Source organism: Parasediminibacterium sp. HNIBRBA5674 (assembly GCF_056745525.1).
Genome location: NZ_JBQWIE010000030.1, coordinates 1 through 54,387, shown reverse-complemented (window position 1 = coordinate 54,387; position 54,387 = coordinate 1). Strand labels below are relative to the sequence as shown.

General features: G+C 36.5%; 45 protein-coding genes and 1 pseudogene. 29 read left to right on the top strand and 17 right to left on the bottom strand.

Annotated elements, in window-relative coordinates; translation table 11 throughout:
- Positions 1-213: 213 nt before the first annotated feature.
- Positions 214-963, bottom strand: coding sequence for a response regulator transcription factor (locus ACT9TX_RS14290; RefSeq protein WP_481339236.1), 750 nt, complete (start codon positions 961-963; stop codon positions 214-216).
- A 521-nt stretch (positions 964-1,484) separates the two neighbouring features.
- Between ACT9TX_RS14290 and ACT9TX_RS14285 the strand changes: the two genes are divergently transcribed.
- From ACT9TX_RS14285 to ACT9TX_RS14250, 8 genes are all read left to right on the top strand, one after another.
- The gene (locus ACT9TX_RS14285) at positions 1,485-2,093 is read left to right on the top strand and encodes a fibronectin type III domain-containing protein (RefSeq protein WP_481339234.1); all 609 of its coding nucleotides are present in this window, start codon (positions 1,485-1,487) and stop codon (positions 2,091-2,093) included.
- Positions 2,094-2,246: 153 nt separating this feature from the next.
- A complete protein-coding gene (locus tag ACT9TX_RS14280; protein ID WP_481339232.1) occupies positions 2,247-3,053 on the top strand; it encodes a M43 family zinc metalloprotease in 807 nt (268 codons plus the stop codon).
- Positions 3,050-3,970 carry a protein-glutamine glutaminase family protein gene (locus ACT9TX_RS14275; RefSeq protein WP_481339230.1) on the top strand — a complete coding sequence of 307 codons (921 nt, stop codon included), beginning with the start codon at positions 3,050-3,052 and terminating at the stop codon, positions 3,968-3,970. The genes ACT9TX_RS14280 and ACT9TX_RS14275 overlap by 4 nt, the downstream gene beginning before the upstream one ends.
- Positions 3,971-4,030: 60 nt before the next feature.
- Positions 4,031-4,828 carry a hypothetical protein gene (locus tag ACT9TX_RS14270; RefSeq protein WP_481339228.1) on the top strand — a complete coding sequence of 266 codons (798 nt, stop codon included), beginning with the start codon at positions 4,031-4,033 and terminating at the stop codon, positions 4,826-4,828.
- Positions 4,829-5,158: 330 nt separating this feature from the next.
- Positions 5,159-6,733 carry a murein L,D-transpeptidase catalytic domain-containing protein gene (locus tag ACT9TX_RS14265; RefSeq protein WP_481339226.1) on the top strand — a complete coding sequence of 525 codons (1,575 nt, stop codon included), beginning with the start codon at positions 5,159-5,161 and terminating at the stop codon, positions 6,731-6,733.
- Positions 6,734-6,756: 23 nt separating this feature from the next.
- Positions 6,757-7,230: a hypothetical protein gene (locus tag ACT9TX_RS14260; protein WP_481339224.1), complete on the top strand. Its 474-nt coding sequence runs from the start codon at positions 6,757-6,759 to the stop codon at positions 7,228-7,230.
- A gap of 234 nt (positions 7,231-7,464) precedes the next feature.
- Positions 7,465-8,394 carry a malate dehydrogenase gene (locus tag ACT9TX_RS14255; protein WP_481339222.1) on the top strand — a complete coding sequence of 310 codons (930 nt, stop codon included), beginning with the start codon at positions 7,465-7,467 and terminating at the stop codon, positions 8,392-8,394.
- A gap of 106 nt (positions 8,395-8,500) precedes the next feature.
- A complete protein-coding gene (locus ACT9TX_RS14250; protein ID WP_481339220.1) occupies positions 8,501-9,733 on the top strand; it encodes an NAD(P)/FAD-dependent oxidoreductase in 1,233 nt (410 codons plus the stop codon).
- Here ACT9TX_RS14250 and truA read toward each other — a convergent pair.
- Together truA and ACT9TX_RS14240 are read right to left on the bottom strand one after the other, a co-directional pair.
- On the bottom strand, positions 9,730-10,476 hold the full coding sequence (gene truA, locus ACT9TX_RS14245; protein WP_481339218.1) for a tRNA pseudouridine(38-40) synthase TruA: 747 nt from the start codon (positions 10,474-10,476) through the stop codon (positions 9,730-9,732). The genes ACT9TX_RS14250 and truA overlap by 4 nt on opposite strands.
- Positions 10,476-11,645, bottom strand: a complete 1,170-nt coding sequence (locus ACT9TX_RS14240; RefSeq protein WP_481339216.1) for a hypothetical protein — start codon at positions 11,643-11,645, stop codon at positions 10,476-10,478. Before ACT9TX_RS14240 ends, truA begins: the two co-directional genes overlap by 1 nt.
- Positions 11,646-11,660: 15 nt before the next feature.
- On the opposite strand from ACT9TX_RS14240, the gene ACT9TX_RS14235 reads away from it, so the two are divergent.
- The 3 genes from ACT9TX_RS14235 to ACT9TX_RS14225 all read left to right on the top strand — a co-directional run bounded on the left by ACT9TX_RS14235 (position 11,661) and on the right by ACT9TX_RS14225 (position 16,595).
- A complete protein-coding gene (locus tag ACT9TX_RS14235) occupies positions 11,661-14,135 on the top strand; it encodes a M1 family aminopeptidase (protein WP_481339214.1) in 2,475 nt (824 codons plus the stop codon).
- Between the two features lie 330 nt (positions 14,136-14,465).
- Positions 14,466-14,984: a hypothetical protein gene (locus ACT9TX_RS14230; protein WP_481339212.1), complete on the top strand. Its 519-nt coding sequence runs from the start codon at positions 14,466-14,468 to the stop codon at positions 14,982-14,984.
- A 72-nt stretch (positions 14,985-15,056) separates the two neighbouring features.
- The gene (locus tag ACT9TX_RS14225) at positions 15,057-16,595 is read left to right on the top strand and encodes a TSUP family transporter (protein ID WP_481339210.1); all 1,539 of its coding nucleotides are present in this window, start codon (positions 15,057-15,059) and stop codon (positions 16,593-16,595) included.
- Between the two features lie 74 nt (positions 16,596-16,669).
- On the opposite strand, the gene ACT9TX_RS14220 is transcribed toward ACT9TX_RS14225, so the two are convergent.
- The 5 genes from ACT9TX_RS14220 to ACT9TX_RS14200 all read right to left on the bottom strand — a co-directional run bounded on the left by ACT9TX_RS14220 (position 16,670) and on the right by ACT9TX_RS14200 (position 21,050).
- Complete coding sequence (locus tag ACT9TX_RS14220) at positions 16,670-18,070, bottom strand: DUF4403 family protein (protein ID WP_481339208.1); 1,401 nt, start codon at positions 18,068-18,070, stop codon at positions 16,670-16,672.
- Positions 18,071-18,152: 82 nt separating this feature from the next.
- Entirely contained in the window at positions 18,153-18,560 is a 408-nt protein-coding gene (locus ACT9TX_RS14215; RefSeq protein ID WP_481339206.1) for a ribosomal maturation YjgA family protein, read from the bottom strand.
- A gap of 8 nt (positions 18,561-18,568) precedes the next feature.
- A complete protein-coding gene (locus tag ACT9TX_RS14210; RefSeq protein ID WP_481339204.1) occupies positions 18,569-19,219 on the bottom strand; it encodes a hypothetical protein in 651 nt (216 codons plus the stop codon).
- Between the two features lie 80 nt (positions 19,220-19,299).
- Positions 19,300-19,926: a DUF3226 domain-containing protein gene (locus ACT9TX_RS14205; RefSeq protein WP_481339202.1), complete on the bottom strand. Its 627-nt coding sequence runs from the start codon at positions 19,924-19,926 to the stop codon at positions 19,300-19,302.
- Between the two features lie 2 nt (positions 19,927-19,928).
- Entirely contained in the window at positions 19,929-21,050 is a 1,122-nt protein-coding gene (locus ACT9TX_RS14200) for an AAA family ATPase (RefSeq protein ID WP_481339200.1), read from the bottom strand.
- A 576-nt stretch (positions 21,051-21,626) separates the two neighbouring features.
- On the opposite strand from ACT9TX_RS14200, the gene ACT9TX_RS14195 reads away from it, so the two are divergent.
- The 5 genes from ACT9TX_RS14195 (at position 21,627) to ACT9TX_RS14175 (ending at position 26,022) form a co-directional block, all read left to right on the top strand.
- A complete protein-coding gene (locus tag ACT9TX_RS14195) occupies positions 21,627-22,385 on the top strand; it encodes a DUF6261 family protein (protein WP_481339199.1) in 759 nt (252 codons plus the stop codon).
- Between the two features lie 301 nt (positions 22,386-22,686).
- Entirely contained in the window at positions 22,687-23,325 is a 639-nt protein-coding gene (locus ACT9TX_RS14190) for a hypothetical protein (RefSeq protein ID WP_481339198.1), read from the top strand.
- A 132-nt stretch (positions 23,326-23,457) separates the two neighbouring features.
- Positions 23,458-24,237 carry an ABC transporter ATP-binding protein gene (locus tag ACT9TX_RS14185; protein ID WP_481339197.1) on the top strand — a complete coding sequence of 260 codons (780 nt, stop codon included), beginning with the start codon at positions 23,458-23,460 and terminating at the stop codon, positions 24,235-24,237.
- 90 nt (positions 24,238-24,327) lie between these two features.
- Positions 24,328-25,428 (top strand): mandelate racemase/muconate lactonizing enzyme family protein, encoded by a 1,101-nt coding sequence (locus ACT9TX_RS14180; RefSeq protein ID WP_481339195.1) that lies wholly within the window; start codon positions 24,328-24,330, stop codon positions 25,426-25,428.
- 84 nt (positions 25,429-25,512) lie between these two features.
- Positions 25,513-26,022 carry an acyl-CoA thioesterase gene (locus tag ACT9TX_RS14175; RefSeq protein WP_481339194.1) on the top strand — a complete coding sequence of 170 codons (510 nt, stop codon included), beginning with the start codon at positions 25,513-25,515 and terminating at the stop codon, positions 26,020-26,022.
- 85 nt (positions 26,023-26,107) lie between these two features.
- On the opposite strand, the gene ACT9TX_RS14170 is transcribed toward ACT9TX_RS14175, so the two are convergent.
- The gene (locus ACT9TX_RS14170) at positions 26,108-26,758 is read right to left on the bottom strand and encodes a DUF6992 family protein (protein ID WP_481339192.1); all 651 of its coding nucleotides are present in this window, start codon (positions 26,756-26,758) and stop codon (positions 26,108-26,110) included.
- 190 nt (positions 26,759-26,948) lie between these two features.
- Here ACT9TX_RS14170 and secA point away from each other — a divergent pair, with 190 nt between their 5' ends.
- The 13 genes and pseudogenes from secA (at position 26,949) to lysA (ending at position 41,372) form a co-directional block, all read left to right on the top strand.
- Positions 26,949-30,269: a preprotein translocase subunit SecA gene (secA, locus tag ACT9TX_RS14165; RefSeq protein WP_481339191.1), complete on the top strand. Its 3,321-nt coding sequence runs from the start codon at positions 26,949-26,951 to the stop codon at positions 30,267-30,269.
- 75 nt (positions 30,270-30,344) lie between these two features.
- Positions 30,345-31,013, top strand: coding sequence for a deoxyribose-phosphate aldolase (gene deoC / locus ACT9TX_RS14160; RefSeq protein ID WP_481339189.1), 669 nt, complete (start codon positions 30,345-30,347; stop codon positions 31,011-31,013).
- 75 nt (positions 31,014-31,088) lie between these two features.
- Positions 31,089-31,520 (top strand): SPOR domain-containing protein, encoded by a 432-nt coding sequence (locus tag ACT9TX_RS14155; protein WP_481339188.1) that lies wholly within the window; start codon positions 31,089-31,091, stop codon positions 31,518-31,520.
- A gap of 66 nt (positions 31,521-31,586) precedes the next feature.
- Complete coding sequence (locus tag ACT9TX_RS14150; RefSeq protein ID WP_481339187.1) at positions 31,587-32,762, top strand: M20 metallopeptidase family protein; 1,176 nt, start codon at positions 31,587-31,589, stop codon at positions 32,760-32,762.
- A gap of 354 nt (positions 32,763-33,116) precedes the next feature.
- A pseudogene (locus ACT9TX_RS14145) lies at positions 33,117-33,299 on the top strand (hypothetical protein); the annotation flags it as partial.
- 253 nt (positions 33,300-33,552) lie between these two features.
- Positions 33,553-33,837, top strand: a complete 285-nt coding sequence (locus ACT9TX_RS14140; protein WP_379013650.1) for a co-chaperone GroES — start codon at positions 33,553-33,555, stop codon at positions 33,835-33,837.
- A gap of 178 nt (positions 33,838-34,015) precedes the next feature.
- Positions 34,016-35,656 carry a chaperonin GroEL gene (groL, locus tag ACT9TX_RS14135; RefSeq protein WP_481339185.1) on the top strand — a complete coding sequence of 547 codons (1,641 nt, stop codon included), beginning with the start codon at positions 34,016-34,018 and terminating at the stop codon, positions 35,654-35,656.
- A 152-nt stretch (positions 35,657-35,808) separates the two neighbouring features.
- Positions 35,809-36,297 carry a thioesterase gene (locus tag ACT9TX_RS14130; protein ID WP_481339183.1) on the top strand — a complete coding sequence of 163 codons (489 nt, stop codon included), beginning with the start codon at positions 35,809-35,811 and terminating at the stop codon, positions 36,295-36,297.
- Between the two features lie 150 nt (positions 36,298-36,447).
- Positions 36,448-37,290, top strand: a complete 843-nt coding sequence (locus tag ACT9TX_RS14125) for a VOC family protein (RefSeq protein WP_481339181.1) — start codon at positions 36,448-36,450, stop codon at positions 37,288-37,290.
- A 122-nt stretch (positions 37,291-37,412) separates the two neighbouring features.
- Positions 37,413-38,180 carry a lysophospholipid acyltransferase family protein gene (locus ACT9TX_RS14120; protein ID WP_481339179.1) on the top strand — a complete coding sequence of 256 codons (768 nt, stop codon included), beginning with the start codon at positions 37,413-37,415 and terminating at the stop codon, positions 38,178-38,180.
- A gap of 236 nt (positions 38,181-38,416) precedes the next feature.
- Positions 38,417-39,298, top strand: coding sequence for an ATP synthase F1 subunit gamma (atpG, locus tag ACT9TX_RS14115; RefSeq protein ID WP_481339177.1), 882 nt, complete (start codon positions 38,417-38,419; stop codon positions 39,296-39,298).
- A gap of 106 nt (positions 39,299-39,404) precedes the next feature.
- Positions 39,405-40,109 carry an SMC-Scp complex subunit ScpB gene (gene scpB, locus ACT9TX_RS14110; RefSeq protein WP_481339175.1) on the top strand — a complete coding sequence of 235 codons (705 nt, stop codon included), beginning with the start codon at positions 39,405-39,407 and terminating at the stop codon, positions 40,107-40,109.
- Positions 40,110-40,157: 48 nt separating this feature from the next.
- The gene (lysA, locus tag ACT9TX_RS14105) at positions 40,158-41,372 is read left to right on the top strand and encodes a diaminopimelate decarboxylase (RefSeq protein WP_481339173.1); all 1,215 of its coding nucleotides are present in this window, start codon (positions 40,158-40,160) and stop codon (positions 41,370-41,372) included.
- Positions 41,373-41,437: 65 nt separating this feature from the next.
- Here lysA and ACT9TX_RS14100 read toward each other — a convergent pair whose 3' ends face one another.
- The 8 genes from ACT9TX_RS14100 to ACT9TX_RS14065 form a co-directional block, all read right to left on the bottom strand.
- Positions 41,438-41,767 (bottom strand): hypothetical protein, encoded by a 330-nt coding sequence (locus ACT9TX_RS14100; RefSeq protein WP_481339171.1) that lies wholly within the window; start codon positions 41,765-41,767, stop codon positions 41,438-41,440.
- A 201-nt stretch (positions 41,768-41,968) separates the two neighbouring features.
- On the bottom strand, positions 41,969-42,490 hold the full coding sequence (locus tag ACT9TX_RS14095; RefSeq protein ID WP_481339169.1) for a hypothetical protein: 522 nt from the start codon (positions 42,488-42,490) through the stop codon (positions 41,969-41,971).
- Positions 42,491-42,715: 225 nt separating this feature from the next.
- Entirely contained in the window at positions 42,716-48,121 is a 5,406-nt protein-coding gene (locus ACT9TX_RS14090; RefSeq protein ID WP_481339167.1) for a LamG-like jellyroll fold domain-containing protein, read from the bottom strand.
- Positions 48,122-48,601: 480 nt separating this feature from the next.
- A complete protein-coding gene (locus ACT9TX_RS14085; RefSeq protein ID WP_481339165.1) occupies positions 48,602-49,366 on the bottom strand; it encodes a PI-PLC domain-containing protein in 765 nt (254 codons plus the stop codon).
- 12 nt (positions 49,367-49,378) lie between these two features.
- Positions 49,379-50,770 (bottom strand): RagB/SusD family nutrient uptake outer membrane protein, encoded by a 1,392-nt coding sequence (locus ACT9TX_RS14080; RefSeq protein ID WP_481339163.1) that lies wholly within the window; start codon positions 50,768-50,770, stop codon positions 49,379-49,381.
- A 24-nt stretch (positions 50,771-50,794) separates the two neighbouring features.
- Positions 50,795-52,930, bottom strand: a complete 2,136-nt coding sequence (locus ACT9TX_RS14075; RefSeq protein ID WP_481339161.1) for a SusC/RagA family TonB-linked outer membrane protein — start codon at positions 52,928-52,930, stop codon at positions 50,795-50,797.
- A gap of 7 nt (positions 52,931-52,937) precedes the next feature.
- Positions 52,938-54,017, bottom strand: coding sequence for a TonB-dependent receptor plug domain-containing protein (locus ACT9TX_RS14070; protein ID WP_481339159.1), 1,080 nt, complete (start codon positions 54,015-54,017; stop codon positions 52,938-52,940).
- Between the two features lie 257 nt (positions 54,018-54,274).
- Positions 54,275-54,367, bottom strand: a complete 93-nt coding sequence (locus ACT9TX_RS14065) for a PID-CTERM protein-sorting domain-containing protein (RefSeq protein WP_481339238.1) — start codon at positions 54,365-54,367, stop codon at positions 54,275-54,277.
- Between the last annotated feature and the right edge of the window lie 20 nt (positions 54,368-54,387).

The window sequence follows — 54,387 nt, the reverse complement described above, 5'->3', positions numbered from 1 at the left end:
TTCCTAGCGGAACAAGAAACCAAGCATTTTACGCAGCCTTTGATGATGAAGAAATCTGCTTTTATCCACCCATCCGTATTCCACCAACCAGTTGTTCCTAGCGGAACAAGAAGCCAAGCATTTTACGCAGCCTTTGATGATAAAGAAATCTGCTTTTATCCACCCATCCGATAGCTATCGGATCTGTGCCATCCGTGTTTCTATCAATAAACCTCACCCCCTTTTACCCACCAAGCCTCTTGCAATTTTTATAATACCTAGCGAGATACTGCGTACGGTAAACATCTGCCTATTATTTACATTCAGTTTGGCAGAAGCAGATTGTATTTGTTTATCTAGCGTATTGGTAGAAATATTAAGCACACTAGCAATGGCTTGTTGCTTGGTACCACTTGCAGATGCATACAAGCTACTCATCATTTTTTCACGTTTAGTAAGTCCAAGCGATGCAGCCCTTTCATTCTCTGCCTGTCGCTTTGCTACTAGTTGTTCTATATCAAATGTGTGGTACTTGTTGTTAGCACTGTTAATGATGTATGGGTCTATATAATAGCCGTCATTTGCAATAATGTTAATAGCCTCTTCTAAATGCACCATATATACGTTGCCCGGCAATGCTTCAAAACGCTTTAAATCGGGAAAAAGCTTTACAACATAACCTTTAGCACCACAGCTAAGCATATCTTCAACAGCTTCTATATGCAGATGGCTGCTTAATGCTAGTACCTTAATAGAGGGGTGATAAGTAGTGAGATAATCGGTTAAAGAAACGCCATCCATACCACGCATTTCTAAATCTACTAGTGCGATATCTGGTAATTGCTTTTCACTTGCGCAGTAACGTAAAAACTCAAAAGCATCCGTTTTTTCTACCTGTACTTTACAGTTTTTAAATGCCGATACAATGGAATAGATATAATCAGCATGTAGTAAATTATCTTCTACAATAGCTACGTTTATCATGGTTTGCAGTGTTTGGTATAGTATCAGGCACATAAAAATATAAAAAATGGTGGATATCCACCATTTTTTAATACAAAAACCAATATTAAGTTTACATCACCAAAATGATAATAAGATACTGTAGACCAATTATCACCACAACGACAGGCATTACAAGCAAGGTAGAACAAATAACAACATAAAGACTAGTAGCACAATAAAGCAGTGAGCTAATAATTGGAAACAGTGAGGTGATTGGATAAAATAGTTGACTACTTAGGCAAAATAGCATGCTACTTATACCAATTAGCAAGCTACTTTAACCCAATAGTATGCTACTAAAATTTATTAGCTTACTAATTTTTATAAATAGCAAGCTAATTATAACAAATAGCACACTAGTTAAAGCAATTAGCAAGCTAATTAGAGCAAATAGTTGACTAATTACAATAATTAGTACGCTATTAAAATGATTTTATACTATGTGGCTATATGCCTATGTGGTGAAATTACAATTATACAACAATAAAAATCAATTAGTTATGGCTACCGCAGTATCTAGCTTTTACAAACTAACTACCGCAGAGAAAATTGTAAGAGCCCGCTTTTATGCAAAACAATTAACAGGCAATACCAATTTTGCCAGCCCCGACCCTAACCCTACAGAAATAAATACCGCCGCTACTACCCTAGAAACGGCCTTTAACGAGGCAGCAGATGGTGGAAAAACCAAAAAAGCCGCAGCAAAAACTGCTGAAGCAGCACTAGATGCGGTTATTGTATTGTTTGTAGCCTATGTACAGTTTGCCAGTAAAGGCGATGAAACCATTATACGCAGCAGTGGCTTAGAGGTTAAAGAGAACAACAACACCGCACAGCCCTTGGTACAAGTAATAGGCTTAACACTTGAAACAGGTATTAATGAAGGTGAACTAATAGTAAGTTGGGATAAAGTAGACAAAAGCCGTGTGTATAAAATAGAAAAAAGCCCTGATGGCAGCACCAACTGGCAACCTGCTGGCGAAAGCACCAAAAGCACCATTACCTTAACTGGCCTACCTACCGCCACCAAACTATGGCTACGTGTAGCCGCTATTGGTGCCAAAGGCCAAGGCCCTTGGAGCGACCCTGCGAAGGGATTGGTGAGGTAGAGAGGGGAAGGATCTTATAAGGGAGATTCTGACTAATGCGCCCGTTATAGGAAGCATATTTAAGATAAAAAATACTTTTAAAACCTATAAATTATAAAATACTACAACTTTTAAGCTTTGCCATTTTTTTACCATTTTAAACCCACAATCAAAATGATTAGAAATTTAATCTTTTTGGCTTTAATCTTTTTTTCAAATTCTATATTTGGACAAAGCAATAAATGCGATACAAAAAATCGTAGCAAGTCTAAAACAAAAAATATCACGCAAATAAAACCTGAATCAAATCAAACGTGGACAGTTCCTGTAATTTTTCATGTGCTACACCATCTTGACCAAGAAAATATTCCTGACAGTTTGATTAAAGGAATATTGGCAACTTTACATAACGACTTTCTAAATTTAAATAACGATTTAACAGCTGTTCCTATTGAATTTCAAAGTTTAATTGGTAAACCCAATGTAAATTTCATTTTGGCTAATAAACTACCAAACGGAACGCCAACGACAGGAATAATTAGACAATTTACGAACACTTCACAGTTTAAAGTACGACAGAGGAGAACTTTTGAAGAAAGTCCAATTATTGATAACAAATCTTATTTGAATGTTTATATCTGCAATGTTAATACTAATGCATATACGCCATCAGAAAGCAATCCTAATCATGATGGGATTGTAATTAACTATAAAAAGGTTTTTAATGGTAGCCGCACATTAACTCATGAAACAGGTCATTGGTTTAACCTACACCATATTTTTGAAAATGATTATGTAAAAGACACACCTTCTCAAAAAAAGCATAACTTTTATTGCCCACACTTTCCTAATATAGAATTCAGACATTCCACAATGTTCATGAATTACATGGATTATAGTAGTTGCAGATACTTTTTTACAATAGGACAAGTTCAAAGAATGAGAAATTATATTATAAATAATAAAAACTTTACACTATGAAAATTATTATAACAATAGCAATTTTATTGATTTTTTGGCAAAATGTTTTAAGCCAAACTGAAACTGATACTGCTTTTATAGCGGATTATTCAACAACAAGAATTTCCTTTGTTAATTTAAGTATGTCCCTTAAATACCCCAAAAATTTAAATACAATATTCAAAAAGGCAATTGACTTAAATAAACCAATCGCACTAACCTATAATACAAAAAACAATACTCTCATTTCATGTAAAATAATTACTATTAAAAATGGAGATAAAAATAAAAATGAAGTTGCTTTTTTATCTATCCCACCTTCTATCACTACAGAAGTTCAGACAGGTGCATTGGACAAAATTGGCATAGGGCTTAACAATAGTATATCGCACCCAGACTTAGAAAGACTATTTAGCTTTTTAGTTAGTTTATCATGCAAAAATTCAAGTACATGCCAAAATGGAACAATGCCTTGTATAACATTTCAATATAAAGCTAACGGATGTCAGGCACGAGCTCACCTTATGCGATATTATATAGAGGATTCATTTCATTTGGAAAGTAAGAAAATATTTTTATTTGGCTCACTACATGCAAAGAATTCAGAAAGTTGCGGAGAAGCATGTATTGATTGGGGGTGGCACGTAGCACCTTTAGTTAACGAAATTGACAGTAATGGTGCAATTACAGCAAAGGTTATTGACCCTTCATTATTCACAAAACCTGTAACAATAGAAGAATGGAAGAATGCACAAATTAATTGCTCAAATTATTCCAAAATAGACACAACGTATATTGTAGATTCAAAGTTTTATAGTTGGAATTATCAAGGTCATGGCAGTCATAAAACGAGATACTTTTATGAAGACAAAGGCGACTACAGCTATAATAGTTACACTTTAAATTTTCTTCGACCAAGATGTAAAAAATGTAACTAACAAAACAGCAAGCAAAATTGTATTTGTGTTGTAATAATTTCAAAACAAAACTTCAACTATATGCAGACAATCACTAAAACACTATTAACAATTATGTTTTTGTCAATATTCTTTTGTAGTAAAGCTCAAATTGTTGACATTGACTATTCAAAAAAAACAAGAAATTTTTTAGACTCCTCAATAACTACAAACGAGGACAATATTCAATTTCTAAAAAACGGCTTTGTTGACTTTCTTTCAGATGGAAACATTCAAGCATCCGCAAGGCTTCTGAGAATAAATATTGGTGAGCAAAATAAATTTTATTTACCATTTTTTATTTATACTGGAACTGCAGGAAACGCTTTTGGAGGAGATAAACTTAACAAGACTACTGTATCAAATCTGTTAAATCCAATTGGGGGAACAATCAACCTTTCATTCAATGGGCTACAAAATCTGATTAAAAGTGAAAGCATCACCAAGTTAAAATTTGCTTATCAATTAGGAGGTAGAACAATGAATGGGAAAGATAGTTTAACTCAAGAGAATGTAAATTTTTTCAATGGTTTTGCTAATCTTGGCCTATTTTTCCAAACAGGTGCATGGACACCTACCGACCCAAACAATATGGGTATATTCTATGTACAAGCAAAGGTTATTAGTTCTATATCAAGTAAAGGAAACTTGCAAAAAATATTTGGAAATTCTTCTATAGATAAGAATTACTTACTTGGTTATTCAATAGATGCAGGTATTGAAATAAATAAGGTAATTAATTTAAAACTTGGAGTTTATCAATATACGAATAATTCAAGTATTTCATTATTGAAGGATCCTATTGTAAAGTTTTCATTAGACTATTCACTAAAAAATTAAATAAAATCAATTACTCAGCTTGGCAACATGTTCCAAAAGGCATGTTGCCTATATAAATAAAAAGGGTTTTTCTCCCCACTAGCGCAGGTCTTTAGAGGGGCTATCCAGCATAGCCGACCTGTGCTAAGGTGTTACTTGTTTTTTAGGTAATAGTTTTTAAAGGTAAGAAGGCATAACTTAAATTATTAGTGTGGTTTTAAAAAGGTTGATGCACAAGCATATAATAATTTTTCAACTACATATTAGCAAAAGTAATGCCTAGAAAGCCAAAAAAAATACTGTGGGTTTAGCTAAAAACAACTGTACAACAAAAATTATAACAAGAAATCTATGAAACAAATATCAATTATCCCAACTTTTGGAGATAAAGGAATGAATGTTGAAACCATTCAAATGAAACTAACCGAACTTGGTTATAGTTTAGGTAACATCGACGGATCATTTGGAAACCTAACAAAAAAAGCTATTAGCGAATTTCAATCATCCAAAAACCTATCAGACGATGGAATTCTTAATACAGAAACCCTAAATCTAATTGGCATTGAAGTCGAAAGTGAATTAAGTAATAACCCTTTTTTCGCAATTCCAAGTATTGTTGATAAAACAAAAATTTCAAAAATTAGATGGGAAAATGGTAACAGAGGTCAAGCACCTTATGGTTATTATTATGGCGTAGGTTTGGTATTCGCCAATCTTTATGAAAGAATTAAAAAAGGTGAAAAAATTGCAAAAGAAATATCTAAGCCATTAGATACATTAAAAGACAAAGATTCTTTACTTCTGTTTGAAAATATTCTCAATAAAAATTGTGCAAATAAACTGACAACTGATACTGATAGACTACGTGGCTTGATAGTCCTTATGTTTGGTTTGGGCGTAATGGAAAGTAGTGGAAGGTATTGTTGTGGTTGGGATAGAGGAAAACTTAATGGTTGGGGTAAACCCGCAAAAAAGAAAGACCCAACTTCAATAAATTCTGAAGCAGGTTTATTTCAGACAAGCTATGACATATTAAGTTCCGTAAGCACTTCAACTGAAAATCTACTTCTTGAAATATTTGAAAAGTATAAAGTTAGTCAAGATGGATACATAGAATTATTTTCTAAAGGTGCACATTGCAAAGAAGCAGATTTAGAAAATTTTGGAGACGGTGAAGGAAAGGAGTTTCAAAGAATCTCTAAAGAATCGCCTGCTTTTGCTTTAGAATTTACTGCATTAGCTTTAAGGAATATTGCAACACATTGGAATCCAGTAATTAAAATTGGTGATAATAATGACGGGCTGCAAATTAAAAAAGAATGCGATGATTTATTAAAAAACATACAGAAGTATGTAGATGAAAATCTAGAAATTACACCACCGAGTATTACTATTCCTATAATTACATCGGTTGAAACTAATAGCTTAAAGCAAATTGCACTTAATAAAGCTGAAACAATTGGTCAAAAGGAAAAGTTAGAAGAGTTATTTAGATATGATAAAAGTAGTAAGGCTAATTTTTGGGCAATAGTCGACTTCTCAAAACCGCGGACAGAAAAGCGGCTTTTTATATTTGACTTAAAAAATGAGGAGGTAAAAAGCTACTGTGTTGCGCATGGAAAGAATTCAGGCGATTTGTATGCAACAGAATTTTCAAATACAATTAACTCTAATAAATCTTGCTTAGGTATTTTCAAAACGGGAACGACATATATCGGAAATAATGGCCGCTCTTTATATCTAGATGGCTTAGAATCTTCTAATAGCAATACCAGAGAAAGGTATATTGTAATACATCAAAGTCAATATGTAACAGATGAAATAGCTGGTAGGTCTTTAGGCTGTTTTGTTGTTAGTCCTAAATATGGCAAGGAAGTTATTGATAATTTAAGAGACGGTTCCTATTTACTAGCTTGGCACGCTTAAGAAATAAGAGAAAAAATGAAAAAATGAAAAATATACTTTTAGCTACTGCATTACTTATATCCATGAGTACTTCAGCACAAAAATCAACTACAAAAAAATCAATTCTACAGCCGTCAAAACAGGCATCTGTTGCTAAACTAAAAAAAGGTAAATTGATATCAGAATTCACTTCAAACTTGGTAGCATACACCGCAGTAAATGAAGAGCATCCAATCGGTGAAGCCTCTACAGAAAGTGAAGCTTTGTTTGCGCAATATGGGATTAAGTTTTTGTGTGTAAAATTCACACCATCAAACAAAAAATGTGTATTTAATTATACTGACAAATACACCGAAACACAATCTGCTGAAATTGGGGTTGGTGATTCTTTTTATACAATGTACTCGCCTAATAAAAAGGTTATGGTAGAAGCAAAATATTTATCAATCATTTTAAATAAGGATTATCCACTACAAAGCAAAACCAGGATTAAGTTTTCAGTATATGAAATCAAGTAATTTATTTTACAATTATTGGTATTAGTTAAGCTTAGTTCTGTACAAACGTCCGAGGTTTTAAAAACCTCGGACGTTTTGCTTGTTATCCTTAACACTGTTAGTCAACATTACCCCCCACCAACCAACACATTAACCCACGTAATCGTTGCCGTTTTTAATTCGTTATAATACCTTGTTACCCTTTACTTTTGCACCGCAAAAAATTATTTCCATTTAACCATAAAATTTTCTTGTATGAAAGTTACTGTAGTAGGTGCTGGTGCCGTGGGCGCAACTTGTGCCGATAACATTGCTCGTAAAGAGTTGGCTGCTGAATTGGTATTGTTAGACATTAAAGAAGGCGTTGCAGAAGGTAAGTCTATTGACATGATGCAAACTGCAGCTTTATTAGGTTTTGATACAAAAATTAAAGGCGTTACTGCCGATTATGCCGCTACTGCAGATTCTGATGTAGTGGTTATTACTTCTGGCTTACCTCGTAAACCAGGTATGACTCGTGAAGAACTAATTGGTGTAAATGCTGGTATTGTAAAAAGCGTTACTGAAAATATTTTAAAATATTCACCTGATACCATCATCATTGTTGTATCTAACCCAATGGATACAATGAACTACTTAACCTTACAAACTTCTGGCTTGCCTAAAAACAAAATTTTAGGTATGGGTGGTGCGTTAGATTCTGCTCGTTTTAAATACTACTTAAGCCAAGCTTTGGGTTGTTCACCTGCTGACTTAAACGCTGTGGTTATTGGTGGTCATGGTGATACGACTATGATTCCTTTAATTAAACACGCTACTTGGAACAGTATTCCTGTAACCAACTTTTTAACCCAAGAACAACAAGATAAAGTAGTAGCTGACACAATGGTTGGTGGTGCTACATTAACCAAGTTAATTGGCACAAGTGCTTGGTATGCACCAGGTGCTGGTACTGCTGCAATGGTAGAAAGCATTTTACGTGACGAGAAAAAATTAATTTCTTGTGGTGTGGCTTTAGATGGTGAATATGGCCAAAAAGATATTTCACTAGTAGTACCTGTCGTTTTAGGTAGAACTGGTTGGGAAAAAATTGTAGACTTTACACTAAGCGATGCCGAACAAGCTGCCTTTAACAAAAGCGCAGACGCTGTTCGTAGCATGAACGATGTATTGAAGACTTTATAGTTTGCAACATTTGTTGATAGAATAACACATTAAAAAGAAGGTATCATTTACGTAACAGTATTTGATACCTTTTTTATTTACATTTAGCATCTAAATTTTTAGCATTTTGGCAACATTTCAAACATCTATCTGCATTATTGGTGCTGGGCCTGCTGGCGCAAGCACGTCTATTTTCTTAGCAAAAAAAGGTATTGCACATACTATTGTAGATGCAGCTGAATTTCCTAGAGATAAAATATGTGGTGATGGTTTAGATTATAAAACCATCAGAATGCTGAACCACATAGACCCTGATTTAATTGAGAAAGAAATTTTTCATCACCCAGATTTTACGGCTTCATGGGGTTTGCGCTCTATAATGCCTAATGGCAAATTGAAAGATTTTATGCATCAGCCAGATGCAGACAAACCACATCAATGCTCGTATTTTATAAGTAAACGCATACATTTTGATAATTTTTTGGTGCAAAAAATAAACCCGCAGTTTGCACAGTTTATGCGTGGCACTAAAATAGTGAACATCGTACGTGATGGTAAAAAGTGGCTATTATCTGCTGTAAATAAAGATGGTGAACATACCATTTGCTGCGACCTTGTAATTGGTGCAGATGGTGACCACAGTATTTTGTTAAGACATTTAGGTGAACGTAAAATAGATCGTAACCACTATGCAGGCGCTGTAAGGCAATACTGGCAAGGTATTACCGATATGCATGAGAAGAATTTATTGGAAATTTATTTTCCTACCAACCTGCCTATGTCTTACTTATGGATATTTCCATTACCAAATGGTGAAGCCAACGTAGGGTTAGGTATGATAAGTAAATATGCAGCAAAGCAAGGCATCAACTTTAGAACGCAGATGCAAAAAATGATAGAGAGCGATGCTGCTATTGCACATCGGTTTAAAAATGCCACCCCACTAACACCAATAGAAGGTTGGGGCTTGCCATTAGCTTCGCTAAGAAGAAACTTAGCTGGTGATGGTTATTTGTTAACTGGTGATGCAGGTTCTATGATTTCGCCATCAAGCGGTGAAGGCATTGGTAACGCCATGATTACAGGTTATATAGCAGCAGAATTCATTGAAAGTGCTATTGCTAAAAACGATTTTAGCGCACAAACTTTTGCCAATTACAACCGTGAAGTATTTCGCTTATTTGATGATGAGATTAAAGCACATAACTTTTTCTCACAGTATAAAATTGCAGAAATATCTATGTGGCTGTTAAATAATGTGTGGCTGAAAACATCGTTATTTAAACGCTTTTACGAAAATAAGATTAGTGCTTGGACAAATACTGCCTACAACAAGACGTTGAAGATAACAGTAGATTAAACAGTGGTAAAAATATTGCTTGGGTAAGTAACTTTTACCAAAAACAAGCCATGTGCAGGGGTGCTAAAATTGGCTTTGGTGCAGTCTTTAGCTTCAATAATTTTTCTAAAATCTGCTAAAGAAATATTGCCCCTACCAGCTAACAACATGGTACCAACTAAGCCACGTACCATACCACGTAAAAAGCGGTTGGCTTTTACATTATACACCAAGCAATTGTTCTCGTACAACCATTGGGAAAGCATTATGTCGCAATTAAAATTGTTGACTTGAGTATGCTTTTTAGAAAAACTGGTAAAATCTTTATACTCAAACAGCACAGCAGCACATTCATTTAAAACAACTACATCTAAAGGAAAAGCATAGCGCCAAGCTGTTTCTTCTAAAAATGGGTTTTTATCCTGGGTAATAAAGTATTTGTATTCCCTTGCTTCGCCACTAAACCTTGCATGCACATCGTCTTTTACTTGGGCAATGCTTTTAATCACCACATCATTTGGCAATAGTGCATTTAAATTGTACACTTTTTTATCCAATGGTAAATCTGTATCAACATGGTAAAAATTTTGCAGTGCATGTACACCTGCATCTGTACGTGATGAACAAGTAAGTTGCAATGGCTGACGATAAAATATCTGCAACGCATCTTCTACCACCGACTGAATAGTGATGGCATTTTGCTGTACTTGAAAACCGCTATAATGTGTGCCTTTATAAGCTACTTCTATAAAATACCGAGGCATTATTGCAGGGCTTTTCTAAATTGTTCAATAATGTCGGGCTTGCTGAGTAATTTCTGCAAGGAAGGAAAGTTGTAAGCATCGTACACCGTTTTTTGGGCATATAAAAAGAAGCTCAATTTGTTTTCTTCGTCTATCAATAAATAGCTCAAATTTTTCACTTGCTCTACTGAAAAACACTTGTCTTTAAATGCTTGTGCACCAATATTAAGCATTTCATATTCAGCTTCAGCAGCTGCCATTTTAGAGCGTGTTTTTAAGAAATCATCGTTGGTGGCAAATGTGCAGTTCTTTACACTTTTATCTACTTTATTGGTTACATTGGTTCTTACTGCTATCACACTATCAACTTTTATAGTAGTTGCATTTGGTATAAATACACGTACTGTATCGCCCTTATCAAGGTATACTTCTGTTACACCAGTTTCTGAAATAATACTAGATAGTTTTTTTATACCATTAGTAGCAACCCCAGTTTTTGGCAAAGTGTTTATTGTACCATCAGTATTTACAGCTAGTTTAGGTAAATCTTTTAATTGACTAGCTAAAGTAGAATCAGCTTTTGTAGCAGTGGTAATTTGAGGCTTTGCTACATCTAAAATAGGTGCAGTTGTAGTAGCTACTGTTGGTGTTACAGGTTCTACGGCCTTAGTTACAGTTGGTACTTGTGTAGTAGTATTTAAAGTAGAGGCTGCTGGCTTTGCGCCTGCGCTTACAATAGAAAAATCTTGCAAATTAAAAAGCTCCCATTGCTTACTAGCATTTAATCTTAATGAGTAACCTAAATCGTTATTGGTAATAGTTGTAGCAAAATTTTGCTCCGGATATTTATCTCTTGCAAAGCCTACTTTAAAGTTCACTTCGCCACTTTTTAGCTTTGGCAATATTAAATAGCCATTTACACTAGAACTATAGTTAGTGCCATTCAGCATTACATAAAATGGCTCTTTGGTTTCTGATTGAAAATATATAAAGTGGTTGGCATTTTGCTGTGCAGTAGCGCCTACACCCAACAAACAGCCCATAAATAGTAGTGTTATCAATAACTTCATCGTAGTAACATTCGTTAATGCAAACTTACGTGTAAAATGCGTTTGCGTAATATAAAATGCGTTTGTGTAACTTCTTACAATCTGTAACGTATTTATAGGTCTTGCAATTATCTTTACCACAATAAAACTATTTGAATGAAGAAACTATTATTAGCACTAAGCCTATTGGTGTCGCTTGTAAGTATGGCACAACCTGCCGCTAAAGACACTACTTGGAAAAAGCAATACAGAGCTTTTGCCACCAAAGTAAACGATCTAGTACACACCAAACTTGAAGCAAAGTTTGACTATGCCAAACAATACATGTATGGTAAAGTGTGGTTAACATTGAAACCTCATTTTTATGCAACAGATAGCTTACAATTAGATGCAAAAGGCCTTACCATCAACAAATTAGAAATTGTAAAAGCTGGCAAAAACACGGCACTACAATTTACCAACAACAAAGAATACCTAAATATCAAGCTAGATAAAACCTACAAAGGTGGCGAGGCTTACACCATTTACATAGACTATATTTCTAAACCAAACGAGCTTGAAGTAAAAGGTAGTGCCGCTATTAGTGATGCTAAAGGTTTGTACTTCATTAACCCAACAGGCGAAGAAAAAAACAAGCCAACACAAATTTGGACGCAAGGTGAAACCGAAGCTAACTCTGCTTGGGTGCCTACAATTGATAAGCCAAACCAAAAAACAACGACTGAGTTTTGCTTAACGGTACCTGCTAAATATGTGTCACTTAGTAACGGAAGATTGGTTTCTCAAATAAAAAATACTGACGGTACAAGAACCGATTGCTGGAAAATGGAACTACCACATGCACCATACTTAATGTTCATGGGCATTGGCGATTTTGCCATTGTAAAAGATAGTTACAAAGGCAAAGAAGTAAGCTACTACGTAGAAAAAGAGTACGAAAAAGTAGCTAGAAAAATATTTGGTCTAACACCAGAAATGATAAAATTCTTTAGCGAAAAAGTAACAGGTGTTGATTTTCCTTGGAACAAATACGCACAAATAGTAGGGCGTGATTACGTAAGTGGTGCGATGGAAAATACCACCTCTACCCTACATGGTGAAGGTGTACAACAAAATGCCCGTGAATTACTAGATGGCAACAGCTGGGAAGGAACGATTGCACACGAACTATTTCACCAATGGTTTGGTGATTATGTAACCGCTGAAAGCTGGAGCAACATTACTGTAAACGAATCTTTTGCTGACTACAGCGAGTATTTATGGCAAGAATACAAATACGGTAAAGATGCCGCACTTGAAGACAATAACTCTCAAATGTTGCGCTACCTTGGCAATCCTGCTGATGCTAAAAAAGATCTTGTACGTTACTACTATTCAGATAAAGAAGATGTGTTCGACAATGTAAGCTACCCTAAAGGCGGTCGTATTTTAAATATGTTGCGCCACTACATTGGCGATAGCGCTTTCTTTAAATCGCTAAACCTTTACCTAAACACTTACAAATTTGGCAATGGTAATCCAGATAAATTACGCTTGGCAATGGAACAAGTAAGTGGTAAAGATTTGCATTGGTACTTTAACCAATGGTATTTTGGTAGCGGTCATCCTAAGGTAGAAATTAGCTACGCTTACGATGCTGCGGCGCAAAAAGCTTCTGTGTTTATTAAGCAAACACAAGCAGGCGATAAAATTTTCAGACTACCAATTGACATAGATATTTACCACGGTGCTACTAAAACAAGAAGCACCGTTTGGATGGAAAACAAAGCCGACACGTTTACTTTCAGTGCAGCTACTAAGCCCGATTTAATAAATGTAGATGGCGATAAATACTTGCTTTGGGAAAAAAAAGAGAACAAAACATTAGCTGAATACATTCACCAATACAAATACGCAGGCAACTTTGTAGATAGACGTGAAGCCATTGATTTTGCTACTAAAAACAAAAAAGAACCTGCTGCTTTAGCCTTACTAAAAGATGGTTTAAAAGACCCTTATTTCAAGCTACGTAACCGCAGCTTGCTACAAGTAGGCGGTAAAGATGTAGACGCTGCAACCCTTGCTACCATTGAAAAAATGGCTACTAGCGATGTAAACAGAGTGGTACGCAGCTATGCGATAGATGCATTGGCAAAAACTGAGAAAAAAGAGTACCTACCATTGTACTTAAAAGCTGTAATGGATAGTTCTTACTCAGTAGCAGGCGCAGCTTTAGATGCTATTGTAGCGCTAGACGAAGAGAAAGCCATTAGCTTATTGCCTGCCCTACTTAAAGACAACAAAGGCCGTTTAAAATCTTCTGTAGATGCGGTGGTTGTGTTAACCAAAGGCGACAAAGATTTTGACGAAATGCTTAATAGCTATAAACAAGCAAAAGGTTTGCAAGAGCAATTCAATGCCTCATTTAGCTTTATCGATTACCTAGCCAAAGTAACCAACACCGATAACTTTAAAAAAGGTATAGATGAAATAATTGCCTTTAGAGAAAAAGTAACGCCATACGGTGCTGCACCACAAATTAACAATGCCGTACAAGAAATGGCTAAAAAGAAAGAAGCCTACAAAGCCAAAGCACAAGATGCCGCAGCCATCGATATTCAATTGGCTTACATAAAAGAAAAGTTGAAATAAACCAACCTATAAGGTTTAGACACAGATACAAAAGTTGCCAACCCTTGCAGGTTGGCAACTTTTTTTTGTTTTGGTCACCAGCTTTGGTACTACTATTTAGTATCGTTTCCATGCGGCTCATTTTTCATTCACTGTGAATATTTTCTTTTTAATAATTAAAAATATTTTTTTAGCTTCTTTGAAATAACAACTCAAAACAAAAGCCTGTACTTGCTTATAGAAGCCACTTACCCTAGTTCATATACGTAAGCTAGTTAATAAAAACTCACCTAAATTAGTAGACTATTAATTGCCACCTACTATCTTCGCCCCGCAATCAAAAATTAATACATGAAACACTGGCTTACATTTATTGGCATATTACTCGTAACAACTTCATTTGCGCAGCAAACTACAACAACTAATGCAACAGTTACTTACCCTAAACCTTATGGCTATTTTAGTGTGGTGCATCCATTGGTTACGGTAGATAAAGATGCAACTGTTTACAATTTTTCTAATGGTGCTTATACCGTAGGTTTTCCTTTTGGCGTTAACATTTTAACAAGCAATACATCAGGTTTTAGTTTTGAGATAGTACCATTTATTAAATCAGTTGACGGTACTAGCAAAACGAGTAACGTATTATTTCACCCCGGCTATATGTTTCGTAAAAAACATGGTTTTACTATTTTAACAAGGGCAGCTTTTGAAACAAGTGGTAGGTATGGTGCAACTTTGGTTTTTAATAAAATAATAGCAAAAACTAAAACCAATAATATTTTTATTGCCACACCTATACCCTTTCGTTTTGGTAATGATAAGCCTGCATCGGTAGCACTGAATGTGCAAGTAGGTATTACATTTTAAGCTATTTATAAAAGAAGATTTGCCACAAGTTGTTTAATCTACTAATTTTGTGGATTAAAAACATTTTGCGTTTTGAAAGAATCAAATCATCTCTTCCCTATATTCTTAAAACTAGAAAATCTGCGCCTTGTAATGGTTGGTGGCGGGCTTATTGGTTTAGAAAAATTAGAAGCCGTTTTGGCCAATGCACCTAAGACCAATATAAAACTGATAGCTACTGCCATAAGCGATGATATAAAAAACATTGCCAGCAATTACCCAAATATTCAACTGGTAGAGAAGCCTTACCACAGCGACGATTTAAACGATGCAGATGTGGTAATAGCGGCTGTAAATGATAAAGAACTTGCCACTATTATAGCTGCTGATGCCAAGCAAAAAGGCATTTTAATAAACGCTGCTGACAAGCCAGAACTATGCGATTTTTATTTAGGTAGCATTGTAAAAAAAGGCAACCTAAAAATTGCTATTTCCACTAACGGTAAATCGCCAACAGTAGCCAAGCGTGTAAAGGAAGTTTTTAACGAAGTAATACCTGACGAAATGGACGAATTGCTGAACAATATGGCAGCCATTCGTAACAAACTAAAAGGTGATTTTGCCAATAAAGTAACGCAGCTAAATGAGGTGACGAAAACCTTAGTAGCCACACAAGAAGCATCAGAAACTTTAGCGGCTAAAATTGTTATTCAGCCTACTGACCAGCCTGAACATAAGCAGTGGCAGCAAATAGTAAAATGGTGCTTGCTAGCCTTCTTTTTTATGATTGTTGGCCACACGTTTTTCAGCTTTGTACCTTTTAACGATATACTTGCTGGCGCAAAAAAACTACCTGAATATATTGACACTAAATCGTTTTTACTAATGATGCTGTGCGGCTTTATAGCGCAAATGGCAGATGGTAGTTTAGGTATGGGTTATGGTACTATTTCTACCACATTTTTACTCGCAATTGGTGTAAATCCTGCTATTGTAAGTAGCCGTGTTCACTCAGCAAGAGTGTTTAGTAGCGGTGTTTCTGGCTATAGCCACCATCGCTTTGGCAACATTAATAAAAAGCTGTTTCAAGCACTGGTTATTCCAGGTATTATTGGTGCAGTAACTGGTGCTGCATTGGCGGTATTTGCAAAAGAATATGCCATCTACGTTAAAATCCCACTATCCATTTATACTATTTACTTAGGCTATTACATTATCCAAAAAGCTTACAAAAAGAAGGATGCACAAGATAAAGTAACGAGTGCTGGTTGGCTAGCAAGTGCAGGTGGGTTTTTGGATGCTTTTGCTGGCGGCGGCTGGGGCGCTTTAGTAACAAGTACGTTAGTATCTAAACGAAAAAATACTCGTTACGTGATTGGTTCTGTATGCTTGGCAGAATTTTTTGTGGTATTTGCAAGTGCTACTACCTTCTTTATTTTACTAAAACACATCCCTATTTTAGATGTGGCAGGTTTAATTATTGGGGGCGTAATTGCAGCACCAATAGCAGCAAGATTGGTAGGCAAACTACCTGTAAAAACCATGCTGATTGCAGTTGGTGTTTTGGTAATTGCCACAAGCTCTAACACCTTGGTTCGTGCCATTATTAATGTGTTACATCTAACCAAGTAAATAAATATTTAAGCAATAAAAAAGCAGCCGTTTGGCTGCTTTTTTATTGCGCTATACAACCGTTTCAAATTCAATTACTGCATACCATCAATTGCAATGGCTACTTTACCCTTAGCATCTATGGTTGTAATAATGGCATTACTAGTTAATACTATTTTTTGTGGTGTTAACGAACTTAAAGTACCCGTAACTTTTACACCTTTTACAGGTTCGTAACCACTTAAGTAAGTTTTTACATTCTTCTCACCTAGCGCTAATTGATCAGCTATTGAATATTTACAGTTCTCTTTTATTTTGGTAGCAATCGTACCATGTGCTAGCCAATCACCAAGCTTCAAGAGTTTATTTTTTGAATCCAATACAAAGTCAAGTTCATCTAAATACATTTCTTTTTTGGTAGCGTCATACTTGGGTATACCAGACAAATAGAAATTGCCATTTACAGAACCCGTCATACCTAATTGAATAATCATTTTACCATCTTTACCCCAAATATCTATCTTCTCTACGGTAATAGAACGGCTACCACTTTCAAACTTTTTACCATTAAAATTGGCTTGCATTAAAGCAGAAGCATTGGCATAGGTAACAATACCAGCAATGGTTACACCAAAATCTGCGGGTAATTTTTCAGCACCTTGTAGTAATAATTTTGTTTTATCAAACTTAACGGAAGGCTGTGCATTAATAGACGTTTCTACATAGGCTTTTAACCCCATGGTAATACTTACTTTTTTATTTGCCACCACTGCTTGATTGGTGTACAATTCTAAAGGCTGCAAACCGAGCCACACATGATAATCCTTATTTACCTCGGTTGGTTTGCTCATCACTTCAAGGGCATTTAACACGTAAGGTTTTATATCCATTGAGCGCTCAATACCATTGTCTATGTTTTTCGCAATTTGCTTTTTAAACAAGTTCACAGCGGGGTTTACTAAGTAAGTCATTGGCACATTTTTACCAGCAATAATTACCGAAGGACTTTCAGCCCAATCGAAACCAGTAATTTCTGTAGTGGTGGTAAAATGCCAGTTTTTAAAGGTTACCACAGAAGTTAACTTTATGGTACCATTCAAGTTTAGCTCTTTGGTATCGTATAGTTTTACACCAAATTGCTCAAAACCATAGCGCACTTTAGCCCATATTTTTAGTGGCAAAACCATATCTATTTTACCAAAACGTTCGTTTAGTACAATAGGTCCTTGCTTCCATACTTTTACCATCATGTTATCGTCTTCAAGCAAGTTATCTTCGTACACAAGCCCATTAAAATACTTGTTTATTTGCCCTTGTAAGTCTATCATGGTAATTTCTACAGGCAGGTTAAAATAGCTCACTTGCTTCTCATACACAATATCGGTGGCGTAACTTGGTGAAGGTTTTAAAGCTTCTATTTTTTGTGTGGAGGAACAGCCGAATAATACAAAAGCTATGGTAGTTGCAAGGGCTATTTTACCCAAAAATTGTGTCATAAAGAAAGTTTGATGGTTGGCTTGTAGTATCAGTTAATGGCACAAAACTATTACGTAACAAGTGTAAACTTGCAATACCACTTTAAATGTTTGTAACCTGTTTATTTCGTTGTAAAACACTTCTCACTTTTTCTACCAATAGCACAATCCCTATACCAAGTGTATAAGCCAATATATCTCCCCACTGAAACGTAGTACCAATAACCGTTCTTGCAATAGCATTGTGCTGTAAACCCAACCAATTGACTATTTGCAAATATTGCAACCACTCTATTATATAAGCAAATACCAACACTGCAATAGCCGTGGGCAATACAGGTGTATCAATAAATGTTTTGGCAAAACAATACAGTAAAATAACCACTAACAAATCACCCACATAAGGCCTTACAATGGTATCATGTACATACAATGCTATTAGTACTTCTACTATAAAAAGGCTAAAAGCTAGTAAACCGTAATACTTGTTAAAGGTTAGTTTTAAGGGCATTTTCTTTTTTATAAATGTGCAGGATAGCGTTGGTTTAGCAACAACAGATATTTTTTATAAACCTCTAAATTCTTTTTCTTTTCATCCCAAAAAGCATCAAACAAATCTTTTTCTGGTCTTAATAGCTGTTCCATATCGTACTTTGAGTCTATTACAATACACTTACCCTTTTCATTAAAATAACCAATCACTTCTTTTCCTGTACCTACTTTTTTACTAGCTAAACTTGCCACCGCCAAACCTGTTGAAATTGCAGCACCAACTAAGTAAGGCGACAAATAAATACCAGGACGCACTTTCGGTTCAAAAATAACAAAAGGATATCGCCCCATATTTTCAAGTTCTATCAAACCTGTACTTTTCAATTTCACATATACCCTACCGCTATCGCACAAGCCCCAAATATCTTTTACACGCTTACTTCCATCTACAAAAGCATAACTAGGTTCACCATAAGATGTATCCTTATTTTCATAATCAATACTGGTATCAATTACTATTTTAAACGCTTTGGTTATACTTGGCTTATTATCTAAAAACTCTTGATAGGTTTTGTAAATACCCGTTTGCCTTTGTGGTGTTTGCTGCGCAAAAAGACAGTTACAATTTATAAGTAAAATAAGAATGGTTATTGATAGAAGTTTTAGATATTGAGGCATAGTTTATTTGTTTGACCGATTCTACTAAATAATATTGCTATCGAAGTGGTCTGTAAATAGTTTCATTTCTATTTCTATACTTAACTAAATGTTTCTTTTAACCAATTTACAAATAACAAACTAGTCTCTTCATCTGCATTTAAATATTTTTTAGTAATGGCTTGCCCCATTGGTGTACCAGGATTCTCTTGCCATGCGAGCCAAGTATGTATTAGTGCTTTGGATTTATGAACGGCTGCATATTGTTGTAATTTCTTTGCCTCAATGTCAGCTAATGTTGTTCTTGCAATATTTAAAAGCTTATCTTCTTTAGGCACTAAAAAAGCGATAAAATCTTCTAACATACCGTTCAATACATTGTTTGGCATTATCCAAACACCCACTCTAACGTCATTGTGATTTAAAACTAGCCCGCCATTTGGTATAGTTTCAGGCACTATGAATCCAAACTTTGTTAGTCTATTAGATATTGAATCCCATCTTGGTTGTGATTTGTCATCCGCATCTACAATAATGCCTATAGTGGTGTTGGTATCTTTTAATTTTAATCTTGTGTCAAGTTGGTTAAATACCTTTTCGATACTTCCACAATCGATTATATCAAAATCATGTTTCACATTATGCTTTACGCACAAAGCCTTAACCACATGAAGATCATCATTGCCTTCAACCAATAGTTTTTGTGTAAATTCCTCTGGTTGCTTCATTACTATCTAATTTCAATTACATTTTCAGTGGCTAATTCTAACTCCTTTGCATCAAATTCTTCTCGACTTACCATACCATTCTTTAAGGCAAGGCGTATCAATTTACCAGATTGCTCATTAGTATCACTATTCAATGCACTTTCAAAACCTTTTATACAATCTTCACTGTGCGTGGTAGCAAATACTTGTACATTCAATTTTTTAGAAAGAAAAAAGACTATTTCCCAAAGTTGTTTTTGTACCGAGTGATGCAACCCATTTTCAAATTCATCTATCAATAAATACCCACTATCTGCATTTACTAAAGCGAGGATAATGGTGAGGATGCGGTTAATACCATCACCCATACTTTGTAACGGTACTACATCTTGACTGTTAATGAGTTTAATTTTTGCAACCCGATTGCCTGGATTATCTTCAATAAATGCAATTCGGTCAACATCTTTCTCAATTATTTTAAGTGCCTCTATTACATATTGCTCTTTATCAGTGAGGGCAATGGCATCCCACAGTCTTCCATTAATTTCACGGCTAGCATGAGAAGTACTAACAAATTGTACAGTTTGCCATTGAGTTAATCGATAGTTATTAAGTCTTTTTAGCTGATGGATATAACCAATTTTACCAACACGCATTTCTAGTCCAATATTGTTGTCAACTATTAAATCTGGTGAATCATTTTTAATAGCAACCCTTTTTCGATGAGAATCACCAAATGAATCATACTCGTCCTCGTAATTATATTTTACAAAATTCATCACCACAAAATCATTATTCACTCTTTCATCTGTAGATAAGGTATCATCGATTTGGCCAATAAACAAACTACTCTCACTTGAATACGCTAACCGTCTATCAGTAAATAAAGATGATAAAGACTTAACATTAAGATCAGTCAAATCCTCTTTAGAGCTAGCAAGATTTGATATGTAGTTCTCACCTCTTCCATCAAGTATGTAATAAATCATATTCAAATCCCCCTTGCTCGCATAAATCATTATTGCTTCAAGTATTGACGATTTACCCGTATTATTTTTCCCAATAATTAAATTAACAGCACCTAGAGATTCTATCCTTAAATGTTTTAGGTTTCTAAAATTTTTTATCTCTAACGAATCAAGCATAATACCATGTATTTATTGGGTGGAAAGTTAATCATTTAGCCTATGATTTATTATTTGCAACCAAAATTACTATACATAAAAAAATATTTTTCTAAAAAACGCTACCATATACATATTTTCATTACTTTTACGATACCCCTTAATTTTTATGGTTTAAGTATACCAACAAGCAGTTTGCTATGGCAATTGTCTGTTGATAATCTTGGCTGTATTCTTAGGGGATTTTTGTTAATAACGCTTAGTAGCAATGAACAAAGTAAGTATGCAATATTGTAATCACTTTTCAGCTGTGCAATGCTTGTATGTTGGGCTGCAAAGCAAGCCACCAACGTTTATGACAAGTTGAAACAAATTTGTAAAGGCGTGTCATAAACGTATGAAAGCTTGCTGCAAGTTTTAAGTGCCTGTCATAAACATATGACAAGCATTTACAAAAAATAAATAGCATTCATAAACTTATGACACCATTTTTCAAGTTTAATATGCCTTTCATAACCTTATGACACGGTTTTGCAAATTCGTTGGGGTTTTCATAAATAAAAATTCAAGTACAACCAAAATAAAAATCATTTAATCATGAAAATAAATGCCATTTCATTAGCCAATCTTCAAAACACAGAAGCCTCGCAATTTAATACCGATATTTTAGGAATTATTCAGTTGAACAATCCCACTACCTTAGGCGTAGGAAGGCTTTACGATGCTTTTAAAAATGAGCAAACCGAAATATTAAGCCTGTTTAAGGCCGATAAAAGCAGTGCCTTAACAGATGAATTATTTGCGCTTGACCTTGACCGTGACGATGCTTTTTTAGGCATTATGCTACAAATAGAAAGCTATACACACCACAAACTACCTGCTACAAGGGCTTTGGGTGTGTTGCTATTTGAGCATTTAAAAAAATTTGGTACAGGTATAGACCGCTATAATTACCAAAAAGAAACTGCTACTATCACCAATATTTTAAAAGAATGGAACGATAAACCCGAACTAAAAGCTGCACTCACCGATTTAAAGTTGACAGAATGGGTAAATCATTTAGAGGCAACTAATATTGCATTTAATACGAAGTTTCTGCAACGTGCACAAGCTACTGGCGAAAGCACATTTACCAATACCCTAAAAAGCAAACGTATAGATGCAGCGCAAGCCTGGTACAAACTACGTGATGCCATAATGAGTAAGTACACGGTAGCAGAAAACGATGAAACAGATACAAGCATTTACGTTACCACTATTAATAGTATAAACGCAGTAATAGATAAATACAATGTGTTGCTAGCCGCAAGGCGCAGGAAGAAGTCTACACCCCCTATAGTAGCCCCCACAAGTTAGTGGTGAAAGCTGACTAACTTGGAGCACTGGCCGCAAGGCTGGTGCTTTTTTATTGTGGGTAAATGATGGACAATTTATAGCATTACTGAGACTACAATACACTTTAATAGTATGCGATTGCAATTGCAAACAAACTAACTAGACCGATATAGTTGGCTTTGCTTTTTTGCGTTATGTAATACAGATACAAAAAACAAGCTTAGTATTAAATTCACAAAAATATAATTCAGAAAAAAGGAAAGGTTGCAAAATAGCATTTGTAAAAAACATACTATTGCATTTTAACCATAAAAACTTATAAATGAAAAAACTAGTATTAGCACTATTACTGCTAACTAATTTGAGTGTTTTTGCACAAGAAGGTGCAAAACAAGTTTTCGAATCGCCAAAAATGAAAGAAGCGATCGCTAAACACAAAATTGTAGCCATTTTACCATTTACAACAGGTATCTCGTACAAGCGCCCACCTAAAAACTTTGATCCCGCAGCAAATAAGGAAGAAGAAAAAAAACTATCTCGTGATTTACAAAATGAAATGTTTACATTTCTATTGAGAAAAAAAGATAAATTTACTGTAGACTTTCAAGATCCAGATAAAAGCAACACTTTGCTAAGAAAGGCTGGCATATTTGATAAACTTGATGAGATAGGTGTAGATTCTATAGCCAAACTATTAGGTGTTGATGCAGTTATAAAATCTAGTTATTCTTACGAAAAAACTTCATCAGAAGGTGCAGCAATTGCAAAAACAATTTTGTTTGGTGGTTTAGGCTCTAAAACAGGTAGTGGACAGCTAGTAATGCAAATTAAAAATGGTGTTGATGGCGAGTTACTTTGGAGATTTTCTAAAGATATGAATGATGGTGTATTTTCATCAGCAAGCGAACTAATGGACAGAATGATGCGTAAAGTGTCAAGAAATTTTCCTTACGAGAAATAATTTCAAATCATACATTTTCAAAAAGCTATTGCATTCAATTGTGATAGCTTTTTTTATTACAGCAATATTTTTTCCAAAAACTATCTGCCTAATGTGTCTATGTGGTAAAAGCAAACCCTTTATCTTGCAGTAATGATAGAACTGAAAAATATTGAGAAGTCGTTTGGAGACAGAATGATATTGAACGACATCAATGCAGTGATGGAAGCAGGTAAATGTAACCTCATCATTGGCGCAAGTGGTAGCGGCAAAACGGTTTTAACCAAATGCATGGTAGATTTATTTCAGCCAGATAAAGGCGAAATTATTTACGACGGTAAAAATATTACCACCATGGAAACAGCCGAGCGTAAGCTTTTGCGCCAGCAAATAGGTATGCTGTTTCAAGGTTCTGCACTATTTGACAGCATGACAGTAGCGCAGAATGTGATGTTTCCGCTAGATATGTTTAGTAAAATGACACTAGCACAAAGGCGCAAACGTGTAGATGAAGTGCTGGAAAAAGTAAACCTAACAGGCGCTAACAAAAAATTTCCATCAGAAATAAGCGGCGGCATGAAAAAACGTGTAGGTATTGCACGTGCCATAGTACTAAACCCAAAATATTTGTTTTGCGATGAGCCTAATTCTGGCTTAGACCCTCAAACATCTTTACTGATAGATAAATTGATTCAAGAGATTACCCTTGAGTACAAAATAACCACCATTGTAGTAACGCATGACATGAACAGTGTGATGGAAATTGGTGACCATATTGTATACATGCACCAAGGGCAAAAACAATGGGAAGGAAGTAATAAAGAAATTATTTTCAGCAAAAATGAGCTGCTCAATAAATTCATTTTCGCATCAGAGTTTTTACAAGATGCCAAGCAAATGCGTATGATGGAGGCAGAAGGCAAGCAATTTTAGTAGTTGAAATTATCACTACATAGACACAAAGCCACATAGAAATTTATTTTAGGATTTATCTACTGTGCCTATGTGGTAAAAAAATCACGAATGACAATCACCCACATTCACATTTACAAGTATTCCATACCAATGGTGCCTTTTACTATTGCCACAGGTACTATGGATTATGCACAAAACATTTTTATTCGTGTGTATACTGATGCAGGTATTGTAGGTGTAGGTGAATGTTCGGCTTTTCCTATGATTGTAGGCGAAACGCAAGCTACTTGCTACGAAATGGCAAAAGATTTTGCTGCTATCTGGAAAGGCAAAAACCCACTAGACATAGAAGCAAGAATGGCAGAACTGCATAGCTACACAGCAGGTAATTATACCGCTAAAAGTGCCTTCGATTTAGCCTTGTACGATATTACTGCAAAGCACGCCAATCAACCATTGTATCAATATTTAGGCGGTAGCAAAAAAGATATAGAAAGCGACCTAACCATAGGCATTGGCACACCAGAATATATGGCGCAACAAGCTATAGAATTTGTAGCAAAAAAAGGCGTGAACATTATTAAGGTAAAACTTGGTAAACAGCCAAAAGATGATATTGAGCGCATCAAACAAATAAGAGCCGCAATTGGTAACAACATTATCTTACGAATTGATGCCAACCAAGGTTGGACTTTTGAGGAAGCTGTAGAAGCATTAACAGGCTTAGGCAAATACGATATTCAGTTTTGTGAACAGCCCATGCGCAAGCACAACGACCATTTACTACCACAGCTTTGTGCCATTTCACCCATAGCTATTATGGCCGATGAAAGTGTATTTACCCACCACGATGCTGAACGCATTATTACCAATAAAGCGGCCAAATACATCAACATCAAATTCTCTAAAAGTGGCGGCATTTTGGAAGCGATAAAAATTAATGCTGTCGCTGCTCAAAACAAGATACCATGCATGATGGGCGGCATGCTTGAAAGCCGTGTTGCATTAACGGCCAAAGTACATTTTGCCATGGCAAATGATAATATCCATTTTTACGATTTAGATACTTGCTTATTAGGCCATAAAATAGACCCTGTAATTGGTGGCGTTACTTACAATAATATGCATTTGCAACTCAGCGATGCCATTGGTATTGGTGCAGATGTTGATGATGCTTACTTAAAAGATTTGGTGCAAGTGGTGGTATAATTCAATGTCTTTAATTTATTATCGCCAGATGTCAAATCATGTAAATCGTAAACACCATTATTCATCAGCGGTTATCTTCGCACAATGGAAGCAAAAAAAGCGAGTGAGAGTTTTACAATAATGAATGAAATGGTATTACCTAATGACACCAACACATTTGGTAATTTAATGGGCGGTAGATTAATGTACTGGATGGATATTGCCGCAGGTATTGCCGCAGCAAAACATTGCAATAGCCCTTGCATGACCGCTTCTGTAGATAATTTAAGCTTTAAAAACTCTATTAAACTTGGCAATATTGTACACATAGAAGCCATTGTATCTCGTGCTTTTACAACATCTATGGAAATACATTTAAAAGTTTGGGGCGAAGATTTACTGCGCAAAACAAAATACGAAAGCAATGAGGCTTATCTCACATTTGTGGCACTAGATGAAAATAACAGACCTAAACCTGTACCGGCTTTTATACCCGAAACCGATGAGCAAAAGCGAGTTTACGATGGTGCTTTACGTAGAAGACAATTGCGTTTAATCTTAGCAGGTAAAATGAAGGCTGATGAAGCGACTGAATTGAAAGCACTGTTTTCTTAAATAGGTCGTAGGCTATAATTGATAGGTCATGGTTTATCATCTTTGTATTTTACCATGACCTATTACCTATGCTATGCACCATCACCTACAACCTATACACCACACCTACACCATTTTGCGAAGCGCCAATATCTACTTTTTGCAACCAACCATTTAAGTGCTTACCATTAGCATGATGCAGACAATATTGTATCACATCAAAAGCCAAGAGAAAGCCACCTTGCAGTAATATACTTTTACCAAAACCTTCAGTATCGGTATTGCCAATACGTTGCCCTCGCTCTTGTAAATATAAGCCTGCAAATACATATCCTACATCTAAACCAGAATTTACTAGTAATATCTTTTCGAGCTTTTGTTGCTCGCTCACATTTTGCATTAAAGACAATTTTTTTTTAGTCGCTTTTTTCACACTGTACAAACCAACACCTGCTATTGCTAGGTTTACAACGTTCCAATAGGTGTTCATTTTAAAGAAGGCTTTGTCGCTGCCAGTAGCATTAGCTGACGAAATACTACTTTGAACGATATTTACACCAGCCCAACCTGCCAAAATGGTCATATTGGTTTTATTCAATTGACTGCGTCTTTTAGCAATTGAATCTAAACTTACCAATTGCGTCGTATTTGGTAGCGTGTCAATTTTTACTAAAGCAGAATCGGTAGTACTTGATTGTGAAAAAGCTTTACTAGTAAGCATTAGAAAAGATAGGCAACAAAAAAAAGTAATTCTCATGTGTAATTTTTTAATGACTAAAAATTGAACCCATATTGCCATTTGTCCATACAAATGTGTCAATATCGCTCATCTGAAATCAAATTCTTTATATTTAACGCCTCAAAATAAGTGTGTCAATTTGACTAAAAAATATTACAGCACTTTATTTGATAAATATTAACACCATTCATACAATTATACAAGATATATGTTGAAATTTATTAGCAAGTTATTAGGAGGTAATAAGAGCGAGAAAGACGTTGCGCAGATTAAACCTATCGTTGAAAAAATAAACCAATATTTTCAACAGTATCAAAGCTTAACAAACGATGAATTGCGTGGTAAAACGCAAGAATTTAAAAGTCGCATCAAAGAACATTTAAAAGAAATTGATGCAGACATTGCTAAAAAGCAAGAAGAGGCTGAAGCATTACCTGCTAGTGATATTCATGTAAAAGATAGCATTTACCAAGAAGTAGACAAACTTAAAAAAGAGCGTGACAAGCAATTAGAAGATGCTTTAAAAGCTATTCAGGCAGAAGCTTTTGCAGTTATTAAAGAAGCTGCAAGACGTTTTAAAGAGAACGAAACTATCGTTTCAACTGCTACTGAACTTGATAGAGAATTAGGCGTAAAAAAAGACTACGTAACTATTGAAGGCGATAAAAGTATTTTTAAAAATACGTGGACAGCCGGTGGTGGTAAGGTAACTTGGAACATGGTGCATTACGATGTGCAATTAATTGGTGGTAGCGTGTTGCACAGTGGCAAAATTGCCGAAATGGCCACTGGTGAAGGTAAAACCTTAGTGAGTACCTTACCTGCTTACTTAAACGCATTAAGTGGTGAAGGTGTACATATTGTTACTGTGAACGATTACCTTGCAAAACGTGATAGTGAGTGGAACGGCACCATTTTCGAGTGGTTAGGTTTAACGGTAGATTGTATTGATAAACACCAACCAAATACGCCAGAACGTAGAAAAGCCTATTTAGCAGATATTACTTACGGTACAAATAACGAATTTGGCTTCGATTATTTGCGTGATAACATGGTTCATAATCCAGATGAAATGGTACAGCGCAAGCACCATTTTGCAATGGTAGATGAGGTGGATAGCGTATTAATTGATGATGCTAGAACGCCTTTAATTATTAGCGGACCTATTGGTAAGCAAGATAATTTGGAGCAATTTTTTGAATTAAAACCAAGAATTGAAAAATTGGTTGATGCTCAAAAACGTGCAACTAACAGTTTTTTAAACGAAGCCAAAAAGAAAATTGCTGAAGGCAATGACGACCCTAAAGATGGCGGCTTAGCATTGTTTAGAGCACATCGTGGTTTACCTAAAAACAGTGCGTTGATTAAGTTTTTAAGTGAGCCTGGTATGCGAGTAAAATTGCAAAAAGCAGAGAACTACTACCTCGCAGATCAGCAGAGAGAAATGCCTAAAGCTGATGCTGAATTATACTTTTACATTGACGAAAAAAACAACTCAGTTGAGTTGACAGACAAAGGTATTCAGTTGATTACTAAAGCTGGTGAAGACCCTAATTTCTTTATCATTCCAGATATCAGCATAAGCCTTGCAACTGTAGATAAAAGCGCAGAAACTGCTGAAGATAAATTGCGTCAAAAAGAAAGTATCATTAACGATTATTCTGTAAAGGCAGATCGTATTCATACTGTACAACAATTACTAAAAGCTTACACATTATTCGATAAAGATGTTGAGTATGTGGTATTAGATGGTGCTGTAAAAATTGTAGACGAACAAACTGGTCGTATTTTGGATGGCCGTCGTTATTCAGATGGTTTACACCAAGCTATTGAGGCTAAAGAAAATGTACAAATTGAAGCGACTACACAAACCTATGCAACCGTAACGCTTCAAAACTATTTCCGTATGTACCACAAGCTTTGTGGTATGACTGGTACTGCAGAAACAGAAGCTGGTGAGTTTTGGGATATTTACAAACTAGATGTGGTAACAATTCCTACCAATATTACTGCTGTAAGAATTGACCAAGAAGATTTAGTGTACAAAACCAAACGTGAAAAGTTTGGTGCTGTAATTGAAGAAATTACCAAAATAAGAGAAGCTGGCAGACCAGTGCTTGTAGGTACAACTTCTGTTGAAGTGAGTGAATTGCTAAGCAGAATGTTACGCCAAAAGCAAATACCACATAATGTATTGAACGCTAAGCAACATGCTCGTGAAGCACAAGTAGTTGCTGAAGCAGGTTTAGCAGGTGCGGTTACAATTGCAACCAACATGGCAGGTCGTGGTACCGATATCAAGCTAGGGCCTGGTGTAAAAGAAGCTGGTGGTTTGGCTATTATTGGTACAGAACGTCACGAAAGCCGTCGTGTAGATAGACAGTTACGTGGTCGTGCTGGTCGCCAAGGTGACCCAGGTTCTACACAGTTTTTTGTAACACTTGAGGATGATTTGATGCGTATGTTTGGTAGCGAACGTATTGCTAAAGTGATGGATTTTGCTGGCTATAAAGAAGGCGAAGTGATTCAGCATAGCATGATTACCAAGAGTATTGAACGTGCCCAAAAGAAAGTAGAAGAAAACAACTTTGGCATTAGAAAACGCTTACTTGAGTACGATGATGTGATGAATAAGCAACGTACGGTTATTTATACAAAACGTAACCACGCCTTATTTGGTGAACGTTTAGCGCTTGACTTAGACAATGCATTTTACTCAGTTGCTGAAGGCTTGGTAAATTCGTTTAAAGAACAAAGCGATTACGAAGGTTTTAGACTAGCAACTATTGTAAACTTTGGCATTGATACAACTATCACTGCTGAAGAATTGAATAAAGCTGCTGCACAGCAATTGTCTGAAAAACTATACGATGAAGCCATAGCACATTACCAACGTAGAAAAGCTGAAATGGCTGAACAAGCGTTACCTGTTTTCCAAAATATTCGTAAAGACCAAGGCACACATATTGAAAACGTCATTGTACCATTTACTGATGGCAAACGTGGCTTACAAGTTTTAGCTAGTATGGATAAAACCCTTACTACTTCTGGTTTAGAGCTATTGAACAGCCTTGAAAAAACGGTGACATTAAACTTGATTGATGACGAATGGAAAGAGCATTTAAGAGCGATGGACGATTTAAAACAAAGCGTTCAAACAGCTACTTACGAGCAAAAGGATCCATTGGTAATTTATAAAGTTGAAGCCTTCACTTTGTTTAAAAACATGGATGAAGAAATCAATAAAAACATTGTGTCTTTCTTATGTCATGCAACCATACCTCTTGAAAATGAAAGCCAAGTAAAGGAAGGTCGCCAGCAAAAAACTGACTTAAGTAAAATGCAATCTCGCAAGCAAGATTTTGATGGTTCTGGTACTGAACCTGCACCATCAGAAAATGATTATTACGACCCTACACCTGTAAAGCAACAGCCAATAGTTGTAGGACCAAAAATTGGTCGTAACGATCCTTGCCCTTGTGGTAGTGGCAAAAAATACAAAGCTTGCCACGGTAAAGACGCTGAATAAGCTATCAACTAGATTAACATAATGAGCAACCCGTAAATGGGTTGCTTTTCTTTTAAAACGCAAATACAAAACACCATGACTATTAACCAATACATAGACCATACTATTTTAAAGCCAACTACTTTAATTGCAGATATTGAAAAGCTGTGTAACGAGGCCATACAATACCAATTTGCAGCCGTATGTGTACCGCCGAATTTCATTAAACCAGCTAAAGCATTTACAAAAGACAGTAGTGTAAAAGTGGCTACTGTTATAGGTTTTCCATTTGGCTATAGCGCTATTGAAGCCAAGCTAGCAGAAGTATTGCTAGCCATTGTAGATGGTGCTGATGAATTGGATATAGTGATTAATATTTCGGCTATTAAAAACAATGATTGGGAATATTTAGCCAACGAAATCAACCACTTAATGCCAGTGATAAAACAAAATAATCGTGGCGTAAAAATCATTATTGAAAGTGGTGTTTTAACAGACGATGAAATTGTAAAGTGCTGCCAACTATACGGTGTAGCGGGTATCGATTTTCTAAAAACCTCTACAGGCTATGCAGAGAAAGGTGCTACGGTTGAGGCGGTGAAACTATTTAGAGAAAACTTGCCACCGCATGTTCAAATAAAAGCATCTGGCGGTATTAGAGATTATGCTTTTGCCAAACAACTAATTGAAGCAGGTGCTACACGTTTAGGCTGTAGTGCTAGCGTAGCTATTGTTAATGGTGAAAAAGCTGAAGGAAATTACTAGTAACAGGTTGCAGGTAACTTGAAACTTGTACCTTGAAACTTGTACTTTATCTTGCAAACGTAAAAACAACCATCTATGCAAAAAATAATAGCGCTATTGGTAGTCACTTTATTGGCATTGCAAGCAATGGCTAATGGCGATACAGTAATTGTTCGTAAAGACCCACGCTTAGACATACTTTCTGCGAAGCAAGCACAGATAAACAAGCGTAGTAGCATGATGACTAGTAGTGGCTTGTACAAAGGTTTTCGTGTGCAAGTACTGAGCACTCAAAGCCGTGGCGAAGCCTTTAAAATGAAGACAGATTTACTAACGAGATTTCCTGAGGAAAAATCATATCTTATTTTTCAATCGCCGAATTTTAAAGTTCGAGTTGGCAACTTTATTAAACGAGCCGATGCTGAAAAACTAAAGCAACAACTAATAAAACTAGTAGGACAAAACGTGTATGTAGTAGAAGATGCTATTGAATACACACCTAAAGAAGGTGAAGATATTGCTGGGTAATCCAAACCTTTCACTTTTCTCATTTCTCTTTTCACATCTCACTTTTCACATCTCACATCACTAGCTATGTTACAGCAAACCATTAAGCAATTAGCCGCACAATACGCACAAGATAATATTGCCACAAGAAGATACCTCCATGCTCACCCTGAAATAAGCTATAAAGAGTTTGAAACAAGCAAATACTTACAGCAAAAATTAACCGAGCTAGGTATTGCATTTGAAGTAATGGCAACCACAGGTATTGTAGCAACCATTAAAGGTAAAAATCCAGAAAGCCGTGTGATTGCTTTGCGTGGCGATATGGATGCCTTATTAATTTCAGAAGAAAACGAGGTCGCTTATAAATCGCAAAATGCAGGTGTGATGCATGCTTGCGGTCATGATGTACATACGACTATTATTTTAGGCGCAGCAAGAATTCTGAACGAAATAAAAGACCAATTTGAAGGCACTGTAAAACTATTATTTCAGCCGGGTGAAGAAAAGAACCCAGGTGGTGCTAGTTATATGATTCGTGATGGTGCTTTAGAAAATCCACGTCCACAAGGCATTGTTGCATTGCATGTGCATCCGGGCTTAAACGTAGGCAAACTCAGTTTTAGAAAAGGCCGTGTGATGGCTAGTGCTGATGAAATTTATATCACCATTCGTAGTAAAGGCGGCCATGCAGCAGCACCACATTTAACAGCAGATACTGTACTTATTGCTTCGCAATTAATAGTGAGCTTACAGCAAATTATTAGCCGTAACAATAATCCTACATCACCATCTGTGTTAAGCATTTGCAGTATACAAGGTGGTCACACTACTAATGTTATTCCTAGCGAAGTAAAATTGATGGGCACTTTTAGAGCTATGGATGAAGCTTGGCGTTTTAAAGCCCACGAACTGATTACCAAACAAGCCATAGGTTTGGTAGAAGCCATGGGTGCAGAAATTGATTTACTAATAGATGTGGGCTACCCTACTGTAGATAATGACCCTGTATTTACTGAAGCAGCATGGCAGCAAGCCAATGCCTTTATGGGTAAAGACAATGTAGAAGAAACCGAGCTGCGCATGGGTGCAGAAGATTTTGGGTATTATACCCAAGTTGTACCGGGCTGTTTCTTTAGATTAGGTGTTCGTAACGAGGCCGAAGGCATTGTACACAACGTACATACACCTAAGTTTAATATTGATGAAAATGCTATTGAAATTGGTGTAGGTATGATGGCTTGGCTTGGTGCAACGGTTTAAATTGTCATTCTGAGGAACGAAGAATCTGTATAAAACACCCTACAAGTCTTGGTTTTGCGGCGCGTTTTAATATTAAAAATTTATCAATTGTGAAATGGCGTAGGAAAAGTTGTAGCACGGGTTTTACTTTACAGTTTTTCAGTACTTTTTTCTGATCTCTGTTTTAACCGTATCATTTGCAATGTAAATGCCATGTTAAGATAGTAGAAGTACAACTTATATAGAAAAATAATCTATTAGCAACGCTTATTCAACATAAAAGAAGCCGAATCAGACAATTATCTGTTGCGGCTTCTTTCATGGTAAAATTTGCTATATCCTAAAATAGGTTGACACAAAAATGTTGTCATCGTTATGAATACTGGACAGTTTAGAGTGCCCAAGCGGACTCAAAAAGACGACATTTTAGCTCGCAAAATACGGGTTGTTGATGCTATAGAAAAAGGCGACTTCACATACAAAGAAGCGCAGAAGCATTATGACATACAGGGCAGAAGTACTGTTTTAATTTGGTTAATAAAGCATGGACGTTTAGAATTATAATTTTTTTGAAAAAAGATTGCCACGTAATTGGTGTAGATGAAAAGAGGTAGAAGAAGGTATTGGTAAATAATAAGCTTAGCCTTCAAATGCACATTTTGTCAGTAAGCAAATGCAATCGTAGAAAGCCTTACTGCCACAAAAAATGACGAATTTTGCCAAAACTGAAAATTTGACTTACTACAATCAGGTGGCATAATAATCGCTCCTACCACAAAAATTAATTCATTAACGTTTAAAATTAATAATTATGGCTTCTAAAAAGCTTAACATCACCCCACTACACGATAGAGTGATAGTAAAAGCAGCTGCTGCTGAAGAAAAAACTGCTGGTGGTATCATTATACCTGATACTGCTAAAGAAAAACCACAGCGTGGTGTAGTTGTTGCCGCTGGTTCTGGTAAAAAAGACGAGCCAATGACTGTTAAAGTTGGCGATACTGTATTGTACGGTAAATACGCTGGTACTGAAATCGCTGTTGAAGGTCAAGATTTATTGATCATGAGAGAGAGCGATATTTTGGCGATAGTATAGTAGCCCTGCCTTGCTGACGAAGGAAACAACTGATTAATTACTATCAGATTCTTCGTTCCTCAGAATGACAAATAACAAACTGGACGCTCAAGTGTGCGACGCAACGATGTTAAATACACATTCTACAGCTCGCAACAAAAATCTTAATTACTAATTATTAATTCTTAATTGAATAAAAATGGCAAAGCAAATTTTCTTCGACATCGAAGCAAGAAATAAGATGAAAAAAGGCGTGGACACTTTGGCCAACGCTGTAAAAGTAACTTTAGGCCCTAAAGGCAGAAACGTAGTTATTGAGAAAAAATTTGGTGCACCACAAGTAACTAAAGATGGTGTATCGGTTGCAAAAGAAATTGAACTTGAAGACCCAATTGAAAATATGGGTGCACAAATGGTGAAAGAAGTAGCTAGCAAAACCGCTGATATTGCAGGTGATGGTACTACTACTGCAACTGTATTGGCGCAATCTATTATTAGCGAAGGTTTGAAAATGGTAGCTGCTGGTGCAAATCCTATGGATTTGAAACGTGGTATTGACAAAGCTGTAAGCTTGGTGGTTGAAAACTTAAAAGGTCAAAGCCAAACTGTTGGTAACGATGCTAAAAAAATTCAACAAGTTGCTACTATCTCTGCTAACAACGATGAAACTATTGGTAAATTAATTGCCGAAGCGTTTATTAAAGTTGGTAAAGAAGGTGTAATTACTGTAGAAGAAGCAAAAGGTACTGATACAACAGTTGATATTGTTGAAGGTATGCAATTTGACAGAGGTTATATCTCTCCATACTTTGTAACTAACAGCGAGAAAATGGCTGTAGAATTACAAAACCCATACATCTTAATCTACGATAAGAAGATTTCTGCAATGAAAGATATTCTTCATATCTTAGAAAAAGTGGCTCAAAGCGGTCGTCCATTGTTAATCATTGCTGAAGATTTAGAAGGTGAAGCATTGGCAACATTGGTAGTAAACAAATTACGTGGCACTATTAAAGTGGCTGCTGTAAAAGCACCAGGTTTTGGCGATAGAAGAAAAGAAATGTTGACTGATATTGCTATTTTAACTGCTGGTACTGTGGTAAGTGAAGAGCAAGGTTACAAACTAGAAAATGCTGATTTAACGTATTTAGGTCAAGCATCTTCTGTAACTATTGATAAAGATAATACGACTGTAGTTGGTGGTAAAGGTGGTAAAAAAGAAATTACTGCTCGTGTAAATCAAATCAAATCTCAAGTTGAAAACACAACTAGCGATTACGATAAAGAAAAATTACAAGAGCGTTTAGCTAAATTGGCTGGTGGTGTTGCAGTATTGTACGTAGGTGCTGCCACAGAAGTAGAAATGAAAGAAAAGAAAGACAGAGTAGATGATGCATTACATGCAACACGTGCTGCTGTTGAAGAAGGCATTGTACCAGGTGGTGGTGTTGCCTACATTCGTGCTATTGAAAGCCTAGAACCAAAAGTAAAAGGCCAAATAGCTGATGAGCAAACTGGTATGGCTATCGTTCGCCGTGCATTAGAAGAGCCAATTCGTTGCTTAACTTCTAATGCAGGTATCGACGGTTCTATTGTTGTACAAAAAATTAAAGAAGGTAAAGGCGATTTCGGTTTTAATGCAAGAACTGAGGTTTACGAAAACTTATTTAAAGCTGGTGTTATAGACCCAACTAAAGTAAGCCGTGTAGCTTTAGAAAATGCAGCATCAATTGCTGGTATGTTGCTTACAACTGAGTGTGTAATTGCAGACAAACCTGCAAAAGAAGCAACTGGTCACAGCCATGGCGCCCCTGATATGGGCGGTATGGGTGGTTACTAGTTAGCCCCTAACCCCTAAAGGGGAATAAAATATAAAACAATCCCTGTTAGCTGAGAAGTTAATGGGGATTTTTGTTTGGGTTATATCATTACTCTATCGCCTTACAACTTGCAACACATTTACCCTAACTTGCAACTCACAAAACGTTTGCCATGTCAGCTAATTTTTCAGCTTTTAGAGCCATCATTACTAATCCTATTAAATACAAATTATTTCTGCTAAACAAGCTGCCAATGGCTTTTTTAGCGGGCTTGAAATTGCAGCAATTGCAAGAAGATGCAGCCATTGTAAGTGTAAGGTTTAAATGGTTAAATCAAAATCCTTTTCGTTCTATGTATTTTGCCGTACTAGCTATGGCGGCAGAATTAAGTACTGGCATTTTAGCCGTTGCTTTTACATACAAAAGCCAGCCTAGCGTAAGCATGTTGGTGGTAAAATGTGAGGGCGAGTTTTACAAAAAAGCTGTTGGCAATATTGTATTTACCTGCAACGATGGCTTGGCTGTACAAGCTGCCATAGCACAAACCATTGCTACCAAAGAAGGCGTTACTGTAAGCACCACATCTGTTGGCGTTAATGAACAGAATGAAGTGGTAGCCAAATTTGTGTTCACTTGGAGCTTTAAAGGTAAAGCTGCTTAGAAGGGCTCTCGCAGAAGACGCAGATAACGCAGCATAGATTTTGTTTGTCTTTTTTCACCTGCATTTTGTCGCTTTCACACAGGCTATGCGTTTCACATGAGGTCTATTTTTGTACAAACAATCATCTCATTTACTACTCAATAATTAAACATGGCCAATAAAATTCACCCTTGTCTTTGGTTTGATGGGCAAGCTAAATCAGCCGCTAGCTTTTATACTAGCATTTTCAACCATTCTAAAATTACTGCTGATACACCGATGGTGGTAACTTTTGAAATTGAAGGTTTTAAAGTAATGGGGTTAAATGGTGGGCCAATGTTTACCATTAACCCAAGTATTTCGCTGTTTGTAACCTGTGAAAGCGAAGCAGAAATAGACAGCCTTTATGCGAAACTAATAGAAGGCGGTAAAATCATGATGGCTTTAGACAAATATCCTTGGGCTGAAAAATACGCCTTCTTAACCGACCAATTTGGTGTGGTTTGGCAGTTAATGCTTACAACTTCAAGTATGGGTATGCAAAAAATTTATCCAAGTTTGTTATTTGTAGGCAATCAATTGGGTAATGCCAACGCAGCCATAAAAACCTACACAAGCATTTTTGCAAATGCTAAAACACATTCTTTAAACTTATACAATGCAGGTGAAGAAGCACCAGAAGGCTTCTTAAAATTTGGTATTTTTGAACTGAATGGTTCTTTATTTTCAGCAATGGATGGCGCAGGTAACCATGCCTTTCAATTTAATGAAGCCGTATCTTTAGTATTAGAATGTGCTAATCAAGATGAGATTGATTATTACTGGGAAAAACTAACCGCTAACGGTGGTGCAGAAAGCAGATGTGGTTGGCTGAAAGATAGCTTCGGTGTTAGTTGGCAAATTATACCAGCAAACCTAGGGCAACTGATGACTAACCCAAGTAAGGGCGGCAGAGCGATGCAAGCCCTAATGCAAATGGGTAAAATTGATATTGCGACTTTACAAAACGCTTAATTCCGGTTATTAGCACCGAAAAAGCATTTGAGTACATTATAATTGTTGCAAACTATTGCTTTAGCATTTTCACCACAATAACTATATTGCACCTTTATTTTTCTAGCCAAAAGCTGTAATACATGACCTTGGTTGATAGGCTAAAACATATAAGAATCGTTCGTTCACTAATATATGGTGTAGTGGGTGCTATCACCTACCCTGGCTTAACATTGGTAAATAAAATAGAAATTTCTGGCACTGAACACCTTAAAAACCTACCTAATCGCAATGTATTGTTTGTGAGTAACCACCAAACCTACTTTGCTGATGTAATTACTTTCATTCATATTTTTTGTGCAGTGCGCTGGCGAAAAGAAAACCGTTTGGGCTTACCTTATTACTTGCTTAATCCATTTACCAATTTATATTTTGTAGCTGCAGAAGAAACCATGAAAGGCAGCTGGATAAGCCGCTTATTTATTTTGGCTGGCGCTTTAACGGTAAAACGTACTTGGCGTGCCGAAGGTAAAGAAGTACAAAGAGGTTTAGACCCATCAGATACTAGAAAAATAAACCAAGCACTAGATAAAAGCTGGGTAATTACATTTCCTCAAGGTACTACAAAGCCTTTTGCACCTGGCAGAAAAGGCACTGCATATATCATTAAAAACAATCACCCGATAGTTATTCCTGTGGTTATTAATGGCTTTTGGCGTGCTTTTACCAAAAAAGGTTTGACGTTTAAAAAGAAAGGCTCATTGCTAACTGTTCGTTTTAAAGAACCAATGGTGATTGATTACGAACAAACAACGGAGCAAATTCTAGAACAAGTGATGGATGCAATTGAGCAAAGCAAAAAGTTTATGATGAAGGGTAAGCATCATTTAATGAATGCTTTGGACAAATAGTATCTGAACCTAGATTTTGTTGGATTAAAAAATTTTGAGAACTAGAGAAATCAACACTATTCAGCTTTGGCTAAAGTTTACCCAACCTAGTAATTCTACCGTAAAGACTTCTTGCTTACCAAACGCTTTCTTCAAAAGCTCATTTTAATCTAGCAAATCAAAAAAATCACTTAAAATCATGGTTCAGACAATCTAAACCTTTACTTTTGCCGCCAATAACTTGAAACTTAAAACTAATGGGTGCTCAATTAAAAGAGGTTCGTAACAGGATTAAAAGTGTACAGAGTACGCAGCAAATTACTAAAGCCATGAAAATGGTGAGTGCTGCAAAATTGCGTAGAGCGCAAGATGCTATTATACAGATGCGTCCGTATGCACAAAAATTGCAAGAAATGCTAAGCAATATCGTAAGTAATATTGATAGCGAAACAAGCATTGCATTGGCTGAAGAAAGAGCAATAGAAAAAGTGTTGTTGATAGTAATTACAAGCGATAGAGGTCTTGCCGGTGCTTACAACAGTAATATTGTAAAAACAGCTAAAGAAACTATTGCTACTAAATACGCTGACCAATATGCAAAAGGCAATATTACCATTTGGAATATTGGTAAAAAAGGCTGGGAAAGCATGAGTAAAAGCGGTTATAAAACCGATGCTACCTTTAAAGATATCTTCTTAAACTTAACTTTTGACAACGTACAAGCAGCAGCACAAGCGGCTGTAAAAGCGTTTGAAAATAAAGAATTTGACGCTGTGGAAATTGTTTACAGCGAGTTTAAAAACGCTGCTACACAAGCATTTAAAGCAGAACAATTTTTACCAATACCAAAGGTTGTAAAAAAAGAAAGCACTACAAAAGCTGACTTCATTTTTGAACCTGCACAAGAAATTTTGGTGGCTGAATTGATGCCTAAAATATTAAACACACAATTATATAAAGCCGTTTTAGACGCTAATGCAAGTGAGCATGGCGCTAGAATGACTGCTATGGATAAAGCTAGTGAAAACGCTAACGAGCTATTGAAAGGCTTGAAACTGAGCTACAACCGTGCAAGACAAGCAGCAATTACCACCGAATTGACTGAGATTGTAAGTGGTGCGGCTGCGTTGGAGGGCTAAGCCCCCCGCCCCTAAAGGGGTGTTAAAACAGAATATGATTATTAATCATCTTTTTCCTAACCCCCTTTAGGGTTGGGGCTAAAATTCCCCTTTAGGGGCTAGGGGCATGGAGCTTTCTGAAATTATACCACATATAGAAGTACTTGTCTTCGCAAGCGAAAAGCCTTTAACAGCTTTAGAAATTGTTGAGCTAATCAACAATGCCTTTGGCTTCATGGAAGAACGTGTGTCGATAGAGCAAGTAGAAAGTTGCATAGAAGGTATCAAGGAAAAATATAACTCAGAGTTTTATCCGTTTGAAGTAAAAGAAAGTGGTGGTGGTTTACAATTTTTAACAAAGCCTAGTTTTCATAAAACCATTGCGCAGCTTAATGGCGATAAGTTTTTAAAACGCTTATCGAATGCAGCTTTAGAAACCTTGGCTATTATTGCCTACAAGCAACCTATTACCAAGGGCGAAATAGAAAGTATTCGTGGTGTAAATAGCGATTACAGCGTACAAAAACTACTCGAAAAAGAACTGATTTTGATTGCTGGAAGAAACGAGAAAATGCCCGGTCATCCTTTGGTGTACGCTACTACAAAAAACTTCATGGATTATTTTGGTATCAACTCACCTGCTGATTTACCTAAGATTAGAGAGGTTTTAGCAGACCAAGTAGTTGAAGGCACGTTAGTAACGCCAGAAGATTTTGCAATAGAATCGCTACCTAATATCACTGAAAAGTCTGTCATTATTGTGAATGAAGATGGCGAACTAGAAATTAAGCCTAGTGATGACGAAGAAACCACAGACAACGAAGAGCAATAAGATTTAATTACACACTCAATTGGATGTTCCAATTACTGCAAGCAACAAATGGCCTCACAACTTAGCAACCAACAATTATCAGCAATAGCACAACAATTTGGTACACCTACTTATGTGTACAACGCTGATAAAATAGTAGAACAATACCAAACTTTAACTACTGCATTTGCGCAGCAAAACGTAAGAATATTTTACGCTTGCAAAGCATTAACCAATATCAATATTTTAAAGCTAATTAAAAATATTGGTGGTAATGTAGATTGTAGTTCTATTAACGAAGCTAAGTTGGCTTTACATGCAGGCTTTGAGCCAAGCCGTGTATTGTACACTAGCAATGGTATTACTTTCAGCGAAATTGAAGAAGCCCAAAGTTTGGGTATTCATATTAATATAGACAGCTTATCGAATCTAGAAAAGTTTGGTAAAAAATATGGCCACAGCTACCCTGTTGGTATTCGTTTACGACCAAACATTATGGCTGGCGGCAACTTAAAAATTTCTACAGGCCACGATAAAAGCAAATTTGGTATTCCTGTAGACCAAATTGATGAGTTGCTGAAAATTGTTGCTGACAATAATATTTTCATTAAAAATCTACACATACATACTGGCAGCGAGATTAAAGATGTAGCTGTTTTTGTAAAAGGCATAGAGGTATTGTTCGATATCATTCCTTTGTTTAAAGAACTAGAAGTAATTGATTTAGGTGGCGGCTTTAAAGTGCCGTACAAACAAGGCGATGCAGAAACAGACATTCATTTACTAGCACAAGAGGTAGGCAAAGCATTTGCTAACCATCCAAATCCTAATGGCAAACCTTTGCAAGTATGGTTTGAGCCGGGTAAATATTTGGTAAGTGAGTGCGGCTATTTAATTACAGAAGTGAGTGTATTAAAAGCTACCAAAACAACAACATTTGCAAGTGTCAACAGTGGTTTTAACCATTTGATAAGACCAATGTTTTACGATTCTTATCACAAAATAACCAATATTTCTAACCCTGAAGGCGAAGAAAAGGTATATACTATTACTGGCAATATCTGCGAGACAGACACATTTGCCACTGATAGAACTTTAAATGAAATACGTGAAGGCGATTTACTGGTATTTGCAAATGCAGGTGCTTATGGCTTTGAAATGAGTAGCAATTTTAATAGTCGCTATAAACCAGCCGAGGTTTTGGTAAAAGAAGGCGAATTTCACCTAATAAGAAGACGTGATACTTTTGAAGATTTACTTCGACATCAGTTAGAAGTTTTATAAATTCTAGAGAACAAAAAAGCCTGAGCAAACGCTCAGGCTTGGATACTTACAGGTGTAACATTCAATTACAAAGTAGCTTTGTGCGCTGCAATCGCAGATAAGTAAGCATCAATCTCTGTAATTTGTGCAGATAACAAAGCAGCATCTAACTCAGTATCTAGCAGGGCTGCTGCACCACCCTTTCTTAAACGCTCCTCTAAATTATCTTTACGATCATTTAAGCGGCGCAATTTATCTAAGTAATTCTCTTTTTGCTCGCCTGCTGGCATACCAGCAATGGCAGCTTCTGTACCTGTAATTTCAGCCTTTACCGTAATTAAGTTAATGGTAGTTTGCTGTACCACTTTCTCTTGGTCGGCTAAATCTTTACCAGAAACAGTTTGCTCAAATTGCAAATCCGTTTTACGTTCGGTAGCCTAGGCTGTGGCTTTGTCGCATTAAGCTACCGTGGTTAGTTTACTTACACTGTAACTCATAATTTTTTGTTTTAAAATTGATTAAATGTTAAATACCAGTGCCAAAATAACACACGCACTATTTACTACATGTGAAAGAAAACATAATACCGTAATTGAACATTTGTTTTTAACATTGCTTTAAAGCACCACTTGTATTTGACTACGATAAAAATTGGCTTTTGTTTGCAGTAATGCCATTTTTAGCAGTACTTGCTGTTGCGCTTGCCAGCCGTTCTTCTGCATTTTTTGTTGGGCTTGGTATGTTTGTCCTTCTAGCCAGCGCTGTTGTTTTGGGGTAGCTGGTGGGCTAGTAATAGCATATTTGTCTAAAAAAGTAAGCATGTTGGCTCCTTGCTGATAGATTGATTGCATCTGCGCTAGTTGCTTTTGCAAGGGTTGCAATTGTACCTCGCACCAAGCAGCTTGTTGTTGGTTATCGGCTAATTCTGAATCGGTAGGTTGTGGTAAGCTAGGTACTGGTAAATTGGTAAGAATTGCGTAAGTGCTAGCCAAAGCCGCTGTAGCTTTTAAAGGTAATTGCCTATTGCCAGTAGCTATATGGGTAAATACGCTATTATGAACACCCAATAAGGTAGCTAAGGCTAATTTATTAATACCTAATTTTTCGGTTACACTACTTATTAAGCTATTATCAGTCATCGCAAGAAATTTAAGTTGTCAAAATAATTATGTCAAAATTATAATTTTTGACATAATTATTTTGACAAAACTTTTTTTAAGGCTACATAGAAAAGGGCCGCCTCAAAAGGCAGCCCTATAGCAATTACGAAACAAACACTGTGTATGACGACAGTTTTTTTAAAAGATTGCCAACAGTTAGCTGGTTGGCAACCCCATTGCATTGGTTTCAGTAATGTTTTCGACTTACTGAATGATTAATCTTTGCGTTGTGCTTACACCATCTTTGGTGGTAGCCCTTACCAGGTAAGTACCACTTGGCTTACCAAACAAATTAATTACCCGTTGTAAACCCGTATTATTATCAATAGCTATAGTAGTACCCAATGAACTAATAATAGTTACCGTTGCTTTTTCCATACCTGCCGCTAACTGCACCGTTACTTTATCATGTGCTGGGTTGGGGTAAATGTGGATTTTTGTTGCTGTGGCATCAAAAACTGTTGTGGAGTTTTTTGATGTAAGTATAGACTTTCCAAAAGGAAAGTATGGAACGTTACCCCAGTTACTTGCACAACCACCTTTGTATTGAATTGATAAACCTATTCTTTGTGGATTTTTTCCAACAAGGCTAAAGTTGCTGAATGTATTTCCAGTTCGAGAATAGCTAAAACTTGTAGATACTTGAACCCCATCTAAAAACCATGTAAGTGATGCTATATTGTTTTGGTTATCGGCAGTAAAAGTTTCACCACCAGAACAACCAATACGACCACAAATCCACGAACGATCGTATGAACATGATGCTGCCGTAAAGAAATTAACTGTTATAGATTTTGAAACAGTTGTGCCACAACCGCCAGGTGCATAAAAAATTGTTGCTGTGCCAGCTGCAATAGCAGTTACCAACCCGTTACTATTTACAGTTGCAATGCTTGTGTTATCACTGTACCAAGTGCCGCCAGAAATTGCATGACTAAATTGTGTTGTACCGCCACTGCAAGCAATACCATAACCACCGATAGATGTTACTGGTGGTGTAGTATTTACTGTTATTACAATTGATGAAGCGGTATTACTATATCCTGTAGCATTATTGAGTGTATAGGTAACAGTTGCAGTACCAGCGGTATTGGCCGTAACCAAACCTGTGGTACTTACAGTTGCTACACCTAAGTTTGAACTTGACCAAGTGCCACCAGAAATTGTATTACTTAATTGTGTAGCAGTACCACTACATACAATAGTGTTACCAGTAATAGGTGGTACAGGTGGCAATGTTGGCCCACTACTTGAAGTGCATCCATTTGCATTTGTAACAATTAAGCCTGTGCTACCTATATTATTGCTAGAGGTTAGAATAGGTTGGCAAGTACTATAATTTGCAGTATTAATAAAGTTCTGATACCATTTATAACTCGTACTGCTGCAATCAACTGGGCGTAATATGAAAGCGTCACATCCACCACAATATTGTGTAATTGTTATTGCCGCGCTTGGTAAAGCATTTACGGTTACACTTGTTGTAGCAGAAGTTGCAGCACAGTTACTAGAATTTGTAACTGTAACTATATAATTACCAGAAGTAGAAGCATTGATTGATTGCGTAGTTGCACCTGTACTCCATAAATAACTACTTCCAGCGCTTGCAGTAAGCGTTACTGAGCCACCTTGGCAAAAAGTAGTTGCACCACTTGCTGATATTGTAGCTGCTGGCAATGTATTTACGATAACAGTTGTTATACCAGAAGTGGCAGTACAGCTACTAGCATTAGTAACTGTAACTGTATAGTTACCAGAAGTGGAAGCATTGATAGATTGCGTAGTTGCACCTGTACTCCACAAATAACTACTACCGGTACTGGCGGTAAATATTACTGAATTACCTTGACAAAACGTAGTGGGGCCGTTTGCTGTAATTGTTGCTGTAGGTAACGCATTTACGATAACAGTTATTATACCAGAAGTGGCAGTACAGCTACTAGCATTAGTAACTGTAACTGTATAGTTACCAGAAGTGGAAGCATTGATAGATTGCGTAGTTGCACCTGTACTCCACAAATAACTACTACCGGTACTGGCGGTAAATATTACTGAATTACCTTGACAAAACGTAGTGGGGCCGTTTGCTGTAATTGTTGCTGTAGGTAACGCATTTACGATAACAGTTGTTACAGCAGACGTAGCCGAACAGCCACTCGCGTTCGTAACAATAACTGAATAATTGCCCCCAGTAGATACATTGATAGATTGCGTAGTTAAACCTGTACTCCATAAATAACTACTTCCAGCGCTTGCAGTAAGCGTTACTGAGCCACCTTGGCAAAACGTAGTTGCACCACTTGCTGATATTGTAGCAGTTGGCAATGCATTTACGGTTACGGTAGTGGACGCAACTGCCGAACAGCCGCTAGTATTAGTTACTGTGTAGGTAATGGTAGCTGTTCCAGCTGCTATACCAGTAACCAAACCTGTGCTGTTTACATTTAAAATATTATTAGCCGAGCTAAACCAACTACCATTACTGGTGGTATTGCTTAGTTGTATGGTGCTGCCAGTGCATACATTATTTGCACCAGTAATAGCGGTTACAGTTGGCAATGCATTTACTTTTATTGTAGTTGATGCAACAGATGGGCAAGCACTATTGCTGGTATTGTTAAATGTATAATTAATGGTAGCTGTGCCAGTCACTAAACCTGTAACTAAACCTGTAGTGCTTACGGTTGCAATAGCGGTATTGCTGCTAGACCATGTGCCACCAGTTGTACTATTGGCCAATTGCAAAGTAGTGCCAATGCATATACTATCTTTTGTACTTGGGGTAACGCCTGGTACCCAGTTTGAGGTAGAGCCGGTTAGTGCAAAATTGTTAAGTATGCCATTGTTTGTAGTATTAACCAAATTGGGTAGCGATGTTACGCCTGTATTGGTAGCACAAGGTGTGCCTTGATTACAATTAAAATAACTCACCAAATTAGCTTCAGTACCAGATAGTTCAGTATTCATAGCAGCTTGTATTTGCCCTTGTGTGCGAGCTACATTCCAAATGCGAACTTCATCAATAGTACCATTAAAATACCTGCCCCCGTTCCAAGAACCAATAGTATAGGGTAAGCTAGCAGGAATGGTAATAAAGCTACCAGTGGTAACCGTATTATCTAAAACACCATTTACATAAAACTGTAGCTTTTGTGCAATTTTAGAATATACTACCGCTACATGGTACCAAGTATTGTTGCTAAAGGTGGTAGTAAATGTGCCAGTTGGACCACCATTGATACCAAAAACAAGTTTGCCATTTGAAAATTGAAAATGGACATAGCCAGATGCCCAGCCATTATGATTTAAAATTACATTGAAACTAGTTGCGCTTAATATTGTAGGCTTAACCCATGCTTCATAAGTAAGTTCGCTAGTGGCTGCGTAGCCATTTGCAACGGCTACATTATCATTTACTCCATCAAAATTTAAGGCATTGCCTAGTTGTGCTGGCTGTGCGGTAATGCTTGGGTTGTAGGTGGTTTGCCAAACGGTATTATCTTGTTTTAAAAAATACAAATCGCTACTGTTGGCTACATCCAATTCTATTATTGGGTTGGTTGGGCTACCATCTAGTATATTAATCCAGTTATAGCCATTGTAGCTATATACATTATCATCAATACCAATAATGCATAGTGTACCATCGCTACCTGCACCAATTTTTTTGGCTTTGCCAGTTATTTGTACAAAAGCATCGGTAACAGTATTCCATTCCCAAATATTGTTAGCCAAATCTACATAATATACTGTTCCATTAGCATCTATTGCAATTTCTTGGGCAGTATTTGCATTGCTACCCAATTGGTACCAAGTGGCAGTTGCACTATTATATGCATATACCAAATTATTGGTACCTATGCAGGCCAGTTGTATATAGCTATCTCTGTCTGCATCACCACTTTGCCCACCAGCTGCTATTTTTTTTGCAACTTGGCTAGATTGTACTACGAAAGTATTGGTGGTGGTATTATAAGTATAAATATTACCGTAAGTGGGACCCAAAAAATAAGCATTACCATCAGGATCAACAGCTACATCGGTAAAGCCACCACCAAGGCTAGTATAGGTATTACTAGCACTATTATACAAAGAAGCGCCGTTGTTAGTAGCTATTATATAAGTATTGTTACCATTTGTAGCTATTTTTTTAGCAGTACCAGCCAATTGGCTAATGCTGTTGTATTGTAATACATCTTGGCTAAGGGTAGCACCTGCATTGGTGTAAAAGCCAGTGGTATTTACTACTAAATCTGCTGGGGTTAGTGTTGCAGAGCTAGTAGCTTGTAAGCTAATGCCGCTACTACTAGCTTGGGTACTTATGGTGTACTTAGAATCTCGTAACCCATTGTTTTGTAAAAACTGAATATAGTCTAACGGCTCATCGGTACTTAACCAGCGTTGTGCATAGCCGTTACCTCCTGCAAGAAGACCACCTTGTAAAAAACTCTTGTTCCACCTATTATCCGTCTGATCTTGTCTAGGAAGGACATCGCCTTTTACTTTTGAGTAGTCATATAATTTGCTTGGCAAGGTGTAGCAACAGGTGCCATATTGACCATCAAAAAAACTACCTGTGTAATCTGGAGAGCCTTTTGCATCCCTTAAAGTATGAAAAGTGCCTATTTTATAGTAAGCACCATAGCCAGAAGCCATTTGGTTCATTTCCAAGTATCTGGAGTTATTATCGCCAAATGCACCTTCCTTTACATCTACCTCTGCAGTTGTAAAATAGGGCTTAGCACGTATAGCATCAAATGCTTGTAACATAGGTATTTTGTTTACCTGATTAGTGGTAAACATGGGAATTAAGTTAAGTAATCTAGTAGGATAATAATTATTACTGGTAACTGCCATTTTCACTTTTTCTTCAAAAACCTTTAATGGGTCTAACCCCTTTTTAAAACTTTTTGCACTGTATATAGCATCTGCATTTAACTTAAAAACTACCCATTTATTGGCCCCCAATGCTGTAACTACACTTAAACATTCGAAAGCAGCATCAAGAGATTTAATATCCAATGCTAGTACCATATCGTAATTTCTGTCTTGTATAAATTTGATAGCATCCCATAATGTAGCCATTTGATATAGGCTAGGATCTGCGCCGGGTACTTTAGTGTAATTAAATTCAAAATCGCTGTTATCAGGCTTAATAAGTACTGAACGGCAGGTTAGCTGCTGCATCTCACTTGCTGTAAGTTGGCCAGTTGATTGATTATTAACGTCAAATTCATTTGATGCAACATTTGGGTTAAAATTTACATTCGTCATTCGCCCTACGGTTTTATCGTGGCTTAGCATGGGTACATTATCCTTAGATAATTTAATATCTAATTCTAGAGCCTCAACGCCTAACTTGTTAGTAGCTTGAATAGCACCTAGCGTGTTTTCAGGAAAATAATAAGTAGTGCCATTGTAATTAAGCCCACAACTACGAGGGAAAGCCCCCCTGTGTGCAAATATTACTACGTGTTTATCGCCTGGCGTTGTACTTTTTAAATAGCCCATTATGGCTGCTTGTTTTGGCCCTAAAAACCCAGCTGGAGTTTGGGCTAAGTTGGTAATAGCGTATAGCAGCATGGCTATAAATAACATTGTTTGTTTCATTTTGTGTGGGGGGCTTTTATTGTTTGTTAAAAAATATTTGGGTATGTAGTACAGCTTGCTAAATAGCAGTGGTTACTGTTGTATTCGTAAGATATTTATTATTTGTGCAATTAGTTGTATAGCATGGTATATATTAAATACAGGGGTAAATAGAAAAAGTAGGGTATGTTGATATTATGTAAACGTTACCAAAAAATGGTGCAAGCCATTTAAAGAAAGAGTAATAATTAAATATAATATATTAAATTTATTTGTCAATATGAATTTACCACTATTATTTTTTTGACAATTTTCTTTTTGACAGACTTTTTTTAGCAATGTTAGAAACTGATATTGCAGATAATAACTGCCTGAGCAAAATTGTAAAACAATAAGGCTAATACATAAAAAGAGAGGGCAAAAACATACCCCCTCGTACAATTGAATAATAACAGTTTATGAATAGCCACTTAACATGTCTTTTTTGTAGCTATATTAAAGTCATGGCTTATTAAAAAATTCGTGCAACTCTTTTAGCTTATCGGTGTTAATAATGTCGACACCTGCTTTTAAAAGCACTAGCCAAGCGGTTTCTACATCGGGTATTGCCCAAAAGCGTAGTCGCTTACCTTCTTGGTGGGTTCTTTCGGCCAATATTTTTATTTTTACAAGATCGTTTTTGGGTATGTCGCCTGTTCCATCCCACTTACTTATTTTTTTAAATGTTTGACTAATTACAGGCATGGCTGCTTGAGTATACCCCTTACCCAAATCGTCTGGTCTGCCATCCACACCAATATTGCTGGTACTATCTTGTGCAACAAAATGTAGGTCCTGAAAACTGGTTAAAAACACTTTAAAGTGCTGATTATTGGCAAGCTGCGGATACTGCGCTAATTGTGAACGTAAAACTTGATAAATAGAATCGGCGTTAGATTTTAGGTCAATCATCAAATAGAAAACACCATCAAATTTTTTATACACACTGCCTTTATTTTTTTTAATGATGCTTTGCAATGGGTTTAAGTACAACTCTTTTAAAGTAATGCCTTTTAGGTTGGTGGGCCTTTCGTGCGCTACATATAACTCGCCATCTATTAAATACACATCTGCCTCTACACTTGTAAAGCCATAGCCAAGTGCATCAAATAATGGATGTTCGTGTTCATAATCGTTGTGAGCATGGGCTTTGGTAAGCGGTGTAACTTGGCAAAAAGTGGTAGCGAGTATTAAGCCGCAAAATAGTGTAAGCAATATTCTAGACATATTCTTAATATTTTAGTAGCCAGTGTTTTGAGGAAAATTGGCGGGGTTATTAATAACGCTTATCTCGTTTTGTGGTATGGCATATAAATATTGGTAAGGCATTATATTAATACCTACATTAGCCATTGCTGGTATGGCTTGCTCGGTGCGCACCAAATCAAACCATCGGTCGTATTCTAAAGCCAACTCTAATCGTCTCTCGGCCCAAACTGCAGTTCTAAAACTTCCTTGGTTAGTAATACTGGTTGCCGTAAGTGAAGGGATGCCTGCCCTTGTGCGTATTTGGTTTAAATAGGTAAATGCCTCACCATTGGCTATATACCCAATTTCATTTAACGCTTCTGCGTATAGCAACAATACATCAGCATAGCGTATTACAGGGAAGTCGTTACCAGTTTCGCTAGCTATCACTACATCTGCGAATTTAGCTGGAACTTTAATATTAGTACCTGTAGTGCTAATGGTATAAATAAGTGGCAGGCGTTTATCTTGCTTTAAGTAAGCATTTTTTAAACTAGTTTCTACCACGCTGTCTTGCCCTGCATTATTACCATTATACCAAAGCGGATGCCCTTCGCTGGTACTGGCACTCTTGTACTTTATAGCAAATACAATTTCTGCATTGTTTTTATTAGTTACACTAAACACATTTGCAATGGCTGGTAAAATTTGGTAGGTATTGGCATCTATCACTTGCTTTAAAATGATAGCAGCTTCAGCATATTTTTTTTGATACATGTACACTTTGCCCAATAAGGCTTTTGCGCTACCAGACGTAGCTCGGCCAATATCGTTGCCTGTATATTTTACTGACAAATTGTTATAGGCAAATGTGAGGTCGGTTTCTATTTGGCTGTACACATCGGTTACGGCATTTCTAGTTACTTTTTTGGCTTCATCGCTGGTTAATTCTTGCAATACTATTGGCACTTTGCCCCAAAGCCTAGTGGCATTAAAGTAGCATAACGCACGTATAAAAGCAGCTTCGCCTTTTAGCCTGTTTTTAGACGAATCGTCTATTACAATACCATCAATTTTATTAATAACATTATTACAATAATTAATGGTGGCATAAATATCTAGCCAAGCATCGTTTAATACGCTATTGCTAGTACCTTCAGTAAACTTATCAATATTGTAATACAAGCCAGAGTTGGTAGACGATTTATTGTCTACCACATTATCGGACCGAGTTTCCATTAACGTTAAAAATAAATAGCCATATTGCGCATTTTGCTGCAACTCGCCATAAGCACCATTTACTGCAACTATAAAATCGTTTTTAGTTTTGTAAAAATTGGCTGTTGCAGTGTTTGATTGCGGTTTTAAGTCTAAAAAATCTTTACCACAACCAGAAAGTATCAATACAATGGCGGCCACAACTAACTGATATTTTTTATTCATTATAAAATAGTTTTCTAAAATAATTTATAAGTTGATGGTTGCGCCAATGGTTATTTTTTTAGATAGTGGGTAAGTGCCATAATCTTCACCAGCAGAGGTTGCATTGTCGGGTCTGCCATTAACTTCGGGGTTATAGCCAGTGTATTTAGTAATTGTAAAAGGGTTTTGCAGGGTACAATAAAAACGCATGCTTTTAATACCTGTTTTGCCCAGCCTTTTAGTACCTGGCGTATATGCCAGTTTTACATTTTGAACCCTTATAAAAGAGCCGTCTTCTATATGCCATGTAGAAATTTGTGCATTACTGCCCGTAGGACTTCGGTTAGCACGGTTTACCAATCCATTGCCAGGTTCAGCTTCAGAACGCCACCTGTTTACAGCATCTGCCATTTGGTTCATATTACCATCTATATTAAAAAGATAGCGTCTGTTTAAATTAAGTATTTGATTGCCTTGAACACCTTGTATGGTAAATCCTAAGTTGAAATTGCTGTACGTAAAGCTATTGGTGATGCCAAATGTATATTTTGGCTGATAGTTGCCTGTTTCAGCTATATCCTTATCTAGATTTATTTGCCCATCACCATCTACATCTACAAATCTAAAATCGCCTGGCTTGCTTGAGGGCAAGTGTGGGTAGGCATCCAATTCTTTTTGATTTTTAAATACCCCATCAACTTTTACAGTATAATAATTACCTATAGCACCGCCTACCCTAGTAATAAATCTAGTGGCACTAGTACCGCCAACATCTATAATGGGGGTATTAAACTCATCAAGCGCCGTTACAGTATTTTTATTGGTGGCTACATTAATACTGGAGTTCCATTGAAATTTGCCTTTCAAATTTTTTGTAGTAAGGGTAATTTCGTAACCTTTATTATTTACTTTACCAATGTTTTTAAGCACCGTTCTAAAGCCAGTAAGTTGTGGCACATTTACATTTAACAATAAATCAGATGTATTACTATTATAATGCTCAGCTATTATAGACAATCTATTATTAAAGAAACTGGCTTCTATAGCCAAATTAAACATGGCTGTTTTCTCCCAACTTAGGTTATTGTTACCCAACGTACTGGGTGCTAAACCACTTGCTGTTGCATTGTTACCTAGTACATAATTATTAGAGCCTAGCAAACCAAATGCACCATAATTGGGTATTTGAAAATTACCAGTAAGCCCATAACTAACTTTTATTTTAAGGTCGCTAATACCTTTTATTTTCTTCATAAAAGCTTCATCTACAACACGCCAAGCTGCTGATACTGAAGGAAAATAGCCCCACTTGTTATTATTGCCAAACCTTGAGGAACCGTCGGCACGAATAGAGGCAGACAGCAAGTATCTGTTTTTAAAATCGTACTGTAACCTCCCTAAATAAGAAAGCAGCGACCAATGCTGAATGGTAGAACCACCAGAGTTAACACCGCCAGCGTTTAGCGTTTGTACCAAATCATTAGGGAAGTTTCTTGCTGTTAAGTAATTGTAATCTTGCCTTTCTTTTTGTGCTGTGTAACCTAGTAATACATTAATAGTATGTAAGTTATTAATTTTAGTTTTGTAATCAATAGTATGTTCAATTATCCAATTAGCATACTGTTGCGTTCTAGAAATACCAGTTGGTATGGTGGCACCTATGGCATCACGAACTTCTAAGTAGGATGGTCTGTAATAATCTCTTCTAAAACCATTTAAATCTGCATTAAAAGCAATTTTGTATTTCAAGCCTTTTATTACTTCATACTCGCAAAAAGTGCTTCCTAAAATTCTAGTTTGTTGCAAACGGTCTTTTATTTCTAATGCCATTGCTACAGGATTTAAAACCCCAGTAGTGCCATAGCCTTGGTTATTATTATCTGTATTGTAAGAACCATCGGAATTGTACACAGGGTAAATGGGTGATGCAATCTGCGCCAACCCTATAATGCCTTCATCAAAATATGGTCCTTCTGAATTAATTAAATTATGGTTTGTGTAAGACGGATTGATATTAATACCATAATGAAAACGCTTGTATGTTGCATCAATATTTGTTCTAAAAGTATAACGCTTGTATGCAGAGCCAATAACAACACCGTTCTGCTCTAAATAATTGCCAGATATAAAATAGTTAACATTGTTTGCCCCACCTGACACTGAAATGGTATGATTTTGCATGGGCGCGTTACGAAAAATTTGGTCTTGCCAATCGGTATTTTGTTAAGCCTTTTACCCCTTGTAAATAAGGTAATAAATTAGTGGGTATTTGTCCTGAAACTGGACGACTTGCATTTGGATCATTTACGCTACCACTAGGGTTAGCATCTAAATAGGCATTGTTTCTTGCATCTGCCACCATTTGGGCATATTGGTAAGCATCCAGCATGATAATTTTTTTACTTATCGACTGTACACTATAATACCCATTGTAACTAAGTAGAGGCTTACCTTGCTTACCTTTTTTTGTAGTAATTAGTACCACACCATTAGAACCCCTAGACCCATAAATAGCAGCGGCAGCAGCATCTTTTAGTACATCGATGGTTTCAATATCGTCTACATTTAAAGTACTTAAAACATTTACTGGATTATCGGCATAGCCAGCACCTACTGTAATACTACCTGTTGCATTTTTAATATCATCTGATAATGGTACACCATCCACCACATACAATGGATCGTTGCCAGCACTAATAGAACCCAACCCACGAATACGGATAGCCAAAGCTGCCCCAGGTGCACCGGAAGTTTGTAACACCCTTACACCAGCCACTTTACCAGCTATCGCTTGGTCAAAACTAGAAACTGCCTGTTCTTTTAGGTCATCACTTTTAATAGATGCTACTGAGCCCGTAACCTTTGCTTTTGCTTGCGTGCCATAGCCTACAACTACTACATCGGTTAATATGGCAGCAACATCTTTTAATTTTACAATTAATGTAATGGTTTCACCGTCTTTTACTGAGTACCCAGTAAGTACCTGCGTTTCGTAACCAACATTTGAGAATTGAAAACTAAATCCCTTACCTCTTGGTAGCTTATTAAACCTAAACACACCTTTCTCATCGGTAATGGTGCTATTAGTATACTTAGTTTTCGAATTTGTAATAGTAATGGTAACTGAAGGCAGCGCTTTACCATCTAAATCTTGAACTACGCCTACTACTGAACTTATGGGCTGCGCCCAAGTGGTACTGCAAAAAAATAATAAAAGCAATATTACCCACCATTGCCTGCTATGCAATATGATATTTTGTGGTAGCATATAAATTTTAAATAGCCGTTGATTTATCATCCCTTGTTTATGTAATAAAATACTAGCGATAGTAATTTGGTTATCGTTGCACAGCTATCTATAGCTACTGTGTACTATAACAATATCATACTAGCATTGCTAACAACCGGCTCAGCAAAAAATAAGCGTTGCCAAGCCAATCATTAGCTGTATGCTACTGTTAAATAAAGCGGATATTAGTAGATTTATCTCTCTATTTCGGCTCTTTCTCTTCCCACCTCCTTATCTCATGCCTCTTTACCTTTATTCTTCTTTTCTTTCATTTTTTTAGCCCCGTAACCAACACCTGCGGCTACTAGTAAGCTTAGGCCGCCATCTATGGGTACAGTTTCGCCTGGAT

Coding starts and splice junctions, on each gene's coding strand:
- ACT9TX_RS14290 (WP_481339236.1), bottom strand. CDS start 963: ATGATAAACGTAGCTATTGTAGAAGATAATTTACTACATGCTGATTAT.
- ACT9TX_RS14285 (WP_481339234.1), top strand. CDS start 1,485: ATGGCTACCGCAGTATCTAGCTTTTACAAACTAACTACCGCAGAGAAA.
- ACT9TX_RS14280 (WP_481339232.1), top strand. CDS start 2,247: ATGATTAGAAATTTAATCTTTTTGGCTTTAATCTTTTTTTCAAATTCT.
- ACT9TX_RS14275 (WP_481339230.1), top strand. CDS start 3,050: ATGAAAATTATTATAACAATAGCAATTTTATTGATTTTTTGGCAAAAT.
- ACT9TX_RS14270 (WP_481339228.1), top strand. CDS start 4,031: ATGCAGACAATCACTAAAACACTATTAACAATTATGTTTTTGTCAATA.
- ACT9TX_RS14265 (WP_481339226.1), top strand. CDS start 5,159: ATGAAACAAATATCAATTATCCCAACTTTTGGAGATAAAGGAATGAAT.
- ACT9TX_RS14260 (WP_481339224.1), top strand. CDS start 6,757: ATGAAAAATATACTTTTAGCTACTGCATTACTTATATCCATGAGTACT.
- ACT9TX_RS14255 (WP_481339222.1), top strand. CDS start 7,465: ATGAAAGTTACTGTAGTAGGTGCTGGTGCCGTGGGCGCAACTTGTGCC.
- truA (WP_481339218.1), bottom strand. CDS start 10,476: ATGCCTCGGTATTTTATAGAAGTAGCTTATAAAGGCACACATTATAGC.
- ACT9TX_RS14235 (WP_481339214.1), top strand. CDS start 11,661: ATGAAGAAACTATTATTAGCACTAAGCCTATTGGTGTCGCTTGTAAGT.
- ACT9TX_RS14230 (WP_481339212.1), top strand. CDS start 14,466: ATGAAACACTGGCTTACATTTATTGGCATATTACTCGTAACAACTTCA.
- ACT9TX_RS14220 (WP_481339208.1), bottom strand. CDS start 18,070: ATGACACAATTTTTGGGTAAAATAGCCCTTGCAACTACCATAGCTTTT.
- ACT9TX_RS14215 (WP_481339206.1), bottom strand. CDS start 18,560: ATGCCCTTAAAACTAACCTTTAACAAGTATTACGGTTTACTAGCTTTT.
- ACT9TX_RS14210 (WP_481339204.1), bottom strand. CDS start 19,219: ATGCCTCAATATCTAAAACTTCTATCAATAACCATTCTTATTTTACTT.
- ACT9TX_RS14205 (WP_481339202.1), bottom strand. CDS start 19,926: ATGAAGCAACCAGAGGAATTTACACAAAAACTATTGGTTGAAGGCAAT.
- ACT9TX_RS14200 (WP_481339200.1), bottom strand. CDS start 21,050: ATGCTTGATTCGTTAGAGATAAAAAATTTTAGAAACCTAAAACATTTA.
- ACT9TX_RS14195 (WP_481339199.1), top strand. CDS start 21,627: ATGAAAATAAATGCCATTTCATTAGCCAATCTTCAAAACACAGAAGCC.
- ACT9TX_RS14190 (WP_481339198.1), top strand. CDS start 22,687: ATGAAAAAACTAGTATTAGCACTATTACTGCTAACTAATTTGAGTGTT.
- ACT9TX_RS14185 (WP_481339197.1), top strand. CDS start 23,458: ATGATAGAACTGAAAAATATTGAGAAGTCGTTTGGAGACAGAATGATA.
- ACT9TX_RS14180 (WP_481339195.1), top strand. CDS start 24,328: ATGACAATCACCCACATTCACATTTACAAGTATTCCATACCAATGGTG.
- ACT9TX_RS14175 (WP_481339194.1), top strand. CDS start 25,513: ATGGAAGCAAAAAAAGCGAGTGAGAGTTTTACAATAATGAATGAAATG.
- ACT9TX_RS14170 (WP_481339192.1), bottom strand. CDS start 26,758: ATGAGAATTACTTTTTTTTGTTGCCTATCTTTTCTAATGCTTACTAGT.
- secA (WP_481339191.1), top strand. CDS start 26,949: ATGTTGAAATTTATTAGCAAGTTATTAGGAGGTAATAAGAGCGAGAAA.
- deoC (WP_481339189.1), top strand. CDS start 30,345: ATGACTATTAACCAATACATAGACCATACTATTTTAAAGCCAACTACT.
- ACT9TX_RS14155 (WP_481339188.1), top strand. CDS start 31,089: ATGCAAAAAATAATAGCGCTATTGGTAGTCACTTTATTGGCATTGCAA.
- ACT9TX_RS14150 (WP_481339187.1), top strand. CDS start 31,587: ATGTTACAGCAAACCATTAAGCAATTAGCCGCACAATACGCACAAGAT.
- ACT9TX_RS14140 (WP_379013650.1), top strand. CDS start 33,553: ATGGCTTCTAAAAAGCTTAACATCACCCCACTACACGATAGAGTGATA.
- groL (WP_481339185.1), top strand. CDS start 34,016: ATGGCAAAGCAAATTTTCTTCGACATCGAAGCAAGAAATAAGATGAAA.
- ACT9TX_RS14130 (WP_481339183.1), top strand. CDS start 35,809: ATGTCAGCTAATTTTTCAGCTTTTAGAGCCATCATTACTAATCCTATT.
- ACT9TX_RS14125 (WP_481339181.1), top strand. CDS start 36,448: ATGGCCAATAAAATTCACCCTTGTCTTTGGTTTGATGGGCAAGCTAAA.
- ACT9TX_RS14120 (WP_481339179.1), top strand. CDS start 37,413: ATGACCTTGGTTGATAGGCTAAAACATATAAGAATCGTTCGTTCACTA.
- atpG (WP_481339177.1), top strand. CDS start 38,417: ATGGGTGCTCAATTAAAAGAGGTTCGTAACAGGATTAAAAGTGTACAG.
- scpB (WP_481339175.1), top strand. CDS start 39,405: ATGGAGCTTTCTGAAATTATACCACATATAGAAGTACTTGTCTTCGCA.
- lysA (WP_481339173.1), top strand. CDS start 40,158: ATGGCCTCACAACTTAGCAACCAACAATTATCAGCAATAGCACAACAA.
- ACT9TX_RS14095 (WP_481339169.1), bottom strand. CDS start 42,490: ATGACTGATAATAGCTTAATAAGTAGTGTAACCGAAAAATTAGGTATT.
- ACT9TX_RS14090 (WP_481339167.1), bottom strand. CDS start 48,121: ATGAAACAAACAATGTTATTTATAGCCATGCTGCTATACGCTATTACC.
- ACT9TX_RS14085 (WP_481339165.1), bottom strand. CDS start 49,366: ATGTCTAGAATATTGCTTACACTATTTTGCGGCTTAATACTCGCTACC.
- ACT9TX_RS14080 (WP_481339163.1), bottom strand. CDS start 50,770: ATGAATAAAAAATATCAGTTAGTTGTGGCCGCCATTGTATTGATACTT.
- ACT9TX_RS14075 (WP_481339161.1), bottom strand. CDS start 52,930: ATGCAAAATCATACCATTTCAGTGTCAGGTGGGGCAAACAATGTTAAC.
- ACT9TX_RS14070 (WP_481339159.1), bottom strand. CDS start 54,017: ATGCTACCACAAAATATCATATTGCATAGCAGGCAATGGTGGGTAATA.